The following is a 55546-nucleotide window of genomic DNA, read 5'->3' as shown; positions in this document are numbered from 1 at the left end:
AAGAAGCGGCTTCGGCCGCCTTTGATGTTCGCATTCCGCGAAGCGCATCTGGAGAAGGATGCGCGGACCGCGCTCGACCTGCGGGACGAGGGCGGCGAACGTGTGATCGCGCAACGTCGCGCCGCGCCGCGGGCCGCGATCACCGAGCCGAAGCTGCGGCGCGAGATCGCCATCGACCTCGACGCGCTGGTCAACACGGTCAATCTTGGCTCGGCCGTGGACCTTTCCGAGCTGGAGCATGTGCGCCGCTCGATCCTGAATCACGGCTTCCCGGACATGACGCGGCTTTCGATCGACGAGCATCGCGTCGATACGATCCGTGAGGATCTCGCCGCCGCCCTGATGGGCTACGAGCCGCGATTGATCCGCAATTCCATCGCCGTCGAGCGCGACAGGACGCTCGATTCCGCCGAGCTGAAGGTACGCTTCCTCGTCCGCGCCGATCTGAACTGCGAACCTTTGAACGTACCCGTGCAATTCGTGGCCGATCTCGAACTCGATACCGGCAAGATCGCGATCAAGGGGCGGTGATGAACCAGGAGTTTCTCGATCTCTATAATCAGGAACTCCGGCTGTTCATGGAGCACAGCAAGGAGTTCGCGGAGGAGTATCCCGGCATCGCCGAGCGGCTGGGCGGGCTCGTCGGCGAGCGCATGGACCCGATGGTCGGTGGCCTTCTCGAAGGCGCGGCCTTCCTCGCCGCCCGCGTGCAATTGAAGCTGAAGCACGAGTTCCCCGAATTCACCAACAACCTGCTCGAACAGCTCCTGCCGAACTATCTGGCGCCGACGCCTTCGGCACTGTTGGCGGGCGTCGTGCCGCCTTACTCCGATCCGGGCCTGCGCGAGGGGGTGCGCATCCCGCGCGGCGCCTATCTCGACGCGACCTATCTGGAGCGCGAGCGGCGTGTCGCCTGCCGCTACCGGCTGGGCAGCGACGTCACGCTCTGGCCGTTCGAGATCGTGGCCGCCGACTATATTCCGGCTCCGGCGCCATTGCAGGCGCTCGGCCTGCGTACCGATCAGCGCGCGCTTGCGGGGTTGCGCCTGACCCTGACGCACCGGGTGATGGCGGACCCCGAGCAGGAGCCGACTCCGGCCCAGGCCTTGAAGAATCCGGCGAGCTGGTTCGCCGGCTGCCGGACGAAGGAGCTCGCCTTCCATCTGCTCGGCGGGGAGGGCGATGCGGTCGCTCTCTACGAGCAGCTCTTCGCGAACTGCGTCGGCATCCATTTCCGTCATCTCGACGCGTTCGGCGACCCGGTGGTGACGCCGGGCGAGGGTTGCCGGCTGGAGCAGATCGGCTTCGACGAGAACGAGGCGCTGCTGCCGGCCGATACCCGCGTCTTCCGCGGCTTCGAATTGCTGCACGAGCTGTTCTGGTTCCCGCGCAAGTTCCTCGGCTTCCGGCTGGAAGGGCTGGGCCGGATCATGCCCAAGCTCACGGCCAAGACGGTCGAGCTGATCTTCGTCTTCGACGAGGTCAATACGCGGCTGCCCGGCGCGGTGCGCAAGGAGATGTTCGCGCTCTACGCGGCGCCTGCGGTCAACCTCTTCGAGAAGACGGCCGACCGCATCCCGGTGAAGAGCAACCAGCACGAATTCCATGTCGTACCGGACCGCAGCCGCGCGCTCGACTACGAGCCGCACAGCGTTCTCTCGGTGCATGCGCACTATACCGGCGGTCGCGAGAAGCAGCCGGTGCATCCGCTCTATTCCTCGCCGGAGGGAGCCTCGCCGGTTCACGGCCTTCACTATACACAGCGGCGCCTGCCACGGCGGCGCTCCTCCGCCGAGCGGCGCCAGGGGCGGGCCTCCGACTATACCGGCACGGACATGTTCATCTCGCTGGTCGAGCCGGCGAAGATGGGCGACAGCGCCTCGGTGGCGGAGCTGAGCGTGCGCGCGCTATGTTCCAACCGGCATCTGACCGAGCATCTGCCGACCGGCGTCGGCGGCGCCGATTTCCGGCTGATCGACAATGTCTCGCTCGACCTTGCCTGCCTTGCCGGGCCGACACCGCCGCGCGAGCCGATCGTCTCGCAGCTTCGCTTGCGTGCGGAGACGGCGAGTACGGGTGTCGTGACCTGGCGGCTGATCAACCTGCTCAGCCTCAACCATCTCGGCCTCGTCCAGCGCGGCGCCGGGCAGAATGGCGAGGCGCTGCGCGAATTGCTCTCGCTCTTCGCCGATCTTGCCGACAGCGCGACGGAGCGGCGCATCCGCGGCATCAAGAATGTCGACAGCCGGCCCGTCGTGCGCCGTTTTCCCCAGCGGGCCGGAACGGGGGCTGGGCGGGGTCTCGAAATCACCGTGCTGCTCGACGAAAAGGCCTTCGAGGGCTCCGGCGTCTTCCTGCTGGGCGCGGTGCTCGACCGCTTTTTCGCCGAATATGCGGCGATGAACCATTTTACCCAGACGGTGATCCGCACGGTGGAGCGCGGCGAGGTGATGCGCTTTCCACCGCGCGCCGGTTCGAGGCGCGTCCTGTGAGCGAGGACGCCGCCACGCCGCTGGAGAAGGCGCCGGGCTACCAGGCGAGGCTGGAGGCGGAGCCCTGGCGCTTCGACTTCTATGCCGTGATGCGGCGGCTGGAACGCAGCTTTCCGGAGCGCAGCCGCATCGGCGACGTCGCCTCGCGGCGCGACGAATATGTCGCGCTGGGCGAGCAGGCCTTCCTCGACTTTCCCGCCTCGACCATCGCGGAGGCGGGCCGGGACGCGCAGGGCAGGCTTCGGCTCTTCGTGAAGTTCCTCGGCCTGCTCGGCCCGCAGGGCGCGCTGCCGCTGGCGACAACCGAGGAGAGCTATCACTGGCAACTCGCGCGCGACGATGCCTTTCCGCGCTTCCTCGATATCTTCAACCATCGCTTCCTGCAGCTCTTTTACCGCGCCTGGGCGGATTCGCGGCCGATCGCGCAGCATGACCGGCCCGATCTCGACCGCTTCGCCGCCTATATCGGCAGCATGATCGGGGTGGGCTCGAAGCCCTATCTCGACCGCGACAGCGTGCCCGATCCCGAGAAGCTCGCCCATGCCGGGCTGATCGGCGCGCAGGCAAAATCCGCCTCGCGGCTTCAGCGCCTTCTCGCCGGGCTGTTCAGGACGCAAGTCGAGATCGAGCAGTTCGTCGGCATGCGTCTCGTCTTCGATCCGGCGGACCGGACGCGGCTGGGAGGCGCGCATTGCACGCTCGGCGGCGACGCGCTGCTCGGCGGCAGCGTCTACAGCGTCGAGGACAAGTTCCGCGTGAAGATCGTGGCTGCTGACCTCGAACAGTTCGAGCGCTTCCTGCCGAATGGCGATCGCTGCGAACCGCTGGCGGATGCCGTCTTCCTGCATCTCGGCGAGCAGTTCGAATGGGATGTCGAGCTCGCGCTGCCGGTGGGCGAAGTGAAGCCCGTCAGGCTCGGCCAGTCCGGCCATCTCGGCTGGACGAGCTGGATGGCGCCGAACTGGACCGCCGAGGAAGGCGCGCTGCGCCGCGACGCCCGTTTCCATCCGGCCGAACGCATGCGCCTGAAACGTAGCCGCGCTGCTGCCTAAGACCAGAGATCAAGGGGACGACCATGGCCGATATCAGCCTCGAAGCCGTCACAGGCAAGCTCAACCGGATCGGCTACGACACCTTCCTGCAGGCGCTGAGGCAGGCCAAGGGTGCCGGGAACCGCAATGTCGAATTGGCGCATTGGCTGTTGCAGATCCTGCAGGGCAGCGCCAACGACCTGACCCTGACCGCGGACCACTACAAGCTCGATCGCGCCAGGCTGCTGATGGACCTTGGCGGTGTCGTCGAGGGGTTCCGCAAGAACGAGACGGAGATGCCCGGCATCGCCAACCACATCGTCGATATCCTCGACCGTGGCTGGCACTACGCGACGCTGTTCTTCGGCGAGACGCAGATCAGGACCGGGCACCTGCTGGTGGCGGCGCTGAAGTCGACCGAATTGCGCCGGGCTTTCACCGGGCTTTCCAAGGAATTCGCCAAGATCCCGGTCGAGGAGCTCGCGGCAGGCTACGGCAAGATCTGGGAAAGCTCGGAAGAGGAGAACTTAAGGCCGATGGATGGCTCGGGCCTGCGCGCCGCCGGCACGCCGGGCGCCGAGGCGGCCGAAGGGCCGAAGGGCACGACCGCGCTCGACCGCTTCTCGCAGGATTTGACCGCCAAAGCGCGCCAGGGCGGCATGGACCCGATCCTCGGCCGCGACGACGAGATCCGGCAGGTCATCGACGTGTTGATGCGCCGGCGCCAGAACAATCCGATCCTCACCGGCGAGGCCGGCGTCGGCAAGACCGCGATCGCCGAGGGTTTCGCTCAGCGCGTCGCGGCGGGCGATGTGCCGCCGCCGCTCAAGGGGGTCAAGGTCTGCGCGCTCGATATCGGCCTGATGCAGGCCGGCGCCTCGATGAAGGGCGAGTTCGAGCAGCGCCTGCGCTCGGTGATCGACGAGGTGCAATCCTCGCCGACGCCGGTGATCCTGTTCATCGACGAGGCACATACGCTGATCGGCGCCGGCGGGCAGGCGGGCACGGGCGATGCCGCGAACCTGCTCAAGCCGGCGCTGGCGCGTGGCACGCTGCGCACCATCGCGGCGACGACATGGTCGGAGTACCGGCAATATTTCGAGAAGGACCCGGCGCTGACCCGCCGCTTCCAGCCGGTACAGGTCGACGAGCCGGACGTTGCGCGCTGCTGCACCATGCTGCGCGGGCTGATCGGCCCGATGGAGAAGCATCACAAGGTCCGCATCTCGGATGCCGCCATCGTCGCGGCGGTGACGCTCTCCTCGCGCTATATCCCGGCCCGCCAACTTCCCGACAAGGCGGTGAGCCTGCTCGACACGGCCTGCGCCCGCGTCGCCATCAGCCAGAGCGCGACCCCGGCCGCGATCGAGGATGCGCGCGTCGCGATCAATGCGTTGGAGCAGGAGAAGGCGGCGCTGACCGCCGATGCCGATCTCGGCACCGACAGCGCCAAGCGGCTCAGTGAGATCGAGGTCGAGATCGCGGAGAAGCGGGAGAAGCTCACCGCCCTCGAAGCCGCCTGGGCGAGCGAGCTTGCCATCGTCGAGGAGATCAAGGCGCTGCGGACCAAGCTCGGCGAGAAGGCACCGGGCGCCGATCCCAAGGCCGAGGCCGTGCCGCGGGAGGCGAGCGTCGATGCCGGCGCCGCAGCGCCGGAGGTATCGGCTCCGACCGGGGAACCTGCAGCCGATCCCGAGGATGCCCGCGCCGCGCTCAACGCCAAATTCGCGTCGCTTGGCGAGATCGATCCGGCCAATCGGATGATCTACGCCCATGTCGACGAGCAGTCGGTCGCCTCGGTCGTCTCGGATTGGACCGGCATCCCGGTCGGACGGATGGTCAAGGACGAGATCGAGACCGTGCTCAACCTCGCCGAGACGCTGAACAGGCGCGTGGTCGGGCAGGGGCATGGCATCGGCATGATCGCCAAGCGCATCGAGACCAACCGCGCCCGGCTCGACAACCCGAACAAGCCGATCGGCGTGTTCATGCTCTGCGGCCCCTCCGGCGTCGGCAAGACCGAGACGGCTCTGGCGCTGGCGGAGGCGCTCTATGGCGGTGAGCAGAACGTCATCACCATCAATATGAGCGAGTTCCAGGAGGCGCACACCGTCTCGACACTGAAGGGCGCGCCTCCCGGCTATGTCGGCTATGGCGAGGGCGGCCGGCTGACGGAGGCCGTCCGGCGCAAGCCCTATTCGGTGGTGCTGCTCGACGAGGTCGAGAAGGCGCATCCCGACGTGCACGAGCTGTTCTTCCAGGTCTTCGACAAGGGCCAGATGGAGGACGGCACCGGCCGGCGCATCGATTTCAAGAACACGCTGATCATCCTGACCTCGAATGTCGGCACGGACGAGATCATGAGCATGGCGGCGAACGGTGCGGCCAAGCCCGATCCCGAGGCTATGGCGGTGAGCCTGCGTCCGGCGTTGCTCAAGGTCTTCCCGCCGGCGCTGATCGGGCGGCTCGTGACGATTCCGTACTATCCGCTCTCCTCGGACATGCTGGCTGGCATCGTCCGCCTCCAACTCGGGCGCATCGGCAAGCGGCTCAGCGAGAACCACAAGGCGGCCTTCGTCTATGACGACGCGGTGGTCGAGCACATCGTCGGCCAGTGCAACGACCCGGATTCGGGCGGGCGCATGATCGACAACATCATCACCAACTCGATGCTGCCGGCGCTGTCGCGCGCGATCCTCAACCTGCAACTGGAGAAGAAGCCGCTGACCGAGGCGAAGGTCTCGGTCGAGGACGGCAGCTTCGCCTATCAGGTGGCGTGAGCCGCCGCCTTCCGCTCCGCGATTGATGGCGGCTGGAGGACCATGCGTTCGTTCGCATGCGGCTTGGCGCTCCAGCTTGTCGATGCAGTGCTGGACGTCTCCGGTCCGCGGCTCGCGTTTCTCACGGAAGCGGTTCCGTCATTCCGGACAAGCCGCGACAGCGGCGCCGATCCGGAATCCATCATAGGGCTCGGCGCTCTACGCTGGATCCCGGGTCAAGCCCGGGATGATTGTGTGGCTCGGATGAAACCAAAACACGTTTCGCGGCGTGGGCGAGCCGAGTTTGAACTTGCCGAGAAGATTCCACGTCGGCGGGCAAGCAACTGTATTGTCGAAGGAAAACCGATCAGGCGGCTGCCGCGATTTCCTGCTGCATGAAGTCGTCCAGCGCCGCGCGCTCCTGCGGCGAGAGCCGCAGGCCGAGCTTGCCGCGCCGCCAGAGTACGTCGTCGGCGCGGCGTGCCCATTCCGAGCGCATGAGATAGCGGACCTCGCGCTCATAGAGATCGGCGCCGAAAGGACGGCCGAGATCGGTGAGGCCCTGCGCATCTGAGAGAATCTCGCGGGCGCGGGTGCCGTAGCTGCGGGCGAGCCGCGTCGCTGTGCGACGTTCGAGCCAGGGATGGGCGGCGGCGATCTCGTTCACGAGCGCGTCGAAGCCGCTGACCGGGAAATCGCCGCCGGGCAGGGCGCCCGTCATCGTCCAGGTCGCGCGGGCAGCCCAGGGCGCGTGGGGGGCGAGCTTGGCGAGGGCGGATTCGGCGAGGCGGCGATAGGTCGTGATCTTGCCGCCGAAGACCGAGAGGAGCGGCGCCGAACCTTCGGGGGCATCCAGCGTCAGCACGTAGTCGCGTGTCGCCTCCTGCGCCTTCGAGGCGCCGTCGTCATAAAGCGGGCGCACGCCGGAATAGGTCCAGACCACGGATTCAGGCGTCACGGGCCGGCTGAAATACTCGCTCGCCGCGGCGCAGAGATAGGCGATCTCCTCGGGCGTGGCGGCAACATCGACCGGATCGCCATGGTAGTCGCGGTCGGTCGTGCCGATCAGGGTGAAGTCCTGCTCATAGGGAATCGCGAAGACGATGCGGCCGTCGGCATTCTGGAAGATGTAGCTGCGGTCGTGCTCGTAGAGCTTCGGCACGACGATGTGGCTGCCCTGCACCATGCGAACGCCGGCCTTGGCATTGGTGTGGATGACGCCGTTCAGCACCTCGCCGACCCAGGGGCCGGCTGCGTTGACGAGCGCCTTCGCCCAGATGTCGAAACGGCCTTGCGGCCCTTCCGCCGTCAGGCGCCACAGCCCGTCCTCGCGGATCGCGGCGGCGACGCGCGTGCGGGTGTGGATCGCGGCGCCGCGCACGGCGGCGTCCATGGCGTTCAGCACGACGAGGCGCGCATCCTCGACCCAGCAATCGGAATATTCGAAAGCCCTGGCCTTGTCGTCCTTGAGCGGCCTGCCGGCAGGATCATGGGCGAGGTCGAGCGTGCGCGTCGCGGGAAGGAGCTTGCGGCCGCCGATATGGTCGTAGAGGAACAGACCGAGCCTGAGCAGCCAGGCCGGGCGCAGGCCCTTGTGATGCGGCAGCACGAAGCGCAGCGGCCGGATGATGTGCGGCGCGATGGCCCAGAGCCGCTCGCGCTCCATCAGAGCCTCGCGCACCAGCCGGAACTTGTAATGTTCGAGATAGCGCAGCCCGCCATGGATCAGCTTGGTCGAGCGCGACGAGGTGGCGCTGGCGAGGTCGTCCTTCTCGAGCAGCACGACGGAGGCGCCGCGCCCGGCCGCATCCCGCGCGATGCCGCAGCCATTGATGCCGCCGCCGATGACCGCGAGATCATAGGGCGCAGAAGGAGTGGTGCCGAAGCCGGCCGCAGGCAATGTGGTTTCGGACGCCATGTGCTTTTGAATCCCGTTCGAACAGGCGAGATAGCTTGAGAGAGAGGGCGCGGCAATGGTCGAGCGCCGCTCGCGGGCTGCCCTGTGCGCGACACGCTTGCGCCGGCGGCCAAGGCATTGTTCTGATGGCATCGGCGCCCATGCGCCGTTCTTCGCCGTTCCGTCGCCGAGCTTTCCCGGACCTGCTGCCGATATGATCTACACCGACATCGCGACGCGGACCTATAATCACGGCTGGCGGCTCGACCCGATCATCCGCAGCCTGCTCGATACCGATTTCTACAAGCTCCTGATGCTGCAGATGATCCGGGCCTTCCATCCGGAAGTCCGCGTCACCTTCTCGCTGATCAACCGTTCCAGGCATATCCGCCTCGCCGACATCGTCGACGAGGGCGAGTTGCGCGCGCAGCTCGACCATGCCCGCTCATTGCGGTTCACCAAGAAGGAACTGATCTGGCTCGCCGGTAACAGCTTCTACGGCAAGACCCAGATGTTCTCGCCGGATTTCATGGCCTGGCTCGCCGAGTTCCAGCTTCCCGAATACGATCTGCGCAAGGTCGACGGCCAGTACGAGCTGCATTTCGACGGCCCCTGGACCCACACGACCATGTGGGAGGTGCCGGCGCTCGCCATCATCAACGAGCTCAGGGCGCGGCGCGTCATGCTGGGCCAGAAGCGCTTCTCGCTCGACGTGCTCTATGCCCGCGCCAAGGCGAAGATGTGGGACAAGGTCGAGCGGCTGCAGAAGCTGCCCAATCTCAGGCTCTCCGATTTCGGCACGCGCCGCCGCCATGGCCATCTCTGGCAGCGCTGGTGCGTCCTGGCGCTGAAGGAGGGGCTGGGCAAGGCTTTCAGCGGCACCTCGAACGTGCTGCTCGCGATGGACACCGATCTCGAGGCGATCGGCACCAACGCCCATGAGTTGCCGATGGTGCTGGCGGCACTGGCCGATTCCGACGAGGAGCTGCTGCGTGCGCCTTACCGGGTGCTCGACGAATGGCGGCAGGTCTATGGCGGCAACCTGCTGATCGCGCTGCCGGACGCCTTCGGGACGCAGAGCTTCCTGCGCCATGCGCCGGATTGGGTGGCGGACTGGACCGGCTTCCGGCCGGACAGCGCACCTCCCATCCCGGCCGGCGAGACGATCATGGAATGGTGGCGCGCGCACGGGCGCGATCCGCGCGAGAAGCTGCTGGTCTTCTCCGACGGGCTCGATGTCGATGCCATCGAGCGCGTCTACCATCATTTCGACGGGAAGGTCCGCATGGCCTTCGGCTGGGGCACCGACCTGACCAACGATCTCGTCGGCTGCTCGCCGGACGGTTCGCGCGCGCTCGATCCGATGTCGCTGGTCTGCAAGGTCACCAAGGCGAACGGGCGCCCGGCGGTGAAGCTCTCCGACAATCCCGAGAAGGTCTCGGGCGACCCGGAGGCTGTGGCGCGCTATCGGCGGGTGTTCGGGGTTGCATGACCGCGGGCAAGTAAAGATGTTGCCATTATGTTCTCGATGCGCAATTGTGGTTGCGGGTTGGGGGACTCGGTATGCTGCACTTGCTGGTTGTGTTGTTCGCCATGCTCACAGCGTGGCCGGATCGATCCTGGGCTGAAGAACCGGTTTGCCCGGAATGCGGTGCGCCTCAACGCGATGCGGCTTCTTTCAAGAGTTCGCTGCTGGTCACCGTCAAGAACCGAGCCTTCGTCGCGGCGGTTGAAGAAAAGGCGCGCGCCCAACCGAAACCTGCACCGGGCATCGTCCACGCGGAGCTCGTGGGCGATGTCGTGGTCGTCGTCGTAGAAGATCGCAAAGACATATCTCGCTTCGTCATGAGCGGCGAAGGAAAGCGGTTCGGGCTTAGCAACCAGGATATGATGAATGCCGGCCGGGAGAACCTGAAGCGCAGGGTCTCGCGCCTGCAGATCGAGGAACATGGTCCCGTTCGGTCCCTGTCCTTCGAGGCTGACTACAATGCGGCGCTGATTCTGCTGCCAGAGGTCTGGTCCGCGATCCCGAATCTCCCTGCCGAGCTGGTCGTCGCGGTGCCGGCGCGCGACATCGTGGCCTTCGGCGACGGAGCCGATCCGGAGGCGGTCGCGAGCCTGCGCCGTATCGCCCGAATGCCGAGCGAGGGCTATTCGGTGACGAGCCTTCTTCTGCAGCGGGTCCGGGGGCGCTGGATGGTGAAGAATTAGCGCTGACCTCCTCACTCTGGCGTCACTGGAGGTCGATGGGGCCGGCCGGCTTGCATCGCCGCGCAAAAACCCCTAATGCGACCGCGTTTCTAGGCCCCGGAGGGCCGCCTTCGAGGACAAGGGTGTCATGGCCAAAGAGAAGTTTTCGCGGACGAAGCCGCACTGCAACATTGGAACGATTGGTCACGTTGACCATGGCAAGACGTCGCTGACGGCTGCGATCACGAAGGTTCTGGCTGAGTCGGGCGGTGCGTCGTTCACGGCGTATGACCAGATCGACAAGGCGCCGGAAGAGAAGGCCCGCGGCATCACGATCTCGACGGCTCACGTCGAGTACGAGACCCCGGCGCGTCACTATGCTCACGTCGACTGCCCCGGCCACGCCGACTATGTGAAGAACATGATCACGGGTGCGGCGCAGATGGACGGCGCGATCCTGGTGGTGTCGGCGGCCGACGGCCCGATGCCGCAGACCCGCGAGCACATCCTGCTGGCGCGCCAGGTCGGCGTTCCCGCGCTGGTGGTGTTCATGAACAAGGTCGACCTGGTCGACGACGCCGAGCTGCTGGAGCTCGTCGAGATGGAGATCCGCGAGCTCCTTTCGAAGTACGACTTCCCCGGCGACGACATTCCGATCACCAAGGGCTCGGCCAAGGCCGCTCTCGACAACGTCACGCCGGAAATCGGCCATGACGCGGTGATCGCGCTGATGAAGACGGTCGACGACTACATCCCGCAGCCGGAGCGTCCGATCGACCAGCCGTTCCTGATGCCGGTCGAGGACGTGTTCTCGATCTCGGGCCGTGGCACGGTGGTGACCGGCCGCGTCGAGCGCGGCATCGTCAAGGTCGGCGAGGAAATCGAGATCGTCGGCCTGAAGGACACCGTGAAGACGACGGTGACGGGCGTCGAGATGTTCCGCAAGCTGCTCGACCAGGGCCAGGCCGGCGACAACATCGGCGCGCTGCTGCGCGGCACGAAGCGTGAGGACGTCGAGCGCGGCCAGGTGCTGTGCAAGCCGGGCTCGGTGAAGCCGCACACGAAGTTCAAGGCCGAGGCCTACATCCTGACGAAGGAAGAGGGTGGCCGTCACACGCCGTTCTTCACCAACTACCGCCCGCAGTTCTACTTCCGCACGACGGACGTGACCGGCGTGGTGACGCTGCCCGAGGGCACGGAGATGGTGATGCCGGGCGACAACATCTCGATGGAGGTGACGCTGATCGCCCCGATCGCGATGGAAGAGAAGCTGCGCTTCGCCATCCGCGAAGGCGGTCGTACGGTTGGAGCAGGCGTGGTTGCTTCGATCATCGCTTGATCGAAGCAACGACGACGTCCGCGTAAACCGCAGACTTTGCGGCGCCGGCGTCGTCGCCTCGATCATCGCCTGATCGGGATTTCGGTCGATATGTGTTGAGAAGGGCGGCGGAAACGCCGCCCTTTTCGTTATTGCGGAGATGTGTTGAAGCCGGCTGCGTTTTCGACTTGAAAACCTCCGCGCCTTGAGGCAAAGGATCGCCCGACTACAGGGGTGTAGCTCAGTTGGTAGAGTACCGGTCTCCAAAACCGGTTGTCGTAGGTTCGAGCCCTACCGCCCCTGCCAGTCGCTTTTCGGGCGGCTGCAGCGCAAACCGCAAAGCGGTTCTTCGAGCGCCATGACCCAGAACATCTACGACGACGAAACCTTTTTTGCGGGCTATAGCCGCCTGCCGCGTTCCATCCATGGGCTGGACGGGGCGCCGGAATGGCCGGTGCTGCGGTCCATGCTGCCGGATCTGCGGGGCAAGCACGTACTCGACCTCGGCTGCGGCTTCGGCTGGTTCTGCCGATTCGCGGCGGGCGAGGGGGCTGCGAGCGTCCTCGGCGTCGATGTTTCCGAGAACATGCTGGCGCGGGCGGGGCGCGAGACAGACGATTCCCGCATTCGCTATGAGCTGGCCGATCTGGAAAGCTTCGTGCCGGCGGCCGGAGCTTTCGATCTCGCCTATAGCTCGCTCGCCTTCCATTACATCGCAGGTCTCGACGCGCTGTTCGGACGCGTGCATAGGGCGCTGAAGCCGGGTGGGGCGCTGGTCTGCTCGGTCGAGCATCCGATCATGACGGCGCCGGTTCGGCAGGAGTGGCTCCTCGATGCCGACGGGCGGGCGAGCTGGCCGGTCAACGGCTATCTCGACGAGGGCGAGAGGGTCAGCAATTGGCTGGCGGAGGGTGTGGTCAAGCGTCACCGTACGATCGCGACTTATCTCGACCTGTTGCGGGCGGCGGGCTTTTCGCTCGATCGGTTGGTCGAATGGGGGCCGAGCCGCGAGCAGGTCGCGTCCGAACCGAGCTGGGCCAGGGAGCGCGAGCGGCCGTTCTTCCTGCTGATCGCGGCACGGCGGAGCTGAAGCGGCCCACGCCCCGAAAGGGTCTTGGCTAAAGGCCTAAGGCGATGTAAGAGGGCGGTCGATGACGGCGCGCGACCCCCCGGGTCCCGCGCCGCGAATGTTTCAGGACGGCCGATTCGGCGTCGCGGCAGGGGTCGCGGACCGGTTCGGAACCCGAGGTGGTTCATGGCGAAATCCAATCCCTTCCAGTTCCTGCAGGACGTGCGCTCCGAGGCGGCCAAGGTCACCTGGCCCTCGCGCCGGGAGACGCTGATTACCACGGGCCTCGTGCTCGCCATGGTGGTCGTCTCCAGCCTGTTCTTCCTCTTCACCGACACCATCATCCGCTGGGGCCTCGGCATCATCCTCGGCGCCCGTTGAACGGAAATACGCACGTGAGCACCCGCTGGTACATCGTCCACGCCTATTCCAACTTCGAGAACAAGGTCGCCCAGTCGATCCGTGACCAGGCGGCGCAGCGCAACCTCGCCGACAAGTTCGACGAGGTGCTGGTGCCGACCGAGAAGGTCGTCGAGGTCCGCCGCGGCCGCAAGGTCGATACCGAGCGCAAGTTCTTCCCCGGCTATGTGCTGGTGAAGTGCGAGATGACCGACGAGGTCTACCACCTCATCAAGAACACGCCGAAGGTCACCGGCTTCCTCGGCGCCGACAAGGCCAAGCCCATGCCGATCCCCGAGCATGAGGCGATGCGGATCAAGGGCCAGGTCGCCGAGGGCATCGAGCGTCCGAAGCCGACGGTGGTCTTCGAGATCGGCGAGCAGGTCAAGGTGGCCGATGGCCCCTTTGCCTCCTTCAACGGCGTCGTCGAGGATGTCGATCACGCCCGCACCCGCCTCAAGGTCGCCGTCTCGATCTTCGGCCGCGCCACGCCGGTCGAGCTGGAATACAGCCAGGTCGAGAAGCTCTGAGCGGCGCCTTCGCGCGTTAACCGGATAACACCCGCAAACGGCCGCTCCGACTATTCTGTCTCGTGACCGCCAACCAAGGCGGGAACACGGGGAGGGTAGCATGAGCGGCCAACGCATTTTGATGATCGTCGGCGATTTCGGCGAGGACTATGAGATCATGGTCCCGTTCCAGGCGCTGCTTGCGGTCGGTCATACCGTCCACGCGGTCTGCCCGGACAAGAAGGCTGGCGATGCGATCGCGACCGCGATCCACGACTTCGAAGGCCAGCAGACCTATTCCGAAAAGCGCGGCCACAACTTCGCGCTGAATGCCAGCTTCGCCGATGTCGACCCGGCCCGCTACGACGCGCTGGTCATTCCCGGCGGACGGGCGCCCGAATATCTGCGCCTGAACGCCAAGGTCGTCGAGATGGTCCGGCACTTCTTCACCGCCGGAAAGCCGGTGGCGGCGATCTGCCATGGCGCTCAGCTCCTGGCGGGCGCGGGCGTGTTGAAGGGCCGCACCTGCTCGGCCTATCCGGCCTGCCGCGCCGAGGTCGAGCTTGCCGGCGGCACCTATGCGGACATCGATATCGATGGCGCTGTCACTGACGGCAATCTCGTCTCGGCACCCGCCTGGCCGGCCCATCCCGCCTGGCTGTCGCAGTTTCTCAACGTCCTTGGCACGACGATCAGCCACGGCCAGCAGCGTCAGGCCGCTTGAGTCTCGTCGCTTGCCGGCAAGGGCTGGCGGAGCTCACCTCCGCCAGCCTATGATGCCGCTCGCGGGAACCTGATCGGAGGCGCCCATGTGCAGGCTTTTCGTCGGAGCCGATGCCGGGCTGTGGCAGACGCGGCTCAAATCGGTGCGGATGCGCGGCTATTCCACCAGCGTGAGGCTGGAGAATCTCTACTGGCGCGTCCTGGAAGAAATCGCCCAGCGCGACGGCATGACCCTGATGCAACTGTTGACGCGGTTGCACGAGGAGTTGCTCGAGACGCGGGGAGAGGTCGAGAATTTCTCATCCTTTCTCAGGGTCTGCTGCGGGCGCTATCTGGCGCTTCAGCTGGAAGGTGACGTGCCGCAAGACCGGGCCATCCCGATCCGTGACCTCGATGCCGAGAGCATCCTGGCGCGCGAGGCGCGGCGCCGCGACGCCGAAGGTCGCCGCCTGGCGGTCCGGCGCGAGACGGACAAAGCGGTGCGAGGGGCTTCCCTTTCCGGTGCGCCTGTGCCATAGGCCCCGCCTTAACCGCGTGGAAGGCGTGCCGGTCGCCAGCCGGATCACAGGCGCCGCACCACGCACTGCAACCACCCCGGCCCCGGCGAAGAGCGTCGGCAGGCAGGGGCGTCGTCGTTCCGATAGGCAGCGGAGCGGACGGCAGGAGCAGCCATCATGGCAAAGAAGATCACGGGCTACGTGAAGCTTCAGGTTCCGGCGGGCGCGGCCAATCCGTCGCCGCCGATCGGTCCCGCGCTCGGTCAGCGCGGCCTCAACATCATGGAATTCTGCAAGGCCTTCAACGCGAAGACCCAGCAGATGGAAAAGGGCATGCCGATCCCGGTGATCATCACCGCGTATGCCGATCGCTCCTTCACCTTCGAGATGAAGCAGCCGCCGGTCTCGTACTGGCTGAAGAAGGCCGCCGGCCTGACCTCGGGCTCGAAGACCCCGGGCAAGGGCGGCAATGTCGGCAAGGTTACGACCGCGCAGATCGCCGAGATCGCCGAGAAGAAGATGGCCGATCTCAACTGCGACACCGTCGAATCGGCTTCGGCCATGATCCGTGGCTCTGCCAGGTCCATGGGCCTGGAAGTCGTGGGCTGAGGGGAGGCTGACAATGGCACATATCGGAAAGCGCGTCGTCAAGGGCCGTGAAGGCATTGACCGCACCAAGCTGTACCCGCTCGATCAGGCCGTCACCTTCGTCAAGGAGCGTGCCAACGCCAAGTTCGACGAGACGGTCGAGATCGCGATGAATCTCGGCGTCGATCCGCGTCACGCCGACCAGATGGTCCGCGGCGTCTGCAACCTGCCGAACGGCTCGGGCCGCACGCTGCGCGTCGCCGTCTTCGCCCGTGGCGCCAAGGCTGACGAGGCCAAGGCCGCGGGTGCCGACATCGTCGGCGCCGAGGAACTGGTCGAGTCCGTCCAGAAGGGCGAGATTAACTTCGATCGCTGCATCGCGACCCCGGACATGATGGGTCTCGTCGGCCGTCTCGGTAAGGTGCTCGGCCCGCGCGGCCTGATGCCGAACCCGCGCGTCGGCACCGTGACCATGGACGTCACCGCCGCCGTCGCCGCCTCGAAGGGCGGTTCGGTCGAGTTCCGCGTCGAGAAGGCCGGCATCATCCACGCCGCCGTCGGCAAGGCCTCGTTCTCGGCCGAGAAGCTCTCGGAGAACATCAAGGCGTTCGTCGACTCCGTCGCCAAGGCCAAGCCGGCCGGCGCCAAGGGCACCTATATCCAGCGCGTCGCGATCTCGTCGACCATGGGCCCGGGCGTCAAGGTCGAGCCGAACACCGTCGTCGGCGGCTGATCCTCGATCAGGGCGGCCGGTTTTTCCGGTCGCCCACCCGCTCTTGATTTCGTGATGTCAAGAGCCTACTTGGCAGAAGCAGGCGAAAGCGCTATACGCACGCCTGTTTCCATGAGTGATGGGGCTCCGGCGTGCTTGACACGAAGGGGTCCGTTTCGCGTTTTTCGGCGGGTTTCCGCTGAAAATTGGGTGATTTGAGGACGGGGGAGTGATTTCCCGGGGGAGAATCATCCAGTCCTGTCTGAGACTGCAGGTGCGTTTCGGCTTCGGCCGGGAGCATAATTTCGCCAAGAGGCCTGCATAGACGGTGCAAGAGCTTACTCCCGGATCGCAAGATCCGGAAAGACGGTTCGAACCATCTCGCCCGGTCGCGGCCTCTCCATCGAGGCTCGGGAGCGGGGACAGGGCATCAAGCGTCGCTTTGCCGAACGCCGGTGTCAACCGGGGTTCCAGGAGCGGCATTTGCAACCGGCGGCGAGCCCTCGAAAGCTTGTCGCCTACCGGAGAGAGCCCAGTGGATAAAGCGGCAAAGAAAGATGCCGTCGCGTCGCTGAACGATGTGTTTGCGAACACGTCGGTCGTCGTCGTGGCCCACTATGCGGGCTTGACCGTGGCCCAGTTCCAGAAGCTTCGTCGCGAGATGAAGGCCAATGGCGCCACTGTTAAGGTCGCAAAGAACCGCTTGGCCAAGATCGCTCTTGAAGGCACCGACGTCGCGTCCATCAGCAACCTGCTGACGGGTCCCACCCTGATCGCTTATTCCAACGATCCGGTCGCGGCGCCGAAGGTCGCCAGCGCTTTCGCCAAGGAGAACGACAAGCTCGTCATCCTGGGCGGCGCGATGGGCAAGACCGCCCTGAACCCCGATGGTGTCAAGGCCCTGGCCACGATGCCCTCGCTCGACGAACTGCGTGCCAAGCTTATCGGCCTTATCCAGGCCCCGGCTACCAAGCTCGCGCAGCTCACGAACGCGCCCGCCGGCAAGCTGGCTCGCGTGGTTCAGGCTTACGCCGACAAGAATGCGGCTTGAAGCCAGCAAACCCTTATCGTTCGAACCTCTTAAGACAGGAAGTTAAACATGGCCGATCTCGCCAAGCTCGTCGACGAGCTGTCGTCGCTCACCGTTCTCGAGGCCGCTGACCTCGCCAAGCTGCTCGAAGAGAAGTGGGGCGTTTCCGCTGCCGCCGCCGTCGCCGTTGCGGCTGGCCCGGCTGCCGGTGGCGCTGCCGCCGCTGCTGCTGAAGAGCAGACCGAGTTCACCGTCGTTCTTGCCGCCGCCGGCGACAAGAAGATCGAGGTGATCAAGGAAGTCCGCGCCATCACCGGCCTGGGCCTCAAGGAAGCCAAGGACCTGGTCGAGGGCGCTCCGAAGCCGGTCAAGGAAGGCGTTGCCAAGGACGAGGCCGAGAAGCTCAAGAAGCAGCTCGAGGCCGTCGGCGCCAAGGTCGAGCTCAAGTGAGCTTGGGCCGGCTGATGCCGGTCCGACCGTAGTCAAAACAGACAGTCCCGGGGCGCTCCACGCCTCCGGGGCTGTTGCGTCGTTTCCGCGCTGGTGCGCGGGAGTTGTCGCGGGAGCGAGCCGCAACCTTGCGGTGAAGCTCTGAACGAAGACGTGGGTCGGCGCCGATGCGCCGAACGGCTCACCCGGCGGCCCGAGGCCGCCTCGGCCGGACCGCCGGGTGAGCCGTCCATGGAGCCGAAACCGATGGCGGACCTTCCGAGGGCCGGCGGCGGTACAGGCTCTGAACGGAGAGGTTGGGACCTTACGGAGCGTGGCCGCCAAATTGGCGGCGACTTGCCGGAAGATGCCCACAGAACGCGAGGAACAACATGGTCAATTCGCTCCAGGGTCGCAGGCGCGTCCGCAAGTTCTTCGGCAAGCTCAAGGAAGTGGCGGAGATGCCGAACCTCATCGAGGTTCAGAAGGCGTCCTACGACCAGTTCCTGATGGTCGACGAACCCAAGGGCGGCCGGCCTGACGAGGGATTGCAGTCCGTCTTCAAGTCGGTCTTCCCGATCGGCGATTTTTCCGGCGCCTCGCTGCTGGAGTTCGTGAAGTACACCTTCGAGCCGCCGAAATACGACGTCGACGAGTGCCGCCAGCGCGGCATGACCTTCTCGGCGCCGCTCAAGGTGACGCTGCGCCTGATCGTGTTCGATATCGACCCGGACACCCAGGCCAAGTCCGTCAAGGACATCAAGGAGCAGGATGTCTACATGGGCGACATGCCGCTCATGACGGATAACGGCACCTTCATCGTCAACGGCACCGAGCGCGTCATCGTCTCGCAGATGCACCGTTCGCCGGGCGTGTTCTTCGACCACGACAAGGGCAAGACCCATTCCTCGGGCAAGCTGCTCTTCGCCGCGCGCATCATCCCGTATCGCGGCTCCTGGCTCGACATCGAGTTCGACGCCAAGGACATCGTCTACGCCCGTATCGACCGGAAGCGTAAGATCCCGGTCACCTCGCTGCTGTTCGCGCTCGGCATGGACGGCGAGGAGATCCTCAGCCGCTTCTACAACCACATCACCTACACCAAGGACGCCAAGGGCTGGCGCGTTCCCTACGACGCGGAGCGCATGAAGGGCTTCAAGGCGACCGAAGACCTGATCGACGCCGACACCGGCGAGGTCGTGGTCGAGGCCGGCAAGAAGCTCGTCGCCCGCGCTGCCCGCCAGCTCGCCGAGAAGGGCCTCAAGTTCCTGCGCGCGCAGGACGAGGACCTGTACACCCAGTACATCGCCGAGGACCTGGTCAACCCGGCGACGGGCGAGGTCTATGCCGAGGCCGGCGAAGAGATCACCGAGAAGCTGCTCAAGCAGCTCACCGATGACGGTTATGACGAGATCCCGGTGCTGGACATCGACCACATCACGGTCGGTCCCTACATCCGCAACACGCTGAACGTCGACAAGAACTCGCGCCGCGAGGAAGCCCTGTTCGACATCTACCGCGTGATGCGTCCGGGCGAGCCGCCGACCCTCGAGACGGCTGAGAACATGTTCCAGTCGCTGTTCTTCGACCCGGAGCGCTACGACCTCTCGGCCGTCGGCCGCGTCAAGATGAACATGCGCCTCGACCTCGACGCCGAGGACACTGTGCGCATCCTGCGCAAGGAGGACATCTTCGCGGTCGTCAAGGCGCTGGTCGACCTGCGCGACGGCAAGGGCGAGATCGACGACATCGACCATCTCGGCAACCGCCGCGTGCGCTCGGTCGGCGAGCTCATGGAGAACCAGTATCGCCTGGGCCTCCTCCGCATGGAGCGCGCCATCAAGGAGCGCATGTCCTCGGTCGATATCGACACGGTCATGCCGCAGGACCTGATCAACGCCAAGCCGGCGGCTGCCGCCGTGCGCGAGTTCTTCGGCTCCTCGCAGCTCTCGCAGTTCATGGACCAGACGAACCCGCTCTCCGAAGTCACGCATAAGCGTCGTCTTTCGGCGCTTGGCCCGGGCGGTCTGACCCGCGAGCGCGCCGGCTTCGAGGTGCGCGACGTGCATCCGACGCATTACGGCCGCATCTGCCCGATCGAGACGCCGGAAGGCCCGAATATCGGCCTGATCAACTCGCTCGCCACCTTCGCGCGGGTGAACAAGTATGGCTTCATCGAGAGCCCGTATCGCCGCATCCGCGACGGCAAGGTCACCGACGAGGTGATCTATCTCTCGGCGATGGAAGAGGCGAAGTACAACGTCGCCCAGGCCAATGCCGCCGTCGACAAGGAAGGCCGCCTGACCGACGACCTGATCGTCTGCCGCCGCGCCGGCGAGGTCATCGTCACGCCGGTCGACAAGGTCGACTTCCAGGACGTGTCGCCGAAGCAGCTCGTTTCGGTCGCCGCGGCGCTGATTCCGTTCCTCGAGAACGACGACGCGAACCGCGCGCTGATGGGCTCGAACATGCAGCGTCAGGCGGTGCCGCTGGTTCGCGCCGACGCGCCTTTCGTCGGCACCGGCATGGAAGCGGTCGTCGCCCGTGACTCGGGCGCCGCGATCGCGGCCCGCCGTTCCGGCGTCGTCGACCAGGTCGACGCGACCCGTATCGTCATCCGCGCTTCCGACGAGATGGACCCGACGAAGCCGGGCGTCGACATCTACCGGCTGCAGAAGTTCCAGCGCTCGAACCAGTCGACCTGCATCACGCAGCGTCCGCTGGTGCGCGTCGGCGACGTCGTCAAGAAGGGCGACATCGTCGCCGACGGCCCGTCGACCGAGTTCGGCGAGCTCGCGCTCGGCCGCAACGTGCTCGTCGCGTTCATGCCGTGGAACGGCTACAACTTCGAGGACTCGATCCTTCTCTCCGAGAACATCGTCTCCCAGGACATCTTCACCTCGATCCATATCGAGGAGTTCGAGGTCATGGCCCGCGATACCAAGCTCGGCCCGGAGGAGATCACGCGCGACATTCCGAACGTTTCGGAAGAGGCGCTGAAGAACCTCGACGAAGCCGGCATCGTCTATATCGGCGCGGAAGTGGCGGCGGGCGACATCCTCGTCGGCAAGATCACGCCGAAGGGCGAAAGCCCGATGACGCCGGAAGAGAAGCTGCTGCGCGCCATCTTCGGCGAGAAGGCCTCGGACGTTCGCGACACCTCGCTGCGCGTTCCCCCCGGCGTGCAGGGCACGATCGTCGAGGTCCGCGTGTTCAACCGCCACGGCGTCGACAAGGACGAGCGCGCCCAGGCGATCGAGCGCGAGGAGATTGAGCGTCTCGCCAAGGACCGCGACGACGAGCAGGCGATCCTGGACCGCAACACCTTCGCGCGTCTGGCTGAGATCCTGACCGGCAAGACCGGCCTGGCCGGTCCGAAGGGCTTCAAGAAGGACACGGTCATCACCCGCGAGGTGATGAGCGAGTTCCCGCGTTCGCAATGGTGGCTGTTCGCTACCGCCGAAGACTCGCTGATGACCGAGATCGAGGCGATGCGGAAGCAGTACGACGAGTCGAAGAAGCGCCTCGAGCAGCGCTTCCTCGACAAGGTCGAGAAGCTGCAGCGCGGCGACGAGCTGCCTCCGGGCGTGATGAAGATGGTCAAGGTCTTCGTCGCGGTGAAGCGCAAGATCCAGCCGGGCGACAAGATGGCCGGCCGTCACGGCAACAAGGGCGTGGTCTCGCGCATCGTGCCGGTGGAGGACATGCCGTTCCTCGAGGACGGCACCCATGCCGACATCGTGCTGAACCCGCTGGGCGTGCCCTCGCGCATGAACGTCGGTCAGATCCTTGAGACGCATCTGGGCTGGGCGGCCGCCGGTCTCGGCAAGCAGATCGGCAAGGCGCTCGACGCCTACAAGAAGACGAGCGACTTCAAGGCGCTGAAGGCTCAGTTCGACGCCGTCTACGAGGATAACGAGATCATCGCCTCGATGGACGAGAACGAGCTCGTCGAGATGGGCCAGAACCTGCGCCGCGGCGTGCCGGTGGCGACGCCGGTGTTCAATGGCGCCAAGGAGGCCGATATCGAGCGGCTCCTGGAGCAGGCTGGTCTGCACTCGTCGGGTCAGTCGACCCTCTATGACGGCCGCACGGGTGAGCCTTTCGACCGCAAGGTGACGATGGGCTACATCTACATGCTCAAGCTGCACCACCTGGTCGACGACAAGATCCACGCGCGTTCGATCGGTCCGTACTCGCTCGTCACCCAGCAGCCGCTGGGCGGTAAGGCGCAGTTCGGCGGCCAGCGTTTCGGCGAAATGGAGGTCTGGGCGCTCGAAGCCTACGGCGCCGCCTACACCCTGCAGGAAATGCTGACGGTGAAGTCGGACGACGTCGCGGGCCGCACCAAGGTCTACGAGTCGATCGTGCGCGGCGAGGACAACTTCGAGGCGGGCATCCCCGAGAGCTTCAACGTTCTCGTCAAGGAGATGCGCTCGCTCGGCCTCAACGTCGAGCTGATCAACAACAAGGTGAAGCCGGGCGAGTTGCCGCCCGCCGAAGCGGCCGAATAAGCCGCGACCGAGCCTTGAACATTGCCGGCGGCACTCACGCCGCCGGCCTACGGAATTGACGAGCCGGGCAGGGCGGCCCTTAAGCCCCCACCGGCCGAAGGAGACAGGCGATGAAGCAAGAGGTCATGAACCTTTTCGGCCAGCAGCCGGTCCAGCAGGCCTTCGACGCGATCAAGATCTCGATCGCGAGCCCGGAGAAGATCCTGTCCTGGTCGTATGGCGAAATCAAAAAGCCCGAGACGATCAACTACCGCACGTTCAAGCCGGAGCGTGACGGCCTGTTCTGCGCGCGCATCTTCGGGCCGATCAAGGACTACGAGTGCCTGTGCGGCAAGTACAAGCGCATGAAGTTCAAGGGCGTCATCTGCGAGAAGTGCGGCGTCGAAGTCACGCTCGCCCGCGTCCGGCGCGAGCGCATGGGCCATATCGAGCTCGCCGCTCCCGTCGCGCATATCTGGTTCCTGAAGTCGCTGCCCTCGCGCATCGGCCTCCTGATGGATATGCCGCTCAAGGACCTCGAGCGCATCCTCTACTTCGAAAGCTACGTCGTCATCGAGCCGGGCCTGACCCCGCTCAAGGACCGCCAGCTGCTGTCGGAGGAGGAGTATGTCCGCTGCCAGGAGGAGTACGGCGCCGACACCTTCACCGCCATGATCGGCGCGGAAGCCATCCGCGAAATGCTGCGCGCGCTCGATCTCGACCAGATCAACGCCGATCTCAAGCATGAGATCGCGACGACGACGTCCGAGCTGAAGCCCAAGAAGCTGATGAAGCGCCTCAAGATCATCGAGGCCTTCCAGGAGTCGGGCAACAAGCCGGAATGGATGGTGATGACCCAGATCCCGGTCATCCCGCCGGATCTGCGTCCGCTCGTTCCGCTCGATGGCGGCCGCTTCGCGACTTCGGACCTGAACGACCTCTATCGCCGCGTCATCAACCGCAACAACCGCCTGAAGCGCCTCATCGAGCTGCGCGCGCCGGACATCATCATCCGCAACGAGAAGCGGATGCTGCAGGAGTCCGTCGACGCCCTGTTCGACAACGGCCGCCGCGGCCGCGTCATCACGGGTGCCAACAAGCGCCCGCTGAAGTCGCTCGCCGACATGCTGAAGGGCAAGCAGGGCCGCTTCCGCCAGAACCTGCTCGGCAAGCGCGTCGACTATTCCGGCCGCTCGGTCATCGTCGTCGGTCCGGAGATGAAGCTGCACCAGTGCGGCCTGCCGAAGAAGATGGCGCTCGAGCTGTTCAAGCCGTTCATCTATGCGCGCCTCGACGCCAAGGGCTACTCGACCACGGTCAAGCAGGCCAAGAAGCTCGTCGAGAAGGAGAAGCCGGAAGTCTGGGATATCCTGGACGAGGTCATCCGCGAGCATCCGGTGATGCTGAACCGCGCACCGACGCTCCACCGCCTCGGCATCCAGGCCTTCGAGCCCGTGCTGATCGAGGGCAAGGCGATCCAGCTCCACCCGCTGGTCTGCGCCGCCTTCAACGCGGACTTCGACGGCGACCAGATGGCCGTGCACGTCCCGCTGTCGCTTGAGGCGCAGCTGGAAGCGCGCGTGCTGATGATGTCGACCAACAACATCCTGCACCCGGCGAACGGCCAGCCGATCATCGTGCCGTCGCAGGACATCGTGCTCGGCCTCTACTACCTCTCGATCATCTCGGATGGCGAGCCGGGCCAGGGCAAGATCTTCGGCGATTTCGGTGAGCTCGAATACGCGCTGCACGAGAAGGTCGTGACGCTGCATTCGAAGATCAAATATCGCTGGACCGGCGTCGGCCATGACGGCAAGCCGTACACGAAGATCTACGACACCACGCCGGGCCGCGTGATCCTCTCGACCGCGCTGCCGGAGCACCCGGCCGTGTCCTTCGACGTCGTCAACAAGCTGATGACGAAGAAGGAGATCTCCGGAATGATCGACGCCGTGTATCGCGGCTGCGGTCAGAAGGAATCGGTGATCTTCTGCGACCGCGTCATGGGGCTCGGCTTCAAGCACGCCTTCAAGGCCGGCATCTCCTTCGGCAAGGACGACATGGTCGTGCCGGAGAACAAGTGGCAGATCGTCGACACCACCCGCGCGCTCGCCAAGGATTACGAGCAGCAATACCAGGACGGCCTGATCACGCAGGGCGAGAAGTACAACAAGGTCGTCGACGCCTGGGCGAAGTGCTCCGACAAGCTCGCCCAGGAGATGATGGCCCGCATCTCGACCGTCCAGAAGGACGAGACCGGCCGCGACAAGCAGATCAACTCGATCTACATGATGTCGCACTCGGGTGCCCGCGGTTCGCCGGCGCAGATGCGTCAGCTCGCCGCCATGCGCGGCCTGATGGCCAAGCCGTCGGGCGAGATCATCGAGAGCCCGATCATCTCGAACTTCAAGGAAGGCCTCGACGTTCTCGAGTACTTCAACTCGACCCACGGCGCCCGTAAGGGCCTCGCCGACACGGCGCTCAAGACGGCCAACTCCGGCTATCTCACCCGCCGTCTCGTCGACGTGGCGCAGGACGCGATCATCTCCGAGGTCGATTGCGGCTCCGACAACGGCATCAAGATGCGCGCCATCGTCGATGCCGGCCAGGTCGTGGCTTCGCTCGGCGTGCGCATCCTGGGTCGCTCGGCGGCCGAGGACGTGACCGATATCGACGGCAACGTCCTCGTGCCGAAGGGCACGATGATCGAGGAGAGCCATATCGAGAAGATCAACGCCGCCGGCGTCCAGGAGGTGAAGATCCGCTCGGTTCTCACCTGCGCGACCAAGAACGGCGTCTGCGCGACCTGCTATGGGCGCGACCTCGCCCGCGGCACGCCCGTCAACATGGGTGAGGCCGTCGGCGTCATCGCGGCGCAGTCGATCGGCGAGCCGGGCACGCAGCTCACCATGCGTACCTTCCACATCGGCGGCGCGGCCACCATCGCCGACCAGTCCTTCGTCGAGTCGAACTTCGAAGGCACGGTCAAGATGCGCAACCGCAACGTCGCGCGGAACTCGGACGGCGACCTCATCGCCATGGCGCGCAACATCGCCATCGTGATCGTCGGGCCTGATGGCGCCGAGCGCGCGGTGCACCGTGTCCAGTTCGGCTCGAAGCTGCGGGTCGACGAGGGCGACAAGGTCAAGCGCGGCCAGCGCCTGATCGAGTGGGATCCCTATTCCCGCCCGATCCTGGCGGAGGTCGACGGCAAGGTCGGCTACGAGGACCTCGTGGACGGCATGTCGATGACCGAGACGACCGACGAGGCGACCGGCATCTCCAAGCGCGTCGTCATCGACTGGCGTGGCTCGGCCCGTACGGCCGACCTCAAGCCCGCGATGACCATCACGGGGCCTGACGGCAAGATCGCGAAGCTCGCCCGTGGTGGCGATGCCCGCTACATCCTGCCTGTCGACGGCATCATCTCGGTGGAGCCTGGCCACTCGATCAAGGCCGGCGACGTGCTGGCGCGTGTCTCGACCGACTCGGCCAAGACCCGCGACATCACCGGTGGTCTGCCGCGCGTGGCGGAGTTGTTCGAGGCGCGTCGTCCGAAGGACGCGGCGATCATTGCCGAGAAGTCGGGCGTGATCGGCTTCGGCAAGGACTACAAGAACAAGCGCCGCGTGACGCTGACACCGCATGACGGTTCCGACGGGGTCGAGTACCTGATCCCGAAGGGCAAGCACATCCATCTCCAGGACGGCGACGTCGTGGAAGTCGGCGACTACATCCTCGACGGCAACCCGGCCCCGCACGACATTCTGGCGATCAAGGGCGTCGAGGAGCTGGCGGCTTATCTGGTGAACGAGATCCAGGAGGTCTATCGCCTCCAGGGCGTCGGCATCAACGACAAGCACATCGAGGTCATCGTCCGTCAGATGCTGCAGAAGGTCGAGATCACGGAGTCGGGCGATACCGACATCCTGACCGGCGACCAGGTCGACCGCGTCGAGCTCGAGGAGATCAACGCGAAGATGCGCGAGGAGGGCAAGAAGCCGGCTTCCGGCGTGCCGGTCCTGCTCGGCATCACCAAGGCCTCGCTGCAGACCCGCTCCTTCATCTCGGCGGCGTCCTTCCAGGAGACCACCCGCGTCCTCACCGAGGCGGCGGTCAACGGCAAGTCGGACATGCTCGAGGGCCTCAAGGAGAACGTCATCGTCGGCTCGCTCATCCCGGCCGGCACCGGCGCCCAGGTCGCCCGCATCAAGCAGGTGGCCACGCGCCGCGACGACCTCATCGTCGGCCAGAAGGCCGATGCGGCTGCCAAGGCCGCGGCCCAGGCCGCTGCGGTGCTGCCGGCGGCCGAGTAAGCTCAGCCACCGGCGAAGACCGGCAATCATCGGAAAGGCCGCCCCTCCCGGGCGGCCTTTTTGTTTCGTGAAAGGGCAGGCGAGGGGCCAAGTGGCCTGAACCCCGCAAAACCCCAGCCTTTTCGGCGGTTTCGGGGTTGACGCGAATCTCTGTTCGAGTCATAAGCGCGCCACTGTCGACGGTTGTCGGACACGTTTGTCGCTTGCCTCTTTGTTTGCAAGCGAGTTTCGCGACCGAAACTCCGTCGGAATTCCAGCGTCGAATGACGACATGGCGAGATGCATGAACGCGGAGTTTCCGTGTTCCTCTGCTGGCGAACGCGCCTGAGGCCCCTGAAAGGGCGCCGATGGCGCGGCTTCGTTTATGCCGTGGCTTTGCTCGACCTGGGAGATTGACCAGGAATTTCCAAACGCTCAGTGGGGCGAGAGGCCAGAATGCCGACAATCAGCCAGCTCATCCGCAAGCCGCGCTCGCCCGTGAAGGCGCGTAACACCGCCCCGGCGCTCGAGTCGTGCCCGCAGAAGCGCGGCGTCTGCACGCGTGTCTATACGACGACCCCGAAGAAGCCGAACTCCGCGCTCCGCAAGGTCGCCAAGGTTCGTCTGACCAACGGCTTCGAGGTGATCGGTTACATCCCGGGTGAAGGCCACAACCTTCAGGAACACTCGGTGGTGATGATCCGCGGCGGCCGCGTCAAGGACCTTCCCGGCGTGCGCTATCACATCCTGCGCGGTGTGCTCGACACGCAAGGCGTCAAGAACCGCAAGCAGCGCCGTTCGAAGTACGGCGCCAAGCGTCCCAAGTGAGTTCGGCCAGATCGGCCGGGCGATGAGCCCAGGCCGATCCGCCGCGTTGAAGATTTGACCGGAGACTAGACGATGTCCCGCCGCCACAGTGCCGAAAAGCGCGAAGTTATCCCGGACCCCAAGTTCGGCGATATCGTCGTCACGAAGTTCATGAACTCCGTGATGTACGAAGGTAAGAAGTCGACCGCCGAGCGGATCGTCTACGGTGCCTTCGACATCATCGAGGCCAAGACCAAGAGCGAGCCGCTCGGCGTCTTCAAGTCGGCGCTCGAGAACGTCGCTCCGGCGATCGAGGTCCGTTCCCGCCGCGTCGGCGGCGCGACCTACCAGGTTCCGGTCGAGGTTCGCACCGAGCGCCGTCAGGCGCTGGCGATCCGCTGGCTGATCTCGGCCGCGCGTGGCCGCAACGACAAGACGATGGTCGAGCGTCTCTCGGCCGAGCTGATGGATGCTGCGAACAACCGCGGCAACGCCGTTAAGAAGCGTGAAGACACGCACCGGATGGCGGAAGCCAACCGCGCCTTCTCGCACTACCGCTGGTAAGCGGAAGCCCGGACTTCAGGACACACGACCATGGCCCGTTCTCATCCGATCGATCATTATCGTAACTTCGGCATCATGGCCCACATCGATGCGGGCAAGACGACGACGACCGAGCGTATCCTCTACTACACCGGCAAGTCGCATAAGATCGGCGAAGTCCATGATGGCGCCGCCACGATGGATTGGATGACGCAGGAGCAGGAGCGCGGCATCACGATCACGTCCGCCGCGACGACCTGTTTCTGGCGCGACAACCGCCTGAACATCATCGACACCCCCGGCCACGTCGACTTCACCATCGAGGTCGAGCGTTCGCTGCGCGTGCTCGACGGTGCCGTCTGCGTGCTCGACGGCAACCAGGGCGTCGAGCCCCAGACCGAGACCGTCTGGCGCCAGGCCGACAAGTACGACGTCCCGCGTATCGTGTTCGTCAACAAGATGGACAAGATCGGCGCCGATTTCTATCGCTGCGTCCAGGACATCATCGACCGCGTCGCCGGCAAGCCCGTCTGCCTGCAGATCCCGATTGGTTCCGAATCCGACTTCGTCGGCGTGATCGACCTGATCAAGATGAAGGCGATCGTCTGGAACGGCGAAGCGCTCGGCGCGTCCTTCGAGGAGAAGGACATTCCGGCCGATCTCGCCGACAAGGCTGCCGAATATCGCTCGAAGCTCGTCGAGGCCGCCGTCGAGATGGACGACGCCGCGATGGAAGCTTATCTGGACGGCACCGAGCCGAACGCCGAGACGCTGCGCAAGCTCGTCCGCACGGCCGTTCAGCGCCGCGCCTTCCACCCGGTCCTCTGCGGCTCGGCCTTCAAGAACAAGGGCGTGCAGCCCCTGCTCGACGCGGTCGTGGACTTCCTGCCGTCGCCGGTCGATCGCGGCGCCGTCGAAGGCATCGACTTCAAGACCGAAGAGCCGACCACCCGCAACCCGACGGACGAAGATCCGTTCTCCATGCTCGCCTTCAAGATCATGGACGACCCCTTCGTCGGCACCATCACCTTCTGCCGCATCTATTCGGGCAAGGTCGAGGCGGGTCAGGGCGTCATCAATTCGACCCGCGACAAGAAAGAGCGCGTTGGCCGCATGCTGCTGATGCATGCGAACAACCGCGAGGACATCAAGGAGGCTTATGCCGGTGACATCGTCGCCCTGGCCGGCCTCAAGGACGTCCGCACCGGCGACACGCTCTGCGATCCCACCCATGCGGTGATCCTGGAGCGCATGGAGTTCCCCGAGCCGGTCATCACGATCGCGATCGAGCCGAAGTCCAAGGCCGACCAGGAGAAGCTGGGCCTCGCCCTGTCGAAGCTCGCGAACGAGGATCCGTCCTTCCGCGTGTCGACCGACCAGGAGAGCGGCCAGACCATCCTGAAGGGCATGGGCGAGCTCCATCTCGACATCAAGGTCGACATCCTGAAGCGCACCTACAAGGTCGACGCCAATATCGGCGCGCCCCAGGTTGCGTATCGCGAGACGCTGACCAAGAAGGCCGAGATCGACTACACCCACAAGAAGCAGACCGGTGGTACGGGCCAGTTCGCCCGCGTCAAGCTCGTCATCGAGCCGAACGAGACCGGCAAGGGCTTCGAGTTCGAGTCGAAGGTCGTCGGCGGTTCGGTGCCGAAGGAGTATATCCCCGGCGTCGAGAAGGGCCTGAACTCGGTCATCGGCTCTGGCGTTCTCGCCGGCTTCCCGGTCGTGGACGTCAAGGTCACGCTGATCGACGGCGCCTTCCACGAAGTCGACTCGTCGGCGCTCGCCTTCGAAATCGCTTCCCGTGCAGCGCTGCGCGAAGGTCTGCAGAAGGGCGGCTCCGTGCTGCTCGAGCCGATCATGAAGGTCGAGGTCGTGACCCCGGAAGACTACACCGGTTCGGTCATCGGCGACCTGAACTCGCGTCGTGGCCAGATCCAGGGCCAGGACATGCGCGGCAACGCCGTCGTGATCAACGCGATGGTGCCGCTGGCGAACATGTTCGGCTACGTCAACCAGCTGCGCTCCTTCTCGCAGGGCCGCGCGAACTACACGATGCAGTTCGACCACTATGAGCAGGTTCCCTCGGCGGTCGCCGCCGAGGTTCAGGCCAAGTACGCCTGACCCGAACCTTCGACTGAACACTGAGAGATTGGACGGAGGCTACCATGGCCAAAGAGAAGTTTTCGCGGACGAAGCCGCACTGCAACATTGGAACGATTGGTCACGTTGACCATGGCAAGACGTCGCTGACGGCTGCGATCACGAAGGTTCTGGCTGAGTCGGGCGGTGCGTCGTTCACGGCGTATGACCAGATCGACAAGGCGCCGGAAGAGAAGGCCCGCGGCATCACGATCTCGACGGCTCACGTCGAGTACGAGACCCCGGCGCGTCACTATGCTCACGTCGACTGCCCCGGCCACGCCGACTATGTGAAGAACATGATCACGGGTGCGGCGCAGATGGACGGCGCGATCCTGGTGGTGTCGGCTGCCGACGGCCCGATGCCGCAGACCCGCGAGCACATCCTGCTGGCGCGCCAGGTCGGCGTTCCCGCGCTGGTGGTGTTCATGAACAAGGTCGACCTGGTCGACGACGCCGAGCTGCTGGAGCTCGTCGAGATGGAGATCCGCGAGCTCCTCTCGAAGTACGACTTCCCCGGCGACGACATTCCGATCACCAAGGGCTCGGCGAAGGCCGCTCTCGACAACGTCACGCCGGAAATCGGCCATGACGCGGTGATCGCGCTGATGAAGACGGTCGACGACTACATCCCGCAGCCGGAGCGTCCGATCGACCAGCCGTTCCTGATGCCGGTCGAGGACGTGTTCTCGATCTCGGGCCGCGGCACGGTGGTGACCGGCCGCGTCGAGCGCGGCATCGTCAAGGTCGGCGAGGAAATCGAGATCGTCGGCCTGAAGGACACCGTGAAGACGACGGTGACCGGCGTCGAGATGTTCCGCAAGCTGCTCGACCAGGGCCAGGCCGGCGACAACATCGGCGCGCTGCTGCGCGGCACGAAGCGTGAGGACGTCGAGCGCGGCCAGGTGCTGTGCAAGCCGGGCTCGGTGAAGCCGCACACGAAGTTCAAGGCCGAGGCCTACATTCTGACGAAGGAAGAGGGTGGCCGTCACACGCCGTTCTTCACCAACTACCGCCCGCAGTTCTACTTCCGCACGACGGACGTGACCGGCGTGGTGACGCTGCCCGAGGGCACGGAGATGGTGATGCCGGGCGACAACATCTCGATGGAGGTGACGCTGATCGCCCCGATCGCGATGGAAGAGAAGCTGCGCTTCGCCATCCGCGAAGGCGGTCGTACCGTCGGCGCCGGCGTCGTCGCCTCGATCATCGCGTAACGCGTTTTCGTGAGGGGCGAGGGCCCTTCGGGCCTTCGCCTTTTCACGTCACGGAGAACAAAGACCATGAACGGTCAGAACATTCGGATCCGCCTCAAGGCGTTCGATCACCGTGTCCTCGATGCTTCGACGCGCGAGATCGTGTCGACTGCAAAGCGGACGGGCGCCCAGGTTCGCGGGCCGATCCCGCTGCCCACGCTCATCGAGAAGTTCACGGTCAACCGCTCGCCGCACATCGACAAGAAGTCGCGCGAGCAGTTCGAGATGCGGACCCACAAGCGGGTTCTCGATATCGTCGATCCGACCCCCCAGACGGTCGACGCCCTCATGAAGCTCGATCTCGCCGCCGGCGTCGACGTCGAAATCAAGCTCTGATCCGATTAAACGGGTCCTCTGTTTCCGGTATCCCCGGATGGACATGACCCCAAGGGAAGGTATGCACCGATGCGTTCCGGTGTGATTGCACAGAAAGTCGGGATGACCCGCATCTTCACCGATGCCGGGGAGCACATTCCGGTCACCGTGCTGAAGCTCGACAACTGCCAGGTCGTCGCGCATCGCACGATCGAGAAGAACGGCTATGTCGCCGTGCAGCTCGGGTCGGGCTTGGCCAAGGTCAAGAACGTCTCGAAGGCGCAGCGCGGCCACTTCGCCGTCGCCAAGGTCGAGCCGAAGCAGAAGATCGTCGAGTTCCGCGTCAGCAATGACGCGCTGATCCCGGTCGGCGCCGAGCTGACCGCCGACCACTTCGTCGTCGGCCAGTTCGTCGACGTCTCCGGCACCACCACCGGCAAGGGCTTCGCCGGCGGCATGAAGCGCTGGAACTTCGGCGGCCTGCGCGCCACGCACGGCGTCTCGGTCTCGCATCGTTCGATCGGTTCGACCGGTGGTCGCCAGGATCCGGGCAAGACCTTCAAGAACAAGAAGATGCCGGGCCATCTCGGCGCCGAGCGTGTCACCACGCAGAACCTGCGCGTCGTCCAGACGGATGCCGAGCGCGGCCTGATCCTCGTCGAGGGCGCCGTTCCCGGCGTCGCCGGCGGCTGGATCCATGTCCGTGACGCCGTCAAGCGCGCCCTGCCGAAGGATGCGCCGCTGCCGGGCAAGTTCAAGGTTTCCGGCGAGGCCAAGGCGGAAGAGGCTCCTGCGGCCCAGGCTGAGGAGAACGCGTGATGAAACTCGATATCACCACTCTTGAGGGCAAGGCGGCCGGTTCGGTCGAGCTCTCCGACGCCGTGTTCGGCCTCGAGCCGCGCGCCGACCTGCTCGCCCGCATGGTGCGCTACCAGCTCGCCAAGCGCCGCGCCGGCACGCACAAGTCCAAGGGCCGCTCGGAAGTCGATCGCACCCGCAAGAAGATCTACAAGCAGAAGGGCACCGGCGGCGCTCGCCACGGCGCGGCTTCGGCTCCGCAGTTCCGCGGCGGCGGCAAGGCTTTCGGTCCGGTCGTGCGCGACCATGGCCATGAGCTGCCGAAGAAGGTCCGCGCGCTGGCCCTGCGCCATGCGCTCTCGGCCAAGGCGAAGGATGCCGGCATCATCGTCATCGACGATGCCACGCTCTCCGAGCCGAAGACCAAGGTGCTGCTCGGCCATTTCGGCAAGCTCGACCTGTCGAGCGCGCTGATCATCGGCGGCGCCGAAATCGATACGAACTTCGGCCTGGCCGCTCGCTCGATCCCGAATGTCGACGTGCTGCCGGTCCAGGGCATCAACGTCTATGACATCCTGCGTCGCGACAAGCTCGTCCTGACGCGCGCGGCTGTCGATGCGCTGGAGGCGCGCTTCAAATGAGCCAGTCCGGCAAGAACCTCGACCCGCGCCACTACGATGTGATCGTGGCGCCGGTCATCACCGAGAAGGCGACCATGCTCTCGGAGCACAACAAGGTCGTGTTCAAGGTCGCCAAGACCGCGACGAAGCCGCAGATCAAGGCCGCTGTCGAGAAGCTGTTCGACGTCAAGGTGAAGAGCGTCAACACGATCGTCACCGAAGGCAAGCTCAAGGTCTTCCGGGGCCGGCTCGGCCAGCGCTCGGACGTCAAGAAAGCGGTCGTGACCCTCGAAGAGGGCCACTCGATCGACGTGACCACGGGCCTGTGAGGGAAGCATCATGGCTTTGAAGAACTTCAAGCCGATCACGCCGAGCCTTCGCCAGCTCGTGATCGTCGACCGCAGCGAGCTCTACAAGGGCAAGCCGGTCAAGAAGCTGACCGAGGGCAAGTCGTCCTCGGGCGGCCGCAACAACCTCGGCCGCATCACCGTCCGCTTCCGCGGCGGTGGCCACAAGCGCACGCTGCGCCTGCTCGACTTCAAGCGTCGTGGCAAGGCCGGCATCCCGGCGACCGTGGACCGGATCGAGTACGATCCGAACCGTACGGCGTTCATCGCCCTGATCACCTATCAGGACGGCGAGCAGGCCTACATCCTGGCGCCGCAGCGCCTGGCTGTCGGCGACACGGTCGTCGCGGGTGACAATGTCGACGTGAAGCCCGGTAACGCGGCCCCGATGGGCTCGCTGCCGATCGGCACGATCGTCCACAATGTCGAGCTGAAGATCGGCAAGGGCGGCGCTCTGGCGCGGTCTGCGGGCAACTACGCCCAGATCGTCGGCCGCGACCAGGGCTATGTCATCGTCCGCCTGAACTCGGGCGAGCAGCGCCTGATCTCGGGTCTGTGCTACGCCACGGTCGGCGCGGTTTCGAACCCGGATCACATGAACCGCAACGACGGCAAGGCGGGTCGCTCGCGCTGGCTCGGCCGCCGTCCGCATAACCGCGGCGTCTCGATGAACCCGGTCGACCATCCGCATGGCGGTGGTGAAGGCCGCACCTCCGGTGGCCGTCATCCGGTCACGCCGTGGGGTCTGCCGACCAAGGGTAAGAAGACCCGCTCGAACAAGCGGACCGATACGTTCATCGTGTCGAGCCGTCACGCCCGCAAGAAGAAGAACTGAGGTCCGTCATGGCGCGTTCGCTTTGGAAAGGTCCGTTTGTCGACGGATACCTCCTGAAGAAGGCCGAGGTCGCCAGGACCTCGGCTCGTAGTGAAGTCATCAAGATCTGGAGCCGCCGCTCCACGATCCTGCCGCAGTTCGTCGGTCTGACGTTCGGCGTCTACAACGGCCAGAAGCATGTGCCGGTGTCCGTGTCCGAGGAGATGGTGGGCCACAAGTTCGGCGAGTTCTCGCCGACGCGCACCTTCCACGGCCATGCCGCCGACAAGAAGGCGAAGAGGAAGTAAGCCATGGGTAAAGCATCCGCCCCCCGTGCGCTGCCCGAGAACGAAGCGCTTGCGGTCGCCCGCAACCTGCGCGTCTCGCCGCAGAAGCTGAACCTCGTCGCTCAGCTCATCCGTGGCAAGAAGGTCGCGACGGCGCTCGCCGATCTCGAGTTCTCGCGCAAGCGCATCGCGAACGACGTTCGCAAGTGCCTGCAGAGCGCGATCGCCAACGCCGAGAACAACCATGATCTCGACGTCGACGATCTCGTCGTCGCCCAGGCGTTCGTCGGCAAGGCGCTCGTCATGAAGCGTTTCCATGCCCGCGCCCGCGGCCGTGGCGCCCGTATCATGAAGCCGTTCTCGAACATCACGATCGTGGTGCGCGAGCAGGCTGCTGCGCAGGCCTGAGGAGAGAACGATGGGTCAGAAAATCAATCCGATCGGCCTTCGCCTCGGCATCAACCGTACCTGGGACTCGCGTTGGTTCGCCAACAAGGGCGAGTACGGCAAGCTGCTGCATGAAGACATGGCCATCCGCGCCGCGCTCATGAAGCTGCTGAAGCAGGCTGCCGTCTCGAAGATCATCATCGAGCGTCCGCACAAGAAGTGCCGCGTCACCATCCACTCGGCGCGTCCGGGCGTGGTGATCGGCAAGAAGGGTGCCGACATCGAGAAGCTCCGCAAGGAGGTCTCGAAGCTCACCAAGGCCGACGTGACGATCAACATCGTCGAGGTGCGCAAGCCCGAGATCGACGCGACGCTCGTCGCCGACTCGATCGCCCAGCAGCTCGAGCGTCGTGTCGCCTTCCGTCGTGCCATGAAGCGCGCCGTGCAGTCGGCGATGCGTCTGGGCGCCGAGGGCATCCGCATCAACTGCTCGGGCCGTCTCGGCGGCGCCGAGATCGCCCGTCTCGAATGGTACCGCGAGGGCCGCGTGCCGCTGCATACGCTGCGCGCCGATGTCGATTACGGCGTCGCCACCGCCTTCACGACCTACGGGACGTGCGGCATCAAGGTCTGGATCTTCAAGGGCGAGATCCTGGAACATGACCCGATGGCCCAGGACAAGCGCCTTTCCGACGAGGGCAGCCGTTCCGGCGGCCGTGACCGCGATCACCGCGATCGCGATCGTCGCGAGCAGGCTGCGTAAGGCTGATCGAGAAGAGCCATGCTGCAACCAAAACGCACCAAGTTCCGCAAGCAGTTCAAGGGACGCATCTCCGGCGTCGCCAAGGGCGGCACGGACCTCAACTTCGGCCAGTTCGGCCTGAAGGCCCAGGAGCCCGAGCGCGTCACCGCCCGGCAGATCGAGGCGGCCCGCCGCGCGATCACCCGCGCCATGAAACGCGTCGGCCGTGTCTGGATCCGCATCTTCCCGGACGTGCCGGTTTCCAAGAAGCCGACCGAAGTCCGCATGGGTAAGGGCAAGGGTTCGCCTGAATTCTGGGCGGCCAAGGTCAAGCCGGGCCGGATCATGTTCGAGCTCGACGGCGTGTCCGAGGAGATCGCCCGCGAGGCGCTCCGTCTCGGCGCCGCCAAGCTGCCGATCAAGACCCGCTTCATCCAGCGCATCGCCGAGTAAGGGAGGCTGACATGAAAATCACCAAGCGTCTGTCCGACCTCACGGTCATGAGCGCGGACCAGCTCCAGGATGAGCTGCTCAAGCTGAAGAAGGAGCAGTTCAACCTGCGCTTCCAGAAGGCGACCGGGCAGCTCGAGAACACCGCGCGTGTCACCGAACTGCGCAAGGACATCGCCCGCATCAAGACGCTGCAGCGGTCGAAGACCGTCGCAGCGAGCGCGTGAGGAGAGAATCATGCCTAAGCGCGTACTGCAGGGCGTCGTCGTCAGCGACAAGCAGAACAAAACTGTTGTGGTGAAGGTCGAGCGGCGCTATACGCACCCGCTCCTCAAGAAGACGGTTCGCCGCACCAAGAACTATCACGCCCACAACGAGGCGGGTTCGTTCAAGATCGGCGACACGGTGTGGATCGAGGAGTCCAAGCCGATTTCCAAGCTGAAAAGCTGGGTTGTGCTCGAAGGCGCCCCCAAGGCGTGAGTCGAGCCGGCTTCGCCCAGCCCCGAATCAGGGGCAGGGCGGGGCAGGAAAGAAGCCGGACATGTTTTTCCGCAAAGGTGGAAACCACTTTTGCGGACCGTGTTTGTTTTGAGGCCAGGGGGCGATCGACCCCCGTCAGTCGTAGTCCCCGCCAGCGCTGATGCTGGCCGGGAAACCGCGCTGATACACAGATTGGAAGGATCAAGGCCATGATCCAGGTGCAGACGAATCTCGACGTCGCCGACAATTCGGGCGCCCGTCGCGTGATGTGCATCAAGGTTCTCGGCGGGTCGAAGCGGCGCTATGCCCGCATCGGCGACATCATCGTCGTCTCGATCAAGGAAGCCATTCCGCGCGGTCGCGTGAAGAAGGGCGACGTCATGAAGGCGGTCGTCGTTCGCACTGCCAAGGACGTCAAGCGCCAGGACGGTTCGGTGATCCGCTTCGACCGCAATGCGGCCGTGCTGATCAACAACCAGAAGGAGCCCGTCGGCACGCGTATCTTCGGACCGGTTCCGCGCGAGCTGCGCGCCAAGAACCACATGAAGATCATCTCGCTGGCGCCGGAGGTGCTGTGATGGCTGCGAAGATCAAGAAGGGCGACAAGGTCGTCGTGCTCGCTGGTCGTGACAAGGGCAAGACCGGCGAAGTGCTGCAGGTCATGCCGAAGGATGCTCGCGCCGTCGTGCGTGGCGTCAATCTCGTCAAGCGCCACACCAAGCAGTCGCAGACGTCCGAGGGCGGCATCATCTCGAAAGAGGCCACCATCGACCTGTCGAACATCGCTGTCGCCGATCCGAAGGACGGCAAGGCGACCCGCGTTGGTTTCAAGGTGCTCGAAGACGGCCGCAAGGTTCGTTTCGCCAAGCGTTCGGGGGATCTGATCGATGGCTGAGGCTCAGCAGGCGGCTCTCTCGCCGCGCATGAAGAAGCATTACGAGGACGTCGTCCGTCCCGCGATGATCGCCGAATTCGGCTACAAGAACGTCATGGAAGTGCCGACCATCGAGAAGGTCGTCATCAACATGGGCGTTGGTGAAGCCACGGCCGACCGCAAGAAGGTCGACAACGCTGCGGGCGATCTCGCCCTCATCGCCGGCCAGAAGCCGGTTATTACCAAGTCCCGCCTCGCCATCGCCGGCTTCAAGCTGCGCGAGAACATGGCGGTTGGCTGCAAGGTCACGCTGCGCAAGACCAAGATGTTCGAGTTCGTCGACCGGCTCGTCACCATCGCCTTGCCGCGCGTGCGCGACTTCCGGGGCCTGAACCCGAAGTCGTTCGACGGGCGCGGCAATTTCGCGCTCGGGATCAAGGAGCACATCGTGTTCCCCGAGATCAACTACGACAAGGTCGACCAGGTCTGGGGCATGGACGTGATCGTCTGCACGACTGCGAAGTCGGACGACGAGGCACGCGCTCTGCTCAAGCACTTCAACTTCCCGTTCCGGCAGTGAACTGACCGTTCAAACGCGGAAACCAGGAGAGATCGATGGCTAAGAAAAGCTCCGTCGAGAACAACGAGCGTCGCAGGAAGCTGGTGAAGAAATTCGCCGGCCGCCGGGCTCGTCTTCTCGCGATCGCCAATGACGAAAGCCAGCCGATGGACGAGCGCTTCCTTGCTCGCCTGAAGCTTGCCGAACTGCCGCGCAACTCGGCGAAGAACCGCATCCGCAATCGCTGCGAGGTGACGGGCCGTCCGCGCGCCTTCTATCGCAAAGTCAAGATGTCGCGTGTCGCGCTGCGTGAACTCGGCAACAAGGGGCTGGTTCCTGGCCTCGTGAAGTCGAGCTGGTGAGGAGGACAGGACAATGACAATCATTGATCCGCTCGGCGATCTGCTGACCCGCATCCGCAATGCGCAGATGCGTCGCAAGACCCGCGTGTCCACCCCCGGCTCGAAGCTGCGGGCCCGCGTTCTGGACGTGCTCCAGACCGAAGGCTACATCCGCGGCTACTCGACGACCGAGTTCGGCAACGGCCGGACCGAGTTCGACATCGAGCTGAAGTATCACGAGGGCCAGCCGGTCATCCGGTCGATCTCGCGTGTCTCGAAGCCCGGCCGCCGCGTCTATTCGTCGGTCGAGACCATGCCGCGCGTGGCCGACGGCCTCGGCGTGACGATCGTCTCGACGCCGAAGGGTGTGATGGCCGATCATGTGGCCCGCGAGCAGAACGTGGGCGGCGAAGTGCTCTGCCGGGTCTTCTGACCCGACAGGCGCCGCTCATCTTCAGGAGAGATCCAATGTCTCGTATCGGAAAGAAGCCGGTTTCGGTTCCCGCGGGCGTCACCGCCTCGGTCACCGGCCAGCTCGTCAAGGTCAAGGGCTCGAAGGGCGAGCTCTCCTTCGAGGTTCCCGAGGACGTCTCGGTTGCCATGGAGAACGGCTCGATCGCGGTTCAGCCGCGCTCGCAGTCGAAGCGCGCCCGCGCGCTCTGGGGCACCTCGCGTGCCCGCATCAACAACCTCGTGATCGGCACCACCGCCGGCTTCGAGAAGCGCCTCGAGATCAACGGCGTCGGCTACAAGGCCGCTGTCGCTGGCAAGGTGCTGAAGCTGTCGCTCGGCTACAGCCACGACATCGACTATGAAATCCCGGCCGGTGTCGCGATCACGACGCCGAAGCCGACCGAGATCGTCGTCGTCGGTATCGACAAGCAGGTCGTCGGCCAGACCGCCGCGGAAATCCGCGACTATCGCGGCCCCGAGCCCTATAAGGGCAAGGGCGTCAAGTACGCCGGCGAGTTCATCTTCCGCAAGGAAGGCAAGAAGAAGTAAGGACGCCAGCCATGAGCAAGCAGAACGATGTGACTGCGCGCCGCAAGGCCCGCGTCCGCCGCGCGATCAAGGCGGTCGCCAATGGCCGCCCGCGCCTCTCGGTGCACCGCACCGGCAAGCAGATCTACGCCCAGGTCATCGACGACGTGAAGGGGGTCACCCTCGCTTCCGCCTCGTCGATGGACAAGGACGTGCGTGCCCAGATCAAGTCCGGCGCCAATGTCGAGGCGGCCGGCCAGATCGGCAAGCTCGTCGCCGAGCGTGCGGTCAAGGCCGGCGTGACGGACGTGGTCTTCGACCGTGGTCCCTATATGTACCATGGCCGTGTCAAGGCCCTGGCCGAGGCGGCCCGCGAGGGCGGCCTCAGCTTCTGAGGATACCGGGGTTCGCCGGGACGGCGCTCGCGCGTCGTCCCGGCGGCACTCGTTTTCAGGCTTCCCCGCGGCAATGAGGCTCGCGGGGATTTGCTCGAGCGAGCGGCGAGGCTTCGAGCTTCGACCGCGCAAGTAAGAGGTAGAGATGGCTAGAGAGCCGCGTGAGCGTCGGGATAGCGAAGATTCCGAATTCGTGGATAAGCTCGTCCACATCAACCGCGTCGCCAAGGTGGTGAAGGGTGGTCGTCGCTTCGGCTTCGCCGCACTCGTCGTCGTCGGCGACCAGAAGGGCCGCGTCGGCTTCGGCCACGGCAAGGCCCGTGAAGTTCCCGAGGCGATCCGCAAGGCGACGGAAGCCGCCAAGCGCGGTCTCGTCCGCATCCCGCTGCGCGAGGGCCGTACCCTCCATCACGACGTGCAGGGCCGCCACGGCGCCGGCAAGGTCGTGCTGCGCGCGGCTCCGGCCGGTACCGGCATCATCGCCGGCGGCCCGATGCGCGCCGTCTTCGAGGCGGTCGGCATGCAGGACGTCGTGTCGAAGTCGCTCGGCTCCTCCAACCCGTACAACCTCGTGCGCGCCACTTTCGACGCGCTGAAGAACGAGGACAGCCCGCGCTCGGTCGCGGCCCGTCGCTCGCTCAAGGTTTCGGCCCTGCAGACCCGTCGCCGCGATGCCGGCACGGATGCGGCCGCGGAAGCGTGAGGAGGGTTCGATGGCAAAGGCTGAGAAGACTCTCATCGTCGAGCAGATCGGTTCCCCGATCCGCCGCGACGCCACCCAGCGCCAGACCCTGATCGGTCTCGGCCTGAACAAGATCCGCCGCCGCTCGACCCTCCAGGACACCCCCGCGGTGCGTGGCATGGTCGAGAAGGTCAAGCACCTCGTGCGCGTCGTCGACGCGAATTGAGGAGGGCGACACATGAAACTCAACGAGATTCGTGACAACGAAGGCGCGGCCAAGTCGCGCATCCGCGTCGGCCGCGGCATCGGCTCCGGCAAGGGCAAGACCGGCGGGCGTGGCGTCAAGGGCCAGAAGGCTCGCGCCGGCGTGGCGGTCAAGGGCTTCGAAGGCGGCCAGATGCCGCTGTATCGTCGCCTGCCGAAGCGCGGCTTCACCAACCTCTTCGCCAAGGATCTGAACGAGGTGAACCTCGGTCGCATCCAGCAGGCTGTCGAGGCGGGCAAGCTCGACGCCAAGGGCGCGGTGACCATCGAGGCGCTCGTCGCCGCGGGCGTCATCACCCGCCAGGCCAAGGACGGCGTCAAGATCCTGGGCGTCGGCGAGCTCAAGACCAAGCTCGCTTTCGAGGTTGCCGGCGCGTCCAAATCGGCCGTCGCCGCGATCGAGAAGGCCGGCGGTTCGATCAAGATTCTGGCCGCCGCTTCACAGGCGTGATCCGAACGACTACATGACGTTTGCGAACGGCGGCCGGGCCATGCGCCTTGGCCGCCGTTCGACTGTTTGACGCACAGTGCGCCCCTGGAAAACGCTCCGCGATTTCAGCCGACGGCGTGCTTCAATATCGACTGAGACCCAGGGATCCGGCGCATGGCATCGGCGGCTGAACAGCTAGCGGCAAACCTCAACTTCGGGGCGCTCGCCAAGGCGGACGAACTCAAGAAGCGAATCTGGTTCACGCTGGGCGCGCTGATCGTCTACCGGCTCGGCACCTATGTCCCGCTGCCCGGCATGAACCCGGATGCGGTGGCGGACCTCTTCCGGCAGCAGACCCAGTCCGGCGTGCTCGGGCTGTTCAACATGTTTTCGGGCGGCGCCGTCGGCCGGCTCGCGATCTTCGCGCTGGCGATCATGCCGTACATTTCGGCCTCGATCATCGTCCAGCTGCTCTCCAGCGTCATCCCGACCTTCGAGGCGCTGAAGAAGGAAGGCGAGCAGGGCCGCAAGATCCTCAACCAGTACACGCGCTATCTCACGCTGGTGCTGGCCGTGTTCCAGGCCTATGCGATCGGCGTGGGTCTTCAAGGTTCGGGCAATCTCGTGCTCGAACCCGGGCCGTTCTTCCTGCTCTCGACCACGATCACCCTGGTCGGCGGTACGATGTTCCTGCTCTGGCTCGGCGAGCAGATTACCAGCCGCGGCATCGGCAACGGCACGTCGATGATCATCTTCTCGGGCATCATCGCCGAATTCCCGGCGCAGCTCGCCCAGACCCTTGAACTCGGCCGCCAGGGCGCGATCTCGACCGGGCTGCTGCTCGGCATCCTGGTGATGGCGATCTGCGTCATCGCCTTCTGCGTCTTCATGGAGCGCGCCCAGCGGCGCCTGCTGATCAATTATCCGAAGCGCCAGGTCGGCAACCGCATGTATGAGGGCCAGACCTCGTTCCTGCCGCTGAAGCTCAACACCTCGGGCGTCATCCCGCCCATCTTCGCCTCGTCGCTGCTGCTGCTGCCGACGACGATCGCCAGCTTCTCGCAGGCGCAGGGCGGTACCGGCTTCGTCTCGACGATCTCGACCTATCTCGCCCATGGCCGGCCGCTGTTCATGGTGCTCTATGTCGCGCTGATCATCTTCTTCTGCTTCTTCTACACCGCGATCGTGTTCAATCCGGTCGAGACGGCGGACAATCTCAAGAAGCATGGCGGCTTCATGCCGGGCATTCGGCCGGGCGAGCGCACCGCCGAGCATATCGACCGCGTGCTGACGCGCATCACGGTTCTGGGCGCGGGCTATCTGACCATCGTCTGCCTTATCCCCGAGTTCATGATCACCTATGCTCAGATCCCGATCATCCTTTTGGGCGGCACCTCGCTGCTCATCGTGGTGACGACGACGATGGATACCGTGGCGCAGATTCACGGACATCTGCTGGCCCATCAGTATGAGGGGCTGGTCAAGAAGGCCAAGTTGCGAGGAGCGAGGCGCTAAATGCGGTTGATTTTCCTGGGGCCGCCGGGGGCGGGCAAGGGCACTCAGGCGGCGCGCATCGTCGCGAAGCATGGCATTCCGCAACTCTCGACCGGCGACATGCTGCGCGCCGCGGTGGCTGCGGGAACGCCTGTCGGCCAGAAGGCCAAGGCGGTGATGGATGCCGGCGGCCTCGTTTCGGACGAGATCGTGATCGGCATCGTCGCCGACCGCATCGAAGAGCCGGATGCGAAGACGGGCTTCATCCTCGACGGCTTTCCGCGCACGCTGGCGCAGGCCGAGGCGCTCGACGAGATGCTCGCGGGCAAGGGGCTGAAGCTCGACGCCGTGCTCGAGCTCAAGGTCGACCAGACGAAGCTGGTCGATCGGATCGTCCGCCGCGCCGAGGAGGCGAGGGCGGCCGGGCAGCCGGTGCGCAAGGATGACGATCCGGAGGTCTTCAAGACCCGGCTCGAAGCCTATAACCGCGATACCGCCGTGGTCGCTCCCTATTACGAGAAGCGCGGCCAGCTCACGCCGATCGACGGCATGCAAGCCATCGACGATGTTTCCGCGGCGATCGAGAGTGCGCTCTCGGAGACGGCGCGGAGCTGAAGGCCAGGCGCGATCACCAGCGCTTGGCATGAATCTTGGGTGGCGCAGGTTGACTCTTGCGCCATGAGTCGCTAACGACCCGCCATCCGGTTTCATGAGAGCGATGCCGTTACCTTCGCGAGAAGGGGCGACGTCGCATTCTCGCGTGGAACCGTTCAACGTCCTGCATGGGCCGGCCTCCACCGGACGCGGGGCTTCTTTCACAGGCCGCGGGGCCATCGGGTTCCCGGCAGACATGGAGAAGAGACCATGGCTCGTATCGCGGGCGTTAACATTCCCACCGGCAAGCGCGTCGTCATCGGCTTGCAGTACATCCACGGCATCGGCGCCGCCAAGGCCAAGGAAATCTGCGCGAAGGTCGGCATCGCCGACGAGCGTCGCGTCAACCAGCTGACCGACGCCGAAGTGCTTCAGATCCGCGAGGCGATCGATCGCGACTACCTCGTCGAGGGCGATCTGCGCCGCGAAGTCTCGATGAACATCAAGCGCCTGATGGACCTCGGCTGCTACCGCGGCCTGCGCCATCGCCGCTCGCTGCCGGTCCGCGGCCAGCGCACGCATACCAACGCCCGTACCCGCAAGGGCAAGGCGAAGCCGATCGCCGGCAAGAAGAAGTGATGTTCGGCTGAGCCGAACGTCGTCCTCGGGCTTGCTCCGAGGATCGTGTGACGAGGGCGCCTTTGGCGCCTTCTCCTGCCAGAGATGCCCGGATCAAATCCGGGCATGACGGCGGGAAGACCTCTCCCCAGCGCCTGGAATGACGGGCGCGCCTGAAGGATGAAAGAAAGAGAACCATGGCCAAGGAAGCCACCCGCGTCCGTCGTCGCGAACGCAAGAACATCGTCTCCGGCGTCGCGCATGTGAACGCCTCGTTCAACAACACCATGATCACCATCACCGACGCGCAGGGCAACACGATCTCGTGGTCGTCGGCCGGCACGATGGGCTTCAAGGGTTCGCGGAAGTCGACCCCCTATGCTGCGCAGGTCGCGGCCGAGGACGCCGCCCGCAAGGCTGCCGAGCATGGCATGCGCACCCTCGAGGTCGAGGTGACGGGTCCGGGTTCGGGCCGTGAGTCGGCGCTGCGCGCGCTGCAGGCCGCGGGCTTCACCGTGACCTCGATCCGCGACGTGACTCCGATCCCGCACAATGGCTGCCGGCCGCGCAAGCGCCGTCGCGTCTGACGCGAAGTCCATTGCAAGAGGCGCCCGCAGGGGCGGGCGCCTGTCCGGGGCGGCGGTGGCCGCCAGATGAATTCAGCACCAGGAGTGCGGTCGTGATCAGCAAGAACTGGCAGGATCTTTCCAAGCCGAACAAGCTCGAAGTGAAGGTCGGAGACGACCCGAAGCGTCAGGCCACCGTGATCGCGCGTCCGCTCGAGCGCGGCTTCGGCATGACGCTCGGCAATGCGCTCCGTCGCGTGCTGCTGTCGTCGCTCCAGGGCGCGGCGGTGACCGCCGTCCAGATCGACGGCGTTCTGCACGAGTTCTCTTCGATTCCGGGCGTCCGCGAGGACGTCACCGACATCGTCCTGAACATCAAGGCCATCGCCATCAAGATGCAGGGCGAGGGTCCCAAGCGCATGACCCTGCGCAAGTCGGGCCCGGGCACCGTCACCGCCGGTGACATCAACACCATCGGCGACGTCTCGATCCTCAACCCCGAGCTCGTGCTCTGCACCCTCGACGAGGGCGCCGAGATCCGCATGGAGTTCACGGTCAACACCGGCAAGGGCTATGTCCCGGCCGAGCAGAATCGCCCCGAGGACGCGCCGATCGGCCTGATCCCGGTCGACAGCCTGTACTCGCCGGTCAAGAAGGTCTCCTACCGCGTCGAGAACACCCGCGAGGGCCAGAACCTCGACAAGGATTCGCTGACGCTGGCGATCGAGACCAACGGCTCGGTCAGCCCCGAGGACGCGCTGGCGCTCGCCGCCCGCATCCTGCAGGATCAGCTCGCCGTCTTCATCACCTTCGAGGAGCCGCGCAAGGAAGAGGCCGTCTCGACCGCGCCGCAGCTGCCCTTCAACCCGGCGCTGCTCAAGAAGGTCGACGAGCTCGAGCTTTCGGTGCGTTCGGCCAACTGCCTCAAGAACGACAACATCGTCTATATCGGCGATCTCATCCAGAAGTCGGAGGGCGAGATGCTGCGCACCCCGAACTTCGGTCGCAAGTCGCTGAACGAGATCAAGGAAGTGCTGGCGACCATGGGCCTGCACCTGGGCATGGACGTCCAGGGCTGGCCGCCGGAGAACATCGAAGAGCTCGCCAAGCGCTTCGAAGAGCACTACTGAGTTTCAACCGGCGCGGGAGGCATCCCGCGCCAACCCCGCCCGGCTATTCCCAGCCGGAGCATAACGAACGGCCGTACCGTGGCACGGCGGCCGTAAGCAACGAAGGAGCCAAACAATGCGTCACGGATTTCGCGGTCGCCGTTTCAACCGCACGGCCGAGCATCGCCAGGCGATGTTCGCCAATATGGCCCAGGCCCTGATCAAGCACGAGCAGATCACCACCACCCTGCCGAAGGCGAAGGATCTGCGTCCGGTCGTCGAGAAGCTGATCACGCTCGGCAAGCGCGGCGACCTGCATGCTCGTCGTCAGGCGATCGCCCAGATCAAGGACATCGCGCTGGTCGGCAAGCTCTTCGCGGTACTCGGCCCGCGCTACAAGGAGCGCAATGGCGGCTATCTGCGCATCATGAAGGCGGGCTTCCGCTTCGGCGACAACGCCCCGCTCGCGATCATCGAGTTCGTCGACCGCGACGTCGAGGCCAAGGGCAAGGACTCCGGTCCGGTGTTCACGGCTGAAGACGAAGCGGCCTGATCGGCCGAATCACCGATTTGAAAGGGGCGGTCTTCGGGCCGCCCTTTTTTATTCGCCGGACTTCGTTCTGGTGCGCGAGCCGTGGGAGCTTGCTGCGGTCTCTGAGACAGAGAGGCTTGGAAAGCCGGCCGCCGGGGTGCTGGCTCTCAGTCCGGCCGCCGCGCCAGCTCCCCGGCGAGGTCGAGCAGCGCGTCGACAGGCTGGGTCGGCAGATCGGTTTCCGGCGTCACGCCATAGAGCCCGAAGATGAACTGCGTGGTCTCGTCATGCTCGGCCACGCCCATCGTCCAGCCGGCGAAAAGACGTTCCGCGACGGGCGCTCGAGAGAGAACCTGCAGGCCAGTATGGCGCGGGTCCGCTTCGATCCGGGCATAGGTTTCACTGAGGCGAACAGCCTCGCCTTCCAGCACCTGCGCGAAGGCGCCGCGCGTGGCGAGCAGGAAGCCGGTGATGTCGTTTGCTTCGTTGAAGCGGCGAGCGCTCGACAGAATTCCGCCCAGTTCCTCGCGTCGGTTTGAATCGTCGAGCAGGCTGTGGCTGGCATAAACAAGCCGGATCAGGCTCATGAGTTTTCCCTGGTGGCTTGCGAAGCCGCATGAGTTGCACGACATGTCGGTGAGGAACTGCGAGCGTCGAGACGGGTATAATGAAGGATGCCCGGCTGGCCGCTGCAACTCCGATTTTGGCAGGCGGCTTTTGTTTTACGACGAGGACAGCATGATCGAACGCTTCTCAGGACATCGCAGGAGGCTGGCCGCCGCCGTGTTCGCATGTGCGCTGGGTGCCGCCGTCTCGCCCTGGCCGGCGCTCGGCCAGGCGCGGCAGGTGCCCGAGGCGCGCGAGCAGATCACGCTCTCCTTCGCACCGCTGGTGAAGCGAACCGCCGCCTCCGTGGTCAACGTCTATGGCGCCCGCGTCGAGAAGCGGCCGCAGAACCCGTTCATGGACGATCCGTTCTTCCGCCGCTTCTTCGGCGATGGCGGCTTCGGCGTGCCGCGCGAGCAGGTGCAGCGCTCGCTCGGCTCCGGTGTCATCGTCGATGCGCAGGCCGGGCTCGTGGTGACGAACAACCACGTCATCGAGAACATGAGCGAGGTCAAGGTCGCCTTCGCCGACAAGCGCGAGGTCGAGGCCAAGATCCTGCTGCGCGACGCGCGCACCGACCTTGCCGTGCTCAAGGTCGCGGATACCAGGAACCTCGCCGCGATCGAGCTGGCCGATACCGATGAACTGCAGGTCGGCGACATCGTGCTCGCCATGGGCAATCCCTTCGGCGTCGGCCAGACCGTGACGCAAGGCATCGTCTCGGCGCTCGCGCGCACGCAGATCGGCGTCGGCGATGCCCAGTCCTTCATCCAGACCGATGCGGCGATCAATCCGGGCAATTCCGGTGGCGCGCTGATCGACATGAAGGGCCGGGTGGTCGGCATCAACACGGCGATCTATTCGCGCTCGGGCGGCAGCGTCGGCATCGGCTTCGCCATTCCTTCCGCGATGGTCCGCCTCGTCGTCGATAGCGCCAAGGCCGGTGCCACCACGGTCAAGCGCCCGTGGTTCGGCGCGCGCCTGCAGGCGCTGACGACCGATGTCGCCGACGGCCTCGGCCTCGACCGGCCGGCGGGCTCCGTCGTGGCCAGCGTGGTGGAGAAGGGGCCGGCGGACCTGGCGGGCCTGCGCCGCTCCGACGTCATTCTCTCCGTCGACGGGGCCGCGGTCGACGATCCCGAGGCGTTCGGCTACCGCTTCGCGACACGGCCGATCGGCGGCACGACCATGCTGACCGTGCTGCGCGGCGGCAACCGGATCTCGATTCCGGTCAAGCTCGTGGCGGCGCCGGAAAGCCGCCCGCGCGACGCGGTCAAGCTCACCAGCCGCTCGCCGCTGGCGGGGCTGACGGTGATGAATCTTTCGCCGGCCGTCGCAGAAGAGCTCTCGATGGAAACCGCGAATGAGGGCGTCGTCGTCGGCGAGGTCGAGGAGGGCAGCGCGGGCGCCAATATCGGCTTCCAGAAGGGCGACATCATCATGGCGCTCAACGGCGAGCGGATGGCGACCTCGCGCGACGTCGAGACCATCCTCAAGGATCGCCGGCGCGCCTGGGAGGTGACGATCTCGCGCAAGGGCCAGACGATCACCTCGGTCTTCCCCGGGTGAGCGACCTCTTCTCGGCCTCCGGCCTCGACAAGGCGGGGCCGCGCCCGCTCGCCGACCGCCTGCGGCCGACCACGCTCGCCGAGGTGGCCGGGCAGGAGCATCTCACCGGCCCTGACGGCGCGCTGACGCGGCTCGTCGCCTCCGGCACGGTCGGCAGCCTGATCTTCTGGGGGCCGCCCGGCACCGGCAAGACCACGGTGGCGCGGCTGCTCGCCGGCCTCGTCGATCTCGGCTTCGAGCAGATCAGCGCGATCTTCTCAGGGGTCGCCGACCTGAAGAGGGTGTTCGAGGCGGCACGCGGCCGGCGGCTCGGCGGCAAGGGCACGCTGCTCTTCGTCGACGAGATTCATCGCTTCAACCGCGCCCAGCTCGACGCCTTCCTGCCGGTGATGGAGGACGGAACGATCACGCTGATCGGCGCGACGACCGAGAACCCGTCCTTCGCGCTCAACGCGGCCTTGCTGTCGCGGGCGCGCGTCCTGACCTTCAAGGCGCTCGACGAGGGTTCGCTGCTCTTCCTGCTCGGCCGCGCCGAGGTGCTGGAGAACCGGGAGCTGCCGCTGACGCCGGAGGCGCGGCTGGCACTGGCCCGTTTCGCCGATGGCGACGGGCGCGCCGTGCTGACCCTGGCGGAGGAGATCTGGCGGGCGGCGAAGCCCGGCGAAATCCTCGACGAGCATGGGCTGTCGGAGGTGATCCAGCGCCGCGCGCCGATCTACGACAAGGCGCAGGACGGCCACTACAACCTGATCTCGGCCCTGCACAAGACGATCCGCGGCTCCGATCCCGATGCGGCGCTGTATTATTTCGCCCGTATGCTCGATGCCGGTGAGGATCCGCGCTTCCTGGCGCGTCGTCTGGTCCGGATGGCGGTGGAGGATATCGGGCTTGCCGATCCGCAGGCGCTCCTCCATGCGCGGGCGGCTGCCGAAACCTACGAGCAGCTCGGCACGCCGGAAGGCGAGCTCGCGCTGGCCAATTGCGTGATCTATCTCGCCACGGCGCCGAAATCGAACGCCGCCTACACCGCCTACAAGGCGGCGGTGCGGGTGGCGAAGGAGCGGGGATCGCTGATGCCGCCGAAAACCATCCTCAACGCGCCGACCCGGCTGATGCGTGAGGAGGGCTACGGCGCCGATTACGCCTATGACCACGACCAGCCGGACGCCTTCTCGGGACAGAACTACTGGCCCGACGCGCTCGGCCGCCAGCATTTCTACGACCCGCCGGAGCGCGGCTTCGAGCGCGAAATCCGCAAGCGGCTGGAATACTGGGAGAAGCGGCGTCAGGAGCGGGGCAGTTAGAGCGAGGCATCGAGGCGGCGGTCGCTTGTCTTTCACGGCCACCTGATCCAGATGAGGTCATCCGCCGCTTCTGCGGATGGCATCCGACGGATCTCGACGATGGTTCTGCTGGCACGCCTGCTGCTTTTCGTTCCCTCGGTGATCGCGGGCTGGTTCGTCTCGCGGGAGGACGTCTCCTACTGGATCGTCGCCTTCGCGATCGCGCTGGTCTTCATCGTCCTCACCATTGCCTTCGAGCTCTATGTCCTGCCGCTGCTGCGGGCGCGTCTGAAGCGCTGAAGGCGCGCGGGCCTGTTTGGATACGCCCCAAGCCCTCATCCTGAGGAGCCATTCCGGAGGGAAGGGCGTCTCGGAGGATGATCCAGCAGGCTCCGGAGACATCTGAAGCATCCTTCGAGACGCGCCTGCGGCGCTCTTCAGGATGAGGGCTCACATCTCCAAACAGGCTCCAAAGAAATCAGCTCCGGCAATAGAACGGCAGGAACGTGCCGGACATGCCCCGATTCATCGCCATCAGCGTCAGCGTGTTGGCGAGAGCCACTTCCTCCTTGCTGCGCGCGCAGACCTCGGCGCGGGCCTGGCAGTTTGCTGCGAGGAAAGCATCGTGGCTGGCGAGGAAATCCGGGCTCAGCCCGGACTTGCCTTGTCGATTCAAGGCCTGCTCGTAAGCCGTTCTGTAGCGATTGCATTTTTCGGTCGGCCAGTCCGGCGCCCGGCCTTGCTGGGCCTCTGCGGCAGAGCCGGCCATGGTGACGGCCGATGCGAAGGCGAAGCCGAGCCACACCCGCAAAACCCCGTTCGTTGCCATATCCGTCTTCCCGTGTGTCGGTCGGCCGACCTGCTTCGCCAAGGCGCGGAACAGAGCGGGCGATTGCGGCGGAATTTGTTTAGGCGCCGATCGTCTCTGGCGCATCTCTTGCTGGCGATCTGCGGTGACGCCACGATCATCGCGAGGGGGAGAACAAGATGGACAGACGCCGGTTTCTCAAGGGTTCGGCTGCTGCGACGGCCTTGCTGCCGATGCCGCGACTGGCGCGCGCCCAAGGCGCGAAGACCCTGCGCTTCGTGCCCTATTCGGATGTCGCGATCATCGACCCGATCTGGACGACGGGTTATTCGACCCGCACCCATGCGCTGCTGGTCTGGGACACGCTCTATGGCCTCGACGAGACGCTGCAACCGCAGCCGCAGATGGTCGAGGGACATGTCGTTGCGGAAGACGGCAAACGCTGGACGCTGACGCTGAGGCCCGGCCTCGTCTTCCATGACGGCAGCAAGGTCCTGGCGCGCGACGCGGTCGCGTCGATCAAGCGCTGGGGCGCACGCGACGCCTTCGGCCAGTCGCTGATGGCGGCGACCGACGAGATCTCGGCGCCCGACGACCGCACCATCGTGTTTCGGCTGAACAGGCCATTCCCGAATCTGCCTGCGGCATTGGCGCGGCCGAGTGCTCTCGTCGCCGCGATCATGCCCGAATATCTGGCGCAAACCGATCCGTTCAAGCAGATCCCCGAGGCGATCGGCTCCGGACCGTTCCGCTATGTGAAGGAAGAGCGCGTGCCCGGCGCCCGGCACGTCTATGCGCGCCATGAGGGCTATGTGCCCCGTGCGGACGGCAAGCCGAGCTTCACCGCCGGGCCGCGCATCGCCTATCTCGACCGCGTCGAGTTCGTCGTCATGCCCGACCCGGCGACGGCGATCAGCGCCCTGCAGGCCGGTGAGATCGACTGGGTCGAGCAGCCCTTGATCGACATGTTGCCGATCCTGCGCAAGGACCCGAACATCGTCGTCGAGGTCAAGGACCCGACGGGCATGGCCGGGCAGATCCGGCTCAACCATCTCCAGCCGCCTTTCAACAACCCTGCGATCCGGCGGGTGATCCTGAAGGCGCTGGATCAGGAAGCCTGCATGGATGCCGTCTGTGGCGGCGACCCCGCGGTGAAGCGCGCGACGATGGGCTTCTTTCCCTCGGGCTCGCCGATGGCGTCCGACGCCGGTATCGGCGCGCTGGGCGCGGCGAAGGACCATGCGGCGCTGAAGCGCGAGCTTTCCGAAGCGGGCTACAAGGGCGAGCGCATCGTCTTCCTGTCCGGGCAGGACGTGCCGCGCATCTCGCAGGTGGCGGAGGTCGCCGCCGACATGCTGCGGCGGATCGGCGCCAATGTCGATTTCGTCGCGGCCGATTGGGGCACCGTCCTGCAGCGCATCACCAAGCGCGATCCCGTCGAGGCGGGCGGCTGGAGTTGCTACGTCACCTATTGGTCGGGGCTCGATCTCGGCTCACCCGCGACCAACTCGCCGCTGCGCGGCAACGGCGTCAAGGCAGGCCCCGGCTGGCCCACCAGCCCCGAGATCGAAGCCTTGCGCGCGCAATGGCTCGAGACGCCCGATCTCGCCGGGCAGAAGGCGATCGCGGAGAAAATTCAGCTCCAGGCGATGCAGGACGTGCCCTACGTTCCGGCCGGGCAATATTTCCAGCCGGTTGCCTATCGAAAGGGCATTACGGGCATGCTGAACGGCGTGCCGGTTTTCACCAATATCAGGAAGGGGTGAGCCGCCGGGACCGCCGAGCCCCTGTCCGCTCCGGAATTTGTTTGTGCCGGCTCGTGGCGCTGGCTATTGCTCACCCATGCAACAGCACATTCTTCAAAGCTGCGGCCGGTGCCGCTCCGGAGGCCGTTCATGAAATCCGGTGGCAAGGGAGCCAGGGGCGGCAGGCCCGGCGCTGGCCCCGCGAAAGGCAAGCGCCCCAGTCATGACGCGCGCCGTCGCGTCGCTGCCCGACCGAAGGCGGAGGGCGGCGAGCCCATGGCGCGGGCATCGCGCCCGGCTGCGAAACCCGAGGCGCCGAAGCGCACGCGCGCCGAGGTGAAGGCCGAGACGGCCCAGGTTCTCTCCACCGGCGTCCAGCAACTCGTGGTGACGCCGGACGAGAACGAGATGCGGATCGACCGCTTCCTCGAGACGCGCTTCCCGCAACTCTCCTTCAGCCATATCCAGCGCATCGTCCGCAAGGGCGAGCTGCGCGTCGACGGCAAGCGTGCCGACAGCAAGGACCGGCTCAGCGAAGGCCAGACCGTGCGGATTCCGCCGCTCAAGCTGGAGCAGCAGGCGGAGCGCCCGCGCTCGGCTAAGGCCGATGCCGACACGATCGGCTTCCTGCATTCGATCACGCTCTATGAGGACGACGACGTCATGGTCCTCAACAAGCCGGCGGGGCTCGCCGTGCAGGGCGGCTCGGGCACGACGCGGCATGTCGACGGCATGCTCGCCGCCCTGACCGACAAGGACGGCCAGAAGCCACGCCTCGTGCACCGGCTCGACAAGGACACGGCCGGCTGCCTCGTCATCGCCAAGTCGCGCTTCGCCGCCGCGACGCTCGCCAAGACCTTCCGGTCGCGCTCGGCCCGCAAGGTCTACTGGGCGCTGGTGGCGGGCGTGCCGCGCGTCAAGCAGGGCCGCATCTCGACCTATCTGGCCCGCGAGGAGGCCTATGACGGCGACCAGCGGATGGCTGTCGCCAAGCATGGCGAGGACGGCGCGATGCATGCCGTGACCTATTACGCCATCGTCGAGACGGCGGCGCAGAAGCTCGGCTGGCTGTCGCTGAAACCGGTGACCGGCCGCACCCACCAGCTGCGCGCCCATGCCGCCCATATCGGCCATCCCATCGTCGGCGATCCGAAATATTTCAACATCCAGAACTGGGAACTGCCCGGCGGCATCCAGAACAAGCTGCATCTGCTGGCGCGGCGGATCGTGTTGCCGCATCCGCGCGGCAAGGGCACGATCGACGTCAGCGCGCCGCTGCCGCCGCATATGCGCCAGAGCTGGAACCTGCTCGGCTTCGATGACGCGCCCTACGATCCGATCGTCGAGGCCCCGGACGAATAGGGCACTCCTTTCCCGGAAAGGGAGGAGAACAGTTGCGGAACGGATCGATTTCTGTTCTAATTATGTTCTCTTTTGGGGAAGGGGGCTTGTCCATGCGTTTGATCGTGATCGTTTCCGCTATCGCTCTGGGCCTTTCGGCTGCCGCGCAGGCCCAGACCGCGCCGATGAAACCTGCGGCGCCGGCCGTCGCGGCATCTTCGGACGAGCCCGTGCCACGGGCCGAGCGCGCCAGGGCGCGGCAGGATTGCGTTGCCGAGAACGTCGCGCTGTCGGGAGATGATCTGCGCGCGGCGATGCGGCTGTGCATGCAGGGCAAGTTTCCGGGCGTGCAGCTCTATGCGCAGGACGGCGTGACGCGGGACGGCAAGCCGACCGCGGTCGCGGCCCGAGCCGCCTGCAAGGACGAGGTCGATGCGCGCAAGCTGGCAGGTTCGGAGCGGATCGCGGCGCTGACCGCCTGCTTCAACGCCAAGCGCCCCGACCTCGCGCAGCGGGCCGAATGCCGCAAGGAGGCGCGCGCCAAGGGGCTCGACGGGGCCGATCTGCGCAAGGCGATCGACGCCTGCGCCCGCGAAGCCAGGGGCTGAGGGACTTCCGGCGGGATGGCGCCATGAGCCGCAGGCCATAGCTCGGCGTCGCGATCCGCGCTAAAGCGCCGGCATGGATCTCATCATCTTCGATCTCGACGGCACGCTGATCAATTCCGAGGCGATCATCCTCGGTGCGCAATACGAGACCTTCGAGCGTTGCGGCCGGGCGCATCCCGGCCGTGAGGCGGGGCTTGGGATCGTCGGATTGACGCTGGACATCGCGCTGGCGCGCCTCGCCGGGATCGACAAGCCGGACGATGTGCTGACGCTGACCTATCGCGAGGTCTTCGGCGCCATGCGCCTGCAGGCGCAGACCGATCCGTCGCTGGACGAGCCGCTGTTTCCCGGCGTCGCGGAAACACTGGTGCGGCTCAGGTCCGTGCCGGGCCTCAAGCTCGGCATCGCCACGGGCAAATCACGCAAGGGCGCCGAGTTCATCGTCGAGCGTCATGGCTGGCAGGGTCTGTTCGATACCGTCCAGTCGGCCGACGATGCGCCCTCGAAGCCCCATCCCGGCATGATCCTGAATGCCATGGCTGAGACGGGCGCCGCGGCCGGGCGCACCGCGATGGTCGGCGACAGCTCCTTCGATATCGAGATGGCGGTGGCGGCTGGCGTCGTTCCCGTCGCCGTCTCCTGGGGGTTCCAGCCGGTCGAGAGCCTCGTCGCGCTTGGGGCGAGACATGCCTTGCGCGAGATCACCGAACTGCCCGCTGCGCTGGGCCTGGCGCAGGCCGCCGTCGCGTAAGAGAGGCGAGCTTGAGAGCGGTGCTCCCTCACCGGGGCTGAAAGTGCCCCGGCTCGAACGACGTGCGTTTCGGCCGGCGGGATGGTCCGCTGGTCGCTATGTCAGCGGCCGCTGGTAACATCCTCGCAACCACATCGACTCAGCCTCGTTTAACCTGAATAATCGTTCAGATTTTCGCGTTAACCACCTGCTTCCCGACCCCGGCGCATGGTGTTCCCACAGCAGGAACGTACCGGCACAAAACAACGCCGGACAGGGGTTCAGACATGATCGGACATGAGCTTCGTGAATTCGTCGATCGCGTGATGGATCATCGCGCGATCGACGATCAAGACGTCAAGATGCTTCAGCGCGAAATCTTGAGCGACATCGTCCTGACGCGCGACATCATCGATGTCCTGGTCGCTCTCGACCGGGCGGTGGCGAAGAGCTGCGCAGCCTTTGCAGATTATCTGGTCGCGCTCACCGTCGACTTCGCCGTCTGGGAAAACCGCCCGACCGGCGTCATCGACCGCGACAAGGCACATTGGCTGGCAACGACGCTCTCGGCCGGGGAGGGGCCGACCGCGACCGCCCAGCGCATCGCCTTCGAGATCGTCCGCGAGGCGGAGCATTGCGACGAGCTGCTTTTGTCCTTCGCCTTCGCCAAGGGGGCCGCCAAGAACATGGCCAAGAGCACCGGCGCGGCCCATCGGGTCCTGCTGGCGAGCTGACTGCGCATCTTCGCACATCGGATTTGTATCGATCGCCCCCGCATCCGGCCGGATACGGGGGCGATCGATTTTCCGGCTATGGTATCGGTTCAATGCCATAGCCGACTTTCGCATCGGTGGACGCCGGTTGCGGCGTCCCATACACCCCGGCTATTGCAGTCTGGTCTGAAGCCGGGAGTGGCCACGCATGTTCACGAAGATCCTGATCGCGAACCGTGGCGAGATCGCCTGCCGCGTCATCAAGACGGCGCGACGCATGGG

The 55546-nt window shown here is 65.5% G+C and carries 61 protein-coding genes and 1 tRNA gene; 59 read left to right on the top strand and 3 right to left on the bottom strand.

What is annotated here, in order from left to right; translation table 11 throughout:
• Positions 1–24: 24 nt before the first annotated feature.
• From AB6806_RS21555 to tssH, 4 genes are read left to right on the top strand one after another with little or no spacing between them, the layout of a single operon-like run.
• Positions 25–531 (top strand): GPW/gp25 family protein, encoded by a 507-nt coding sequence (locus AB6806_RS21555; protein WP_112764641.1) that lies wholly within the window; start codon positions 25–27, stop codon positions 529–531.
• Positions 531–2492 (top strand): type VI secretion system baseplate subunit TssF, encoded by a 1962-nt coding sequence (tssF, locus tag AB6806_RS21550; RefSeq protein WP_142022585.1) that lies wholly within the window; start codon positions 531–533, stop codon positions 2490–2492. The genes AB6806_RS21555 and tssF overlap by 1 nt, the downstream gene beginning before the upstream one ends.
• Positions 2489–3544 (top strand): type VI secretion system baseplate subunit TssG, encoded by a 1056-nt coding sequence (gene tssG, locus AB6806_RS21545; RefSeq protein ID WP_370955543.1) that lies wholly within the window; start codon positions 2489–2491, stop codon positions 3542–3544. Before tssF ends, tssG begins: the two co-directional genes overlap by 4 nt.
• Positions 3545–3567: 23 nt before the next feature.
• A complete protein-coding gene (gene tssH, locus AB6806_RS21540) occupies positions 3568–6303 on the top strand; it encodes a type VI secretion system ATPase TssH (RefSeq protein WP_370955542.1) in 2736 nt (911 codons plus the stop codon).
• A 346-nt stretch (positions 6304–6649) separates the two neighbouring features.
• On the opposite strand, the gene glpD is transcribed toward tssH, so the two are convergent.
• The gene (gene glpD, locus AB6806_RS21535) at positions 6650–8200 is read right to left on the bottom strand and encodes a glycerol-3-phosphate dehydrogenase (protein WP_142022587.1); all 1551 of its coding nucleotides are present in this window, start codon (positions 8198–8200) and stop codon (positions 6650–6652) included.
• 193 nt (positions 8201–8393) lie between these two features.
• Here glpD and pncB point away from each other — a divergent pair, with 193 nt between their 5' ends.
• The 46 genes from pncB to rplQ all read left to right on the top strand — a co-directional run bounded on the left by pncB (position 8394) and on the right by rplQ (position 45882).
• Entirely contained in the window at positions 8394–9671 is a 1278-nt protein-coding gene (gene pncB / locus AB6806_RS21530) for a nicotinate phosphoribosyltransferase (protein WP_038359834.1), read from the top strand.
• Positions 9672–9742: 71 nt separating this feature from the next.
• Positions 9743–10390 carry a DUF1444 domain-containing protein gene (locus AB6806_RS21525; RefSeq protein ID WP_370955541.1) on the top strand — a complete coding sequence of 216 codons (648 nt, stop codon included), beginning with the start codon at positions 9743–9745 and terminating at the stop codon, positions 10388–10390.
• A 127-nt stretch (positions 10391–10517) separates the two neighbouring features.
• Positions 10518–11708: an elongation factor Tu gene (gene tuf, locus AB6806_RS21520; RefSeq protein ID WP_112581612.1), complete on the top strand. Its 1191-nt coding sequence runs from the start codon at positions 10518–10520 to the stop codon at positions 11706–11708.
• A 209-nt stretch (positions 11709–11917) separates the two neighbouring features.
• Positions 11918–11993: transfer RNA gene (locus tag AB6806_RS21515), tRNA-Trp, on the top strand.
• 52 nt (positions 11994–12045) lie between these two features.
• On the top strand, positions 12046–12777 hold the full coding sequence (locus AB6806_RS21510) for a methyltransferase domain-containing protein (RefSeq protein ID WP_370955540.1): 732 nt from the start codon (positions 12046–12048) through the stop codon (positions 12775–12777).
• 165 nt (positions 12778–12942) lie between these two features.
• Positions 12943–13137, top strand: a complete 195-nt coding sequence (gene secE / locus AB6806_RS21505) for a preprotein translocase subunit SecE (RefSeq protein ID WP_038358268.1) — start codon at positions 12943–12945, stop codon at positions 13135–13137.
• A gap of 14 nt (positions 13138–13151) precedes the next feature.
• A complete protein-coding gene (gene nusG / locus AB6806_RS21500; protein WP_038358269.1) occupies positions 13152–13685 on the top strand; it encodes a transcription termination/antitermination protein NusG in 534 nt (177 codons plus the stop codon).
• Between the two features lie 100 nt (positions 13686–13785).
• Positions 13786–14388, top strand: coding sequence for a DJ-1/PfpI family protein (locus AB6806_RS21495; protein ID WP_191124249.1), 603 nt, complete (start codon positions 13786–13788; stop codon positions 14386–14388).
• A gap of 85 nt (positions 14389–14473) precedes the next feature.
• Positions 14474–14905, top strand: a complete 432-nt coding sequence (locus tag AB6806_RS21490; protein WP_051987425.1) for a ribbon-helix-helix domain-containing protein — start codon at positions 14474–14476, stop codon at positions 14903–14905.
• 156 nt (positions 14906–15061) lie between these two features.
• Positions 15062–15493: a 50S ribosomal protein L11 gene (gene rplK / locus AB6806_RS21485; RefSeq protein ID WP_038358273.1), complete on the top strand. Its 432-nt coding sequence runs from the start codon at positions 15062–15064 to the stop codon at positions 15491–15493.
• Between the two features lie 13 nt (positions 15494–15506).
• Entirely contained in the window at positions 15507–16205 is a 699-nt protein-coding gene (gene rplA / locus AB6806_RS21480; RefSeq protein ID WP_038358275.1) for a 50S ribosomal protein L1, read from the top strand.
• Positions 16206–16719: 514 nt separating this feature from the next.
• A complete protein-coding gene (gene rplJ, locus AB6806_RS21475; RefSeq protein WP_038358277.1) occupies positions 16720–17235 on the top strand; it encodes a 50S ribosomal protein L10 in 516 nt (171 codons plus the stop codon).
• A 48-nt stretch (positions 17236–17283) separates the two neighbouring features.
• The gene (gene rplL, locus AB6806_RS21470; RefSeq protein ID WP_038358279.1) at positions 17284–17664 is read left to right on the top strand and encodes a 50S ribosomal protein L7/L12; all 381 of its coding nucleotides are present in this window, start codon (positions 17284–17286) and stop codon (positions 17662–17664) included.
• Positions 17665–18035: 371 nt separating this feature from the next.
• Positions 18036–22157: a DNA-directed RNA polymerase subunit beta gene (gene rpoB, locus AB6806_RS21465; RefSeq protein WP_038358281.1), complete on the top strand. Its 4122-nt coding sequence runs from the start codon at positions 18036–18038 to the stop codon at positions 22155–22157.
• 110 nt (positions 22158–22267) lie between these two features.
• Positions 22268–26452, top strand: a complete 4185-nt coding sequence (rpoC, locus tag AB6806_RS21460) for a DNA-directed RNA polymerase subunit beta' (RefSeq protein ID WP_038358283.1) — start codon at positions 22268–22270, stop codon at positions 26450–26452.
• 435 nt (positions 26453–26887) lie between these two features.
• The gene (gene rpsL / locus AB6806_RS21455; protein ID WP_038358286.1) at positions 26888–27259 is read left to right on the top strand and encodes a 30S ribosomal protein S12; all 372 of its coding nucleotides are present in this window, start codon (positions 26888–26890) and stop codon (positions 27257–27259) included.
• A 72-nt stretch (positions 27260–27331) separates the two neighbouring features.
• Complete coding sequence (gene rpsG / locus AB6806_RS21450; RefSeq protein ID WP_038358287.1) at positions 27332–27802, top strand: 30S ribosomal protein S7; 471 nt, start codon at positions 27332–27334, stop codon at positions 27800–27802.
• Positions 27803–27832: 30 nt separating this feature from the next.
• Positions 27833–29908, top strand: a complete 2076-nt coding sequence (gene fusA, locus AB6806_RS21445; protein ID WP_038358289.1) for an elongation factor G — start codon at positions 27833–27835, stop codon at positions 29906–29908.
• 44 nt (positions 29909–29952) lie between these two features.
• Positions 29953–31143, top strand: a complete 1191-nt coding sequence (gene tuf / locus AB6806_RS21440; RefSeq protein ID WP_112581612.1) for an elongation factor Tu — start codon at positions 29953–29955, stop codon at positions 31141–31143.
• A 66-nt stretch (positions 31144–31209) separates the two neighbouring features.
• Positions 31210–31518, top strand: a complete 309-nt coding sequence (gene rpsJ, locus AB6806_RS21435; protein WP_038365384.1) for a 30S ribosomal protein S10 — start codon at positions 31210–31212, stop codon at positions 31516–31518.
• Positions 31519–31587: 69 nt separating this feature from the next.
• Entirely contained in the window at positions 31588–32316 is a 729-nt protein-coding gene (gene rplC / locus AB6806_RS21430) for a 50S ribosomal protein L3 (protein WP_038365386.1), read from the top strand.
• Positions 32316–32936, top strand: coding sequence for a 50S ribosomal protein L4 (rplD, locus tag AB6806_RS21425; RefSeq protein ID WP_038365389.1), 621 nt, complete (start codon positions 32316–32318; stop codon positions 32934–32936). The genes rplC and rplD overlap by 1 nt, the downstream gene beginning before the upstream one ends.
• Positions 32933–33244 (top strand): 50S ribosomal protein L23, encoded by a 312-nt coding sequence (locus AB6806_RS21420; RefSeq protein WP_038365392.1) that lies wholly within the window; start codon positions 32933–32935, stop codon positions 33242–33244. The genes rplD and AB6806_RS21420 overlap by 4 nt, the downstream gene beginning before the upstream one ends.
• A 10-nt stretch (positions 33245–33254) precedes the next feature.
• On the top strand, positions 33255–34097 hold the full coding sequence (rplB, locus tag AB6806_RS21415) for a 50S ribosomal protein L2 (protein ID WP_038365394.1): 843 nt from the start codon (positions 33255–33257) through the stop codon (positions 34095–34097).
• An 8-nt stretch (positions 34098–34105) separates the two neighbouring features.
• Positions 34106–34384, top strand: coding sequence for a 30S ribosomal protein S19 (rpsS, locus tag AB6806_RS21410; RefSeq protein WP_038365397.1), 279 nt, complete (start codon positions 34106–34108; stop codon positions 34382–34384).
• 3 nt (positions 34385–34387) lie between these two features.
• Positions 34388–34771, top strand: coding sequence for a 50S ribosomal protein L22 (gene rplV / locus AB6806_RS21405; RefSeq protein ID WP_038365400.1), 384 nt, complete (start codon positions 34388–34390; stop codon positions 34769–34771).
• Positions 34772–34781: 10 nt separating this feature from the next.
• A complete protein-coding gene (gene rpsC / locus AB6806_RS21400) occupies positions 34782–35513 on the top strand; it encodes a 30S ribosomal protein S3 (protein WP_038365402.1) in 732 nt (243 codons plus the stop codon).
• Positions 35514–35531: 18 nt separating this feature from the next.
• Positions 35532–35945: a 50S ribosomal protein L16 gene (rplP, locus tag AB6806_RS21395; RefSeq protein WP_038365403.1), complete on the top strand. Its 414-nt coding sequence runs from the start codon at positions 35532–35534 to the stop codon at positions 35943–35945.
• 11 nt (positions 35946–35956) lie between these two features.
• Positions 35957–36169: a 50S ribosomal protein L29 gene (rpmC, locus tag AB6806_RS21390; RefSeq protein WP_112763124.1), complete on the top strand. Its 213-nt coding sequence runs from the start codon at positions 35957–35959 to the stop codon at positions 36167–36169.
• Positions 36170–36179: 10 nt separating this feature from the next.
• Entirely contained in the window at positions 36180–36422 is a 243-nt protein-coding gene (rpsQ, locus tag AB6806_RS21385; protein ID WP_038365405.1) for a 30S ribosomal protein S17, read from the top strand.
• 209 nt (positions 36423–36631) lie between these two features.
• Positions 36632–37000 carry a 50S ribosomal protein L14 gene (rplN, locus tag AB6806_RS21380; protein WP_038365406.1) on the top strand — a complete coding sequence of 123 codons (369 nt, stop codon included), beginning with the start codon at positions 36632–36634 and terminating at the stop codon, positions 36998–37000.
• The gene (rplX, locus tag AB6806_RS21375; RefSeq protein WP_038365407.1) at positions 37000–37317 is read left to right on the top strand and encodes a 50S ribosomal protein L24; all 318 of its coding nucleotides are present in this window, start codon (positions 37000–37002) and stop codon (positions 37315–37317) included. Before rplN ends, rplX begins: the two co-directional genes overlap by 1 nt.
• Entirely contained in the window at positions 37310–37876 is a 567-nt protein-coding gene (gene rplE / locus AB6806_RS21370) for a 50S ribosomal protein L5 (RefSeq protein ID WP_038365408.1), read from the top strand. Before rplX ends, rplE begins: the two co-directional genes overlap by 8 nt.
• Positions 37877–37911: 35 nt before the next feature.
• Complete coding sequence (gene rpsN / locus AB6806_RS21365; protein WP_112763125.1) at positions 37912–38217, top strand: 30S ribosomal protein S14; 306 nt, start codon at positions 37912–37914, stop codon at positions 38215–38217.
• Between the two features lie 13 nt (positions 38218–38230).
• Positions 38231–38629 carry a 30S ribosomal protein S8 gene (gene rpsH, locus AB6806_RS21360; RefSeq protein WP_038365412.1) on the top strand — a complete coding sequence of 133 codons (399 nt, stop codon included), beginning with the start codon at positions 38231–38233 and terminating at the stop codon, positions 38627–38629.
• Between the two features lie 35 nt (positions 38630–38664).
• Positions 38665–39198: a 50S ribosomal protein L6 gene (gene rplF / locus AB6806_RS21355; protein WP_038365414.1), complete on the top strand. Its 534-nt coding sequence runs from the start codon at positions 38665–38667 to the stop codon at positions 39196–39198.
• An 11-nt stretch (positions 39199–39209) separates the two neighbouring features.
• Positions 39210–39572, top strand: coding sequence for a 50S ribosomal protein L18 (gene rplR, locus AB6806_RS21350; protein WP_038365416.1), 363 nt, complete (start codon positions 39210–39212; stop codon positions 39570–39572).
• A 145-nt stretch (positions 39573–39717) separates the two neighbouring features.
• On the top strand, positions 39718–40275 hold the full coding sequence (gene rpsE, locus AB6806_RS21345) for a 30S ribosomal protein S5 (protein ID WP_038365418.1): 558 nt from the start codon (positions 39718–39720) through the stop codon (positions 40273–40275).
• Between the two features lie 10 nt (positions 40276–40285).
• Positions 40286–40480: a 50S ribosomal protein L30 gene (gene rpmD / locus AB6806_RS21340; protein ID WP_038365420.1), complete on the top strand. Its 195-nt coding sequence runs from the start codon at positions 40286–40288 to the stop codon at positions 40478–40480.
• A 12-nt stretch (positions 40481–40492) separates the two neighbouring features.
• Positions 40493–40969 (top strand): 50S ribosomal protein L15, encoded by a 477-nt coding sequence (gene rplO, locus AB6806_RS21335; protein WP_038365422.1) that lies wholly within the window; start codon positions 40493–40495, stop codon positions 40967–40969.
• A 153-nt stretch (positions 40970–41122) separates the two neighbouring features.
• Positions 41123–42463: a preprotein translocase subunit SecY gene (gene secY / locus AB6806_RS21330; RefSeq protein WP_038365424.1), complete on the top strand. Its 1341-nt coding sequence runs from the start codon at positions 41123–41125 to the stop codon at positions 42461–42463.
• A complete protein-coding gene (locus AB6806_RS21325; RefSeq protein WP_112763126.1) occupies positions 42464–43057 on the top strand; it encodes an adenylate kinase in 594 nt (197 codons plus the stop codon).
• A 249-nt stretch (positions 43058–43306) separates the two neighbouring features.
• A complete protein-coding gene (gene rpsM / locus AB6806_RS21320) occupies positions 43307–43675 on the top strand; it encodes a 30S ribosomal protein S13 (protein ID WP_038365428.1) in 369 nt (122 codons plus the stop codon).
• A 176-nt stretch (positions 43676–43851) separates the two neighbouring features.
• Positions 43852–44241 carry a 30S ribosomal protein S11 gene (gene rpsK / locus AB6806_RS21315; protein ID WP_038365430.1) on the top strand — a complete coding sequence of 130 codons (390 nt, stop codon included), beginning with the start codon at positions 43852–43854 and terminating at the stop codon, positions 44239–44241.
• 92 nt (positions 44242–44333) lie between these two features.
• Positions 44334–45350: a DNA-directed RNA polymerase subunit alpha gene (locus tag AB6806_RS21310; protein WP_038365432.1), complete on the top strand. Its 1017-nt coding sequence runs from the start codon at positions 44334–44336 to the stop codon at positions 45348–45350.
• A 115-nt stretch (positions 45351–45465) separates the two neighbouring features.
• Positions 45466–45882 carry a 50S ribosomal protein L17 gene (gene rplQ / locus AB6806_RS21305; RefSeq protein ID WP_038365434.1) on the top strand — a complete coding sequence of 139 codons (417 nt, stop codon included), beginning with the start codon at positions 45466–45468 and terminating at the stop codon, positions 45880–45882.
• A 146-nt stretch (positions 45883–46028) separates the two neighbouring features.
• Here the strand turns inward: rplQ and AB6806_RS21300 are convergent, their stop codons facing one another.
• Positions 46029–46448, bottom strand: a complete 420-nt coding sequence (locus tag AB6806_RS21300) for a BLUF domain-containing protein (protein ID WP_185747999.1) — start codon at positions 46446–46448, stop codon at positions 46029–46031.
• 151 nt (positions 46449–46599) lie between these two features.
• On the opposite strand from AB6806_RS21300, the gene AB6806_RS21295 reads away from it, so the two are divergent.
• The 3 genes from AB6806_RS21295 to AB6806_RS21285 all read left to right on the top strand — a co-directional run bounded on the left by AB6806_RS21295 (position 46600) and on the right by AB6806_RS21285 (position 49619).
• Positions 46600–48036 (top strand): Do family serine endopeptidase, encoded by a 1437-nt coding sequence (locus AB6806_RS21295; protein ID WP_142022592.1) that lies wholly within the window; start codon positions 46600–46602, stop codon positions 48034–48036.
• Positions 48033–49340, top strand: coding sequence for a replication-associated recombination protein A (locus tag AB6806_RS21290; RefSeq protein WP_038365437.1), 1308 nt, complete (start codon positions 48033–48035; stop codon positions 49338–49340). Before AB6806_RS21295 ends, AB6806_RS21290 begins: the two co-directional genes overlap by 4 nt.
• A gap of 99 nt (positions 49341–49439) precedes the next feature.
• The gene (locus AB6806_RS21285; RefSeq protein ID WP_142022594.1) at positions 49440–49619 is read left to right on the top strand and encodes a hypothetical protein; all 180 of its coding nucleotides are present in this window, start codon (positions 49440–49442) and stop codon (positions 49617–49619) included.
• Between the two features lie 178 nt (positions 49620–49797).
• On the opposite strand, the gene AB6806_RS21280 is transcribed toward AB6806_RS21285, so the two are convergent.
• Positions 49798–50253 carry a hypothetical protein gene (locus AB6806_RS21280; RefSeq protein WP_142022595.1) on the bottom strand — a complete coding sequence of 152 codons (456 nt, stop codon included), beginning with the start codon at positions 50251–50253 and terminating at the stop codon, positions 49798–49800.
• A 53-nt stretch (positions 50254–50306) separates the two neighbouring features.
• Here AB6806_RS21280 and AB6806_RS21275 point away from each other — a divergent pair, with 53 nt between their 5' ends.
• The 6 genes from AB6806_RS21275 to AB6806_RS21250 form a co-directional block, all read left to right on the top strand.
• A complete protein-coding gene (locus AB6806_RS21275) occupies positions 50307–51893 on the top strand; it encodes an ABC transporter substrate-binding protein (RefSeq protein WP_142022596.1) in 1587 nt (528 codons plus the stop codon).
• Between the two features lie 129 nt (positions 51894–52022).
• Positions 52023–53234 (top strand): RluA family pseudouridine synthase, encoded by a 1212-nt coding sequence (locus tag AB6806_RS21270; protein ID WP_370955539.1) that lies wholly within the window; start codon positions 52023–52025, stop codon positions 53232–53234.
• A gap of 92 nt (positions 53235–53326) precedes the next feature.
• Positions 53327–53821 (top strand): hypothetical protein, encoded by a 495-nt coding sequence (locus tag AB6806_RS21265; RefSeq protein WP_142022597.1) that lies wholly within the window; start codon positions 53327–53329, stop codon positions 53819–53821.
• 73 nt (positions 53822–53894) lie between these two features.
• The gene (locus AB6806_RS21260; RefSeq protein WP_142022598.1) at positions 53895–54572 is read left to right on the top strand and encodes an HAD-IA family hydrolase; all 678 of its coding nucleotides are present in this window, start codon (positions 53895–53897) and stop codon (positions 54570–54572) included.
• Between the two features lie 266 nt (positions 54573–54838).
• Entirely contained in the window at positions 54839–55285 is a 447-nt protein-coding gene (locus AB6806_RS21255) for a hypothetical protein (protein WP_142022599.1), read from the top strand.
• A gap of 187 nt (positions 55286–55472) precedes the next feature.
• Positions 55473–55546: biotin carboxylase N-terminal domain-containing protein (locus tag AB6806_RS21250; protein ID WP_370955583.1), on the top strand; the 74-nt coding region annotated here is incomplete at its 3' end.

Origin of the sequence: Allobosea sp. RCC_152_1 (assembly GCF_041360765.1) — a bacterium.
Classification (GTDB): domain Bacteria; phylum Pseudomonadota; class Alphaproteobacteria; order Rhizobiales; family Beijerinckiaceae; genus Allobosea; species Allobosea spartocytisi.
Note: the sequence above shows the minus strand (reverse complement) of the source record. Positions and strands in the feature narration are given on the sequence as shown.

Coding starts and splice junctions, on each gene's coding strand:
- tssF (WP_142022585.1), top strand. CDS start 531: ATGAACCAGGAGTTTCTCGATCTCTATAATCAGGAACTCCGGCTGTTC.
- rpoC (WP_038358283.1), top strand. CDS start 22,268: ATGAAGCAAGAGGTCATGAACCTTTTCGGCCAGCAGCCGGTCCAGCAG.
- rplX (WP_038365407.1), top strand. CDS start 37,000: ATGGCTGCGAAGATCAAGAAGGGCGACAAGGTCGTCGTGCTCGCTGGT.
- AB6806_RS21280 (WP_142022595.1), bottom strand. CDS start 50,253: ATGCGCCAGAGACGATCGGCGCCTAAACAAATTCCGCCGCAATCGCCC.
- rpsM (WP_038365428.1), top strand. CDS start 43,307: ATGGCTCGTATCGCGGGCGTTAACATTCCCACCGGCAAGCGCGTCGTC.
- rplF (WP_038365414.1), top strand. CDS start 38,665: ATGTCTCGTATCGGAAAGAAGCCGGTTTCGGTTCCCGCGGGCGTCACC.
- AB6806_RS21525 (WP_370955541.1), top strand. CDS start 9,743: ATGCTGCACTTGCTGGTTGTGTTGTTCGCCATGCTCACAGCGTGGCCG.
- rplO (WP_038365422.1), top strand. CDS start 40,493: ATGAAACTCAACGAGATTCGTGACAACGAAGGCGCGGCCAAGTCGCGC.
- AB6806_RS21265 (WP_142022597.1), top strand. CDS start 53,327: ATGCGTTTGATCGTGATCGTTTCCGCTATCGCTCTGGGCCTTTCGGCT.
- rpsK (WP_038365430.1), top strand. CDS start 43,852: ATGGCCAAGGAAGCCACCCGCGTCCGTCGTCGCGAACGCAAGAACATC.
- glpD (WP_142022587.1), bottom strand. CDS start 8,200: ATGGCGTCCGAAACCACATTGCCTGCGGCCGGCTTCGGCACCACTCCT.
- rplQ (WP_038365434.1), top strand. CDS start 45,466: ATGCGTCACGGATTTCGCGGTCGCCGTTTCAACCGCACGGCCGAGCAT.
- rplV (WP_038365400.1), top strand. CDS start 34,388: ATGGGTAAAGCATCCGCCCCCCGTGCGCTGCCCGAGAACGAAGCGCTT.
- AB6806_RS21300 (WP_185747999.1), bottom strand. CDS start 46,448: ATGAGCCTGATCCGGCTTGTTTATGCCAGCCACAGCCTGCTCGACGAT.
- AB6806_RS21270 (WP_370955539.1), top strand. CDS start 52,023: ATGAAATCCGGTGGCAAGGGAGCCAGGGGCGGCAGGCCCGGCGCTGGC.
- fusA (WP_038358289.1), top strand. CDS start 27,833: ATGGCCCGTTCTCATCCGATCGATCATTATCGTAACTTCGGCATCATG.
- rpsJ (WP_038365384.1), top strand. CDS start 31,210: ATGAACGGTCAGAACATTCGGATCCGCCTCAAGGCGTTCGATCACCGT.
- rpsH (WP_038365412.1), top strand. CDS start 38,231: ATGACAATCATTGATCCGCTCGGCGATCTGCTGACCCGCATCCGCAAT.
- rplK (WP_038358273.1), top strand. CDS start 15,062: ATGGCAAAGAAGATCACGGGCTACGTGAAGCTTCAGGTTCCGGCGGGC.
- pncB (WP_038359834.1), top strand. CDS start 8,394: ATGATCTACACCGACATCGCGACGCGGACCTATAATCACGGCTGGCGG.
- rpsQ (WP_038365405.1), top strand. CDS start 36,180: ATGCCTAAGCGCGTACTGCAGGGCGTCGTCGTCAGCGACAAGCAGAAC.
- rpsC (WP_038365402.1), top strand. CDS start 34,782: ATGGGTCAGAAAATCAATCCGATCGGCCTTCGCCTCGGCATCAACCGT.
- secE (WP_038358268.1), top strand. CDS start 12,943: ATGGCGAAATCCAATCCCTTCCAGTTCCTGCAGGACGTGCGCTCCGAG.
- rplD (WP_038365389.1), top strand. CDS start 32,316: ATGAAACTCGATATCACCACTCTTGAGGGCAAGGCGGCCGGTTCGGTC.
- AB6806_RS21255 (WP_142022599.1), top strand. CDS start 54,839: ATGATCGGACATGAGCTTCGTGAATTCGTCGATCGCGTGATGGATCAT.
- rpsL (WP_038358286.1), top strand. CDS start 26,888: ATGCCGACAATCAGCCAGCTCATCCGCAAGCCGCGCTCGCCCGTGAAG.
- AB6806_RS21510 (WP_370955540.1), top strand. CDS start 12,046: ATGACCCAGAACATCTACGACGACGAAACCTTTTTTGCGGGCTATAGC.
- AB6806_RS21420 (WP_038365392.1), top strand. CDS start 32,933: ATGAGCCAGTCCGGCAAGAACCTCGACCCGCGCCACTACGATGTGATC.
- AB6806_RS21275 (WP_142022596.1), top strand. CDS start 50,307: ATGGACAGACGCCGGTTTCTCAAGGGTTCGGCTGCTGCGACGGCCTTG.
- rplN (WP_038365406.1), top strand. CDS start 36,632: ATGATCCAGGTGCAGACGAATCTCGACGTCGCCGACAATTCGGGCGCC.
- rplL (WP_038358279.1), top strand. CDS start 17,284: ATGGCCGATCTCGCCAAGCTCGTCGACGAGCTGTCGTCGCTCACCGTT.
- rpsS (WP_038365397.1), top strand. CDS start 34,106: ATGGCGCGTTCGCTTTGGAAAGGTCCGTTTGTCGACGGATACCTCCTG.
- rpoB (WP_038358281.1), top strand. CDS start 18,036: ATGGTCAATTCGCTCCAGGGTCGCAGGCGCGTCCGCAAGTTCTTCGGC.
- tssH (WP_370955542.1), top strand. CDS start 3,568: ATGGCCGATATCAGCCTCGAAGCCGTCACAGGCAAGCTCAACCGGATC.
- secY (WP_038365424.1), top strand. CDS start 41,123: ATGGCATCGGCGGCTGAACAGCTAGCGGCAAACCTCAACTTCGGGGCG.
- AB6806_RS21260 (WP_142022598.1), top strand. CDS start 53,895: ATGGATCTCATCATCTTCGATCTCGACGGCACGCTGATCAATTCCGAG.
- rpsE (WP_038365418.1), top strand. CDS start 39,718: ATGGCTAGAGAGCCGCGTGAGCGTCGGGATAGCGAAGATTCCGAATTC.
- AB6806_RS21495 (WP_191124249.1), top strand. CDS start 13,786: ATGAGCGGCCAACGCATTTTGATGATCGTCGGCGATTTCGGCGAGGAC.
- AB6806_RS21555 (WP_112764641.1), top strand. CDS start 25: ATGTTCGCATTCCGCGAAGCGCATCTGGAGAAGGATGCGCGGACCGCG.
- rpsG (WP_038358287.1), top strand. CDS start 27,332: ATGTCCCGCCGCCACAGTGCCGAAAAGCGCGAAGTTATCCCGGACCCC.
- AB6806_RS21490 (WP_051987425.1), top strand. CDS start 14,474: ATGTGCAGGCTTTTCGTCGGAGCCGATGCCGGGCTGTGGCAGACGCGG.
- AB6806_RS21325 (WP_112763126.1), top strand. CDS start 42,464: ATGCGGTTGATTTTCCTGGGGCCGCCGGGGGCGGGCAAGGGCACTCAG.
- tuf (WP_112581612.1), top strand. CDS start 10,518: ATGGCCAAAGAGAAGTTTTCGCGGACGAAGCCGCACTGCAACATTGGA.
- rpmD (WP_038365420.1), top strand. CDS start 40,286: ATGGCAAAGGCTGAGAAGACTCTCATCGTCGAGCAGATCGGTTCCCCG.
- rpmC (WP_112763124.1), top strand. CDS start 35,957: ATGAAAATCACCAAGCGTCTGTCCGACCTCACGGTCATGAGCGCGGAC.
- rplE (WP_038365408.1), top strand. CDS start 37,310: ATGGCTGAGGCTCAGCAGGCGGCTCTCTCGCCGCGCATGAAGAAGCAT.
- rplR (WP_038365416.1), top strand. CDS start 39,210: ATGAGCAAGCAGAACGATGTGACTGCGCGCCGCAAGGCCCGCGTCCGC.
- AB6806_RS21295 (WP_142022592.1), top strand. CDS start 46,600: ATGATCGAACGCTTCTCAGGACATCGCAGGAGGCTGGCCGCCGCCGTG.
- rplP (WP_038365403.1), top strand. CDS start 35,532: ATGCTGCAACCAAAACGCACCAAGTTCCGCAAGCAGTTCAAGGGACGC.
- rplC (WP_038365386.1), top strand. CDS start 31,588: ATGCGTTCCGGTGTGATTGCACAGAAAGTCGGGATGACCCGCATCTTC.
- rplA (WP_038358275.1), top strand. CDS start 15,507: ATGGCACATATCGGAAAGCGCGTCGTCAAGGGCCGTGAAGGCATTGAC.
- rpsN (WP_112763125.1), top strand. CDS start 37,912: ATGGCTAAGAAAAGCTCCGTCGAGAACAACGAGCGTCGCAGGAAGCTG.
- tuf (WP_112581612.1), top strand. CDS start 29,953: ATGGCCAAAGAGAAGTTTTCGCGGACGAAGCCGCACTGCAACATTGGA.
- rplB (WP_038365394.1), top strand. CDS start 33,255: ATGGCTTTGAAGAACTTCAAGCCGATCACGCCGAGCCTTCGCCAGCTC.
- AB6806_RS21285 (WP_142022594.1), top strand. CDS start 49,440: ATGGTTCTGCTGGCACGCCTGCTGCTTTTCGTTCCCTCGGTGATCGCG.